The sequence below is a fragment of the Cupriavidus sp. 05L310 genome (assembly GCF_056398185.1).
This window is the reverse complement of the sequence record NZ_JBFTOX010000042.1, coordinates 1-56,188: the sequence shown is the minus strand read 5'-3', so window position 1 is coordinate 56,188 and position 56,188 is coordinate 1. Positions and strand designations below refer to the sequence as shown.

Genomic DNA, 56,188 nt, shown 5'->3' with positions numbered 1-56,188 from the left:
CACATGGCATCAATCAGCGGGGGGCGGGGGGAGCCGGGAACCCCAGGATGCGCGCGAAGTCCTGCGCGCGCTCCCGCGGCATCCTGGTCTGATTCACCTTGGCTTCCGGGTCCCCGTATCCCATGGACATACCGAACGCTGTGACTTCCTCCGGTGGCATATGCAGATGCGACGCGATCTGGTCATGAAATGGCGCGAAGGCAACCTGCGGGCATGTGTCGATTCCACGTGCTTTCGCCGCGATCATCAGGTTCTGCGCGAAAAGGCCAATGTCGATCCAACTGTGCGGCTTCAATCTGCGGTCGATGCTGATGATGAGACCCACTGGCGCGCCGAAGAATGAGAAATTCTGCTCGGTCTGGCGCATGCGCGCCAGGGTGTCGTTGCGGTGGATTCCGAGTGAAGCGTAGTACCGCGCGCCGAAGTCGGTCAGTCTCGTGCGGAACACGTCCGGCAACGGATCAGGGAAGTGGGCGGGTGCTGGTGCGCTCCCGGCGCGGAAGGCCGCGACCAGGATGTCGGCCAGTACATCCTTGACTGTGCCGCTGACCACATACACCCGCCAGGGCTGAATGTTGGCCCCGCTGGGGGCGGTCGCAGCCTCCTCCAGGATCTGTTCCACGAGTTCCCGGCGCAGCGGGTCAGGCCTGAAGGCGCGAACCGATCGCCGGGTGCCGACGACGGTGGCGACGCATCTTGCGACCGCCTCTTGAGACCATTCAATTGCAGTCTGAACCATGGACTACTCCTGCGGGACGTCATGGTAGGAAATCCGACCGGAAGGCAGGAAGAACAGCGCGATAACGGCGCCACCTTTTGCTTCCGGATAGTGATGGCTGCCCGGCGCCGGGGCGGTCCAGCCTCCGGAACACCAGCCATTCGGCCCGTTCAGGACGGCGCCCGGATCGAGTGGAACGACCATGTTGAACTCGCCATAGGGATGACCGTGGTATTGCCCTCGGAATCGGTGGTCTGGATGCCCTTGCTTGTTGCCGGTGCTATCCATGTAGACAGCGGTGATGCTGAAGTGGAGCGTGCGCTCGGAGGGCTCCGAGATACGACTCCGGCGGTAGGTTGAGCCGTCAATCTGGGTATGTGCTGCCCAGCCGTCCTTCACGCCCTGCCTTATCATGCGAGACAGGGTTTGGTAGAGCTCGCTGCCAGGTCCGTACTTCTGGTTTAACCAGCGCTCGACCGCGCTGCCGGCGGTCATGTCCTTCACTTCCTCAAGGAAGGGAATGCAGCGTTCGACCAGCGCTTCTCGATCGTTGTTGAGGTTGTCGGCCATCATGGTGTCCTTTGCTGTCCATTGATTTGACATCATCATGCGCCGACCATGAATTGAATGGAATTGATGTCCATGCAACCGCATAATGCATACGATTCAATGGATGGAGCGCGATCATGAGCATCGGCCGCACGGACCTGAACCTGTTAAAAGTGTTCGAGGCTGTCTACGAGGAGCGCAATTTGATTCTGGCAGGCAAGCGTCTGCATCTCACGCAATCGGCGGTCAGCCACGCGCTCCGAAGACTGCGCGAGCTGGTTGGCGACGAGCTATTCATACGCATGGGGAAGGGCATGGTGCCAACCGGCCGTGCAATGGCGATGGCGCCAACCCTGTTGGACTCACTGCGCCGCATCGAGGATGCCCTGGGCGTGGAGCCGTTTACTGCAGATCATTCCAGACGGCGATTCGTTATCGCGGCCAACGATCACGTCACTGAAGTAATCGTTGCGCCGTTGTCCCGTGAACTGCAAAAGGTTGCCCCAGGTGTCGACCTTGTTATTCGGCCGTCCACTCGGCTGGACCTGGCCGAGCAGATCGACCTGGGGCGCATTGATCTAGCCATCGGCATCTTCTCGCAGGTGCCACCGCGCCTGAACTCGCGAGACTTGATGTCACAGGGAGAGTCCATCTTGATGTGCAAAGGACATCCCGCTTCACGCCGGAAGCTCAAGCTCCGGGATTTGACGAAGTACCCGCTTGTCACCCTATCCGTCGGCGGGCAGGAGGAGGGCGCGGTAGGGGGCTTCATTGTTGAGCGCGGCCTCGCGCGCCAATCGGAGATGTTCGACCGGCGGGCGTTAGAGCAGGCGCTCCTTGAGTCGCAGGAGATGCCGCGGTTGAGGGTCACCGTCCCGCACTCGCTCGCCATTCCGGCGCTGCTGCGTGATACACACATGCTCGCCATTGTGCCCGCGTCCCTGGCTACGGCTCTTGCAAAAAGCGGTGACCTAATTCGCCGACCTCCGCCGTACCAGGCTGGGATTGAGACCACGCGTGCGGTTTGGCATAGCCGCGACGATCACGACATGGGTCACTCGTGGCTGCGCGAGATGATCGCGAAGACAGCCCGAACTGTTGAAGAGGCGCTCGAGTAGCATGGCTCGAGCGCCGTGGACTGGCGCGGCAATTCCAGTGTGATGTGGGACCCGGCTTTGCGGAGTCTGGATGGCTGGAGTTGGCCGGAAGCGGGCAGTCGGCCGAGATGGGGTGGCCGGACGCTTCCGACGCAATGCCGTCCCTTCAGGCGAAACGAAGGCAGGCGCTCAGCCTTGGCGTCATGAGCGCCGTGCCGCCCCTGCATGCATGCGCCGCCGGCGCCCGATGGTGGCTCAGGATAGGCGGTGCAGGTACGTTCGGGCACGATGGGTCTAGTCGAACGCAAGCGGCCCGGCGCTCGATCTGCGGTTACTGCATGTGCTGCCCGCCGTTGATGGCGATATTGGACCCGGTCACGTAGGCCGCTTCCTCCGAGCACAGGTAGGCAACCAGCGCTGCAACTTCTTCCGGTTTGCCGACACGGCCGACTGGAATCTGCGGCAGGATCTTGGTTTCCATGATTTCTTTAGGCACTGCGTTGACCATCTTGGTGGCAAGGTAGGCCGGAGAGACGGTGTTGACCGTCACGCCCTTTCTTGCCACTTCCAGCGCAAGCGACTTGGTGAAGCCGTGCATCCCAGCCTTGGCGGCGGCATAGTTGGTCTGACCGAAAGCGCCTTTGGAACCGTTGACCGACGAGATGTTGATGATGCGTCCCCAGCCGCGTTCGACCATGCCTTCGCAAAGCGGCTTGGTGAGATTGAATACCGAGTCGAGATTGGTCCGCATCACGGCATCCCAGTTCGGCTTGTCCATCTTCTTGAAGGCCATGTCGCGGGTAATGCCTGCGTTGTTCACCAGGAAATCCACGCGGCCTACGTCGGCCAGGAGCTGCGCCGCGCAAGCCTGCGCAGGCATCGTAGTCAGATACGTCAATCTCGTAGGCACGCATCTCGCGGCCGGTGGCGGCCATCGCGGCAAGCCAGTTCTGAGCGTTCGCATTGCGCGGTGAGTGCGTCACCATCACGGCATAGCCCGCGTCGTACAACTTGATGCTGATGGCTTCTCCCAGCCCACCCATACCACCCGTTACTAGTGCGATTCTCTTCGTCATGCTGCCTGCTTCATTCTCGTAAAGTTGAAAGACCCCTGCCTTGCCGGGAAGGGCTTTTTCCCTGGTTGTCCCGAGCAAGTTCCCGTTGCCCTGGCGCGCGAAAGGCGAGGGCGAGCCGGGCCGGATGATTCCGGTCCCAGTTTGTATGTCTTTGCGGGAAGGTTGTCGCGGTTCGGCAAACCAGGGGCGCTGATGTCCCCTGGCTTGCAAGCCAGCGATCTCTGTTCAGCGCGCTGGCCTGGCCTGCATTGCCAGCGGTACGGCGTTACTGCTTGGAAGCGCGGGGCGCTGCCTGCTGTACCGCGCCGGAGGCGGCTGCGGCCGTCGTGGCCAAGTTGGCCTTGGCGACTTCAGCCGTCTGCTTTGCCGCATTCTGGATCGATTGATAGGTGTTGTTGGCGGCGGCTACGCTCGATTGCAGCAGCGCGGTGATCGCTTCAGACCCGGCCGGCGCGTTCTTCACGAAGGTGTCAACGAAGGCTTGCACATTACGGTTGTGCTGTTCGTACTGGGTCTCGACTGCCTTGGTCAGTTCCCCGTGCGTGTTCGATGCGATTTCGTACACATGGCGTGCATACGCAACAGCCTTCTCCGCGGCAGGCTGGGCCAGATTGCCTTGCGCGGCGAACACTTCACGGATGTCCTTTCCGGCCAGCGCCGCTTCGACTTTTTCCTGGCCTTCGGCAAGCGTCGTCCTGACTGCCTGCAGGTTCAACTCGGTCAACTTCTGGAAGCCGTCAAAAGCCATGTTCGTCAGCGCGAACAGATGGCCCAGATTGGCTTTTTGCACTGCAGCGAACTGATCGGACATAAAAGCGGTCATGCGTAGTCTCCTGTGAATTGATCGAACGGACTTGCGCAAAAGTGCTGTATAGTTAATCCGTCAAGGCATGGGTTCCAGATTGGCAGCGCCGCCAATCCTCCGGTGCACCATCCGAGTGCGAATTCTAGAGTGTTTCGTCTAATGTGATCCCTAGGGACATACCCAAAAAGTCTTGAAAACCTGACAATTAAAGTGCTGTAACGGGCACTAATATTGCTTATGCTTACCTAGAAATGTTGCAGTGCGTGGCATGTGTACGGCGCACTTCACTCCGTCAGGCCCGGCTGCCCGCTCAACTGACAAAACATTGCCGCGGGCTGGAAACAACAGCCACCCCTCGCGGCTGTAGCCGTCGAACAAACGGAACCACTAAAAATCCGGCTGCAGCCGGCGGGGCTCACCGCGCCTGCTGGGGCGCTGTCGTCATAGCCGGGGACCAGCCCAATATCCGTCTCGTTGTCGCTTTTCGCCCAAGAAGCGATCGATTGCCGGTGATGGCGGGGATGACCGCGTCCAGCGTGGAGCCGACCTTCAAACGTCCGCGTAGTATTCAAGTGAAATGGCCCCTCATGGCCGATAGCTGCCTCCGGCTGCATAGATTTGCTTGAGTGTGCGAGGGACGCAGGTCGAGCGACCGAGGGGCTCGAACCACGCTCGCATGCACGCCAGTGAAGCGCGAACGATCGCACGGTGAGTAAGGTGGGCAGAGGCATCTCGTTGCGATCCGGGCACGGCCTCGCTCGCGAACTCGTTGCCGAAGCCGCTTTGATATTTGATGTCATCCATGGGCCATGCGCGCTCGCCTTGCACAGGCAGCGATCAATTCACCGTGATGTGACGTTCCTTGATGATCTGCCCCCAGCGCACGCTCTCCTCGTTGATCATGCGTGCGAGTTCTGCCGGGCTCGTGGAGAGGGGCTCGAATCCCCGCTCCTCCAGCTTGCGCGTGAAGTCCTGGCTCTTCACCACCTTCTCAATTTCAGTGCGCAGACGCTCGATGATGGCCGGGGGCGTCCCCTTCGGGGCGACGAATGCAGCCCAACTCTCCAGGGTGAGCTTGGGGAAGCCTTGCTCCGCAACCGTGGGCACGTTGGGAAGCGCCGCCATGCGCTTCTTGCCCGTGACAGCCAGTGCGCGCAGCTTGCCCGCCTGGATGTGCGGAACGATCGTCCCGGGTGCCTCGAAGTAGAGATCGACCTGGCCGGCGAGCACGTCGTTGAGCGCGGGCGCGCCGCCCTTGTAGGGCACGGTGGTGATCGTGATGCCTGCTTCCTGGCTGAAGGTTTCACCGGCAAGATGCGGTGTCGTGCCGACGCCCGGCGAGGCGAAGCTCAGCTTACCAGGCTTGCTCTTGGCCGCTGCGATTACATCCGCCAGCGACTTGTAGGGAGATTTGCTGTTCACGACCAGCACCAGCGGAAACTGGCTCACTGTGGCGATCGGCGCGAACGACGAGGGCGTGACGCCGGAGCTTGGTTGCAAGTGGGGCGCGATGGTCAACGTGCTGGCGTTCGGGAGAAAGAGGGTGTAGCCGTCCGCGGGCGATCGCGCCACCTTGGAGGCCGCGATCATGCCGCCGGCACCTCCGACGTTCTCGACAACCAGGGGCTGGCCCAGGGCGGACGTGAGGCGCTCCGCAGCGATGCGGGCGACGACATCGGACTGGCCCCCGGCCGCGAACGGCAGGACCAGCTTGATTGGCTGGGAGGGGTAAGCATCCGCGGCCATGCCTGCTGTGGGCACGATGGTGGCTGCGACGGCGAGTGCGCCGCAGGCAAGCAGTTTTTCGATGATCTTCACTTCATTGTCTCCTGAATTGGGTGTGGGATGAGCGCCGGCTAGTAACCGACGCTTCTGTCGACCTCGTTGAGCAAAGGCTGGCCCTGCGCGAGGCGCTGCAGGTTCTCCAGGAACTGCTCCACGACAGGGCCGACCGTCGGCTGCGCGGCGACGTGGGGCGTGACCAGGATCCGCTCGTGGTGCCAGAAGGGGCTGCTGGCGGGCAGCGGCTCCGACGCGAACACGTCGAGCGCCGCGCCGGCGAGATGTCCCTCGTCGACGAGGGCTAGCAGGTCGTCCTCCACGACGATGCCGCCGCGCGCCACGTTCACCACGAAGCTGCCCTTGGGCAACTTGCGAAGGCTGGCGTGGTCCAGGGTGCTCTTCGTCTCCGCCGTGAAAGGCAGCAGGCAGACGAGGTAGTTCGATTGCGCGAGGAAGTCGTCCTTCCGGCTCTCGCCGACGAAGACGGGAACGCGCGCTTCTCGCGCCGACGTGCGCGTCCACGCGATGACCCTGAATCCGAGCGCCAAGAGTGCGTCGGCGACGACGGAGCCGATGGAACCGAGCCCCATGATGCCCACGGTGAGCTGGCTGGCGTCGGGGACGGGCAACCGCTTCCATTCACCCGCCGCGTGCTGTCGCTCCATCGCTGGCAGCGAGCGGAAGTGCCGCAGGATCTGCAGGCTCACGAACTGCGCCATGCTGAACCCGAGGCCCGGTTCGACGGCGCGCGTGACCTTCACATGGGGCGGCAGGTCCGGGGCCGAGAGGATGCCGTCCGCACCGGCGCCCACCGAGGCTGCCAGTCGCAGGTTGGGAAGGCGCGGTGCGATGCCGGCAGGCAGCTTGAAGGCGAACAGCGCGGTGACGTCTGGATCCGAGGCGCCTTCGATGTCGGTGATCACGTGCAGACCGGGGGCGCGGGAGCGGAGTGCTTCGTAGCGGCTCTTGACGAAGTCCGACGTCAGCAGCATCAGGACTTTGGGGGACGAAGGGGATTGCATGCTCTTCAAACGGTTCGCTCGTACGAGAAGTTCGGGTTGTGCCTGCGCGCCTGTCGCACCAGCAGTTGCCACCGCAGATCGACGACGTCGGGGCGCTGCAGGAAGGCCTTGGTCTGCCGCGCTTCGGCGGTCGGCAACAACTTGGGCGTGCCTGCGGACATGGCTTGCAGTTGCACCCGCGCTGCGAATTCGAGGACGGTCGCGGCGATCGTGGCGTCGGCAATCGAGTTGCCCACGACCACGGACCCGTGGTTGCGCAGCAGGATCGCACGGTTCGGGCCCAGCCTGGATGCGATGCTGGCGCCCTCCTTCTTGTCGAGGACTATGCCCTCGAACTCGTCGAAAAGCACGATGTCCTCGTAGAACAGCGCGCCGCTCTGCGTCACCGGCTCGAGGTTGCTGCCGATCACGCCCAGGGCCAGGGAAGCTTCCGAATGCGTGTGCAGGATGCAGCATACCTCAGGACGCGCATTGTAGATTTCGGTGTGGATATTGAGAGTCGGGTTGCATGGCAACGTACCGGTCACGGTGCGCAGGTCGAAGTCGGACTCGATCAATGCGTCTGCCGTCGCCTCCTCGAATCCGTATCCGTACGGAATGCTCCAGAACGTACGCGCACCGGGCAAGCGCGCTGTGAGGTGTCCGGAGATGCCACTGCCTTGTCCATCCATGGCTAGAATCTGGAAGGCGTGCACCAGGTCGTGCAGGAGGTCGTGCAAGGGTTCTGGCTGTTTCATGTTGAGGTCCTAACTGGGTTATTAAGTCTGCGTCGCAGTGGAGTGACCGACGGACACGTCGACCGCGGTAGCGTCGTAGCTGAAAAGCCATTCGTAGCGCTCGCGCACACGCTGCTCATTCCACTCGGCATCCACGTAGCGACTGGCCTCCACCGGGTCTGCCAGCAACGGATTGTGAAAGCGCGCCCCGTTCGCCGCCGAGCCCAGCACGATGCGCGAGGTACGTTCCTGCCGCAGGGCCTCGTACCGGGCCAGGGCCGCTTCCGGGTGTTCGGCGTTCGCCGCCAGGCAGCGTGCAAGCACGATGCCGTCCTCCAGAGCCATCACCGCGCCTTGTGCAAGGAAGGGCAGCGTGGGATGGCAGGCATCACCCAGGAGAGTGGCACGGCCGACGGTCCATCGGTCCATGGGCTGCCGGCTGAGAAGCGCCCACTTGTACGGCTGCTGGATCCCCTGGATCAACGCGTGCACGTCGTCGTGCCAGCGCTCGAAGTCCTTCAGGCATTCCTCGATGCTGCCTCGTTCCGTCCAAGACTCGACTTGCCAGTCCGTGCGCTCGACGATACCCACGAAGTTCGTGAGTTCGCCATTGCGAAGCGGGTAGTGGATGACGTGCGCACCGGGACCGATCCAGTTGGTACCAACGTTGGCCTGAAGATGGCGCGGAATCCTCTCGCGCGGAATGAGACCGCGCCAGGCGACACAGCCGGTGAACTGCGCGTCGCCCGCTCCGAACAGGGCGCGGCGCACGCAAGAATGCACGCCATCGGCACCGATGAGGATGTCACCGTGAATCCGCTCGCCGCCTTCGAGCTCCACCTCGACACCGACGTCGTTCTGTTCGACGCCGACCACCTTCGCGCCCAACCGGATCGCGTCCGGTTGCAACCGTCTCACGTGACATTCCATCAGACCATGCAGGTCCGGCCGGTAGATCATGTAGTAGGGGAAGCCATACTTGCGCACCGACTCGGCACCGAGATCGAACAGCTTCCATGTCTGGCCGGTACTCCACAGGCGCACCTGCTTGCCGCCCGCCTCGGTGGCGATGTCCTTCAGCTCCGATGCCAAGCCCAGGTCGGCCAGGCAACGGACGCCGTTGGCGCTGACCTGGAACCCGGCTCCCACCTCCCCAAGCTGCCGTGCCTGCTCCAGGACGGTGACGCGGAAGCCGCGCTGGATCAGTGCCAGAGCGCAGCACAGACCACCGATGCCAGCACCGGCAATGAGAATTCTTTGGGAGGGCGGCGTCATGTTGGATGCTCCTTTTGCGGGATCGCTGCGTTGATGGAGGTCAATTTCATCGCACGCACAAAGATTTTGGAAGTTAAACTATCAAATCAATTCATTAGTAAACGAAATGAACGTCAGCACTCGGCAACTGCAGGCGTTTCTGGCCATCGCCCGGCTAGGAAGCTTCACGCGCGCGGCGGAGGAAATCTTCGTGACGCAGGCAGGCCTAAGCCTCATGCTCAAGGACCTCGAGGCGCAGGTCGGCGCAAGGCTGTTCGACCGCACGACGCGGAGCGTGCGACTCACGCCTGCAGGCGAATCACTGCTGCCGACCGCGCGCCGCATGATGGCGGACTGGGAAGCCGCCACATCCAACGTCGGGCGACTCGCCGCGGAAGCGGAGCAACGGGTCTCCCTTGCGGCGACGCCGCTGATTGCATCGAGCGTGCTTCCCCTGTGGTTGCAGGCGTTCCATGAGACGCACCCCGCAGTCCGCGTCTCGATCAGCGACCTCGACCGACGCGAGATCCTGTTGGGGATCGAAGCGGGAGAACTTGACGTCGGTCTTGGTGCTTTCTTCCGGCCGGCCACGGGCATCGACCGGCAGTTGCTCGCCCGTTTTGACATGGTGCTGGTCAGGGCCAAGGCGAAGGATTCCAGGACACGCGGGCGCGGATTCGAAACGGGGCGCAAGGTGAAGTGGTCGGCCCTGGACGACCAGGAGCTCATCGTGCTCCCGAATGACAACCCGATCCAGAAGCTCGTGGACACGCAGCTTCGCGCCCTCGGAATCACCACGCGACGGACCACCGCACTCCAGAACATCCAGGCCATGATCTCGATGGTGGAGGCGGGCCACGGAGTGGCCGCCCTACCCGGCTTCGTGGTGCCTGCGTGCGCACGCTACGACGTGACGGTGCACACACTCGTAGAGCCAGTGGTGCCGGTCGAGTTCTTCGCGGTGAGCATGAAAGGACGGCTCAAGACGGCGCTCGTTTCCGGCCTCGTCGATGCGCTCGGGGCGCACTTTCAAGAGCTCGCCAAGCAGGTGGGCGCGTAATTCGGCTGACCTTCTGGGTGAACGCCCTTGCGAGTTCGACTGTATTCACCAAGCTGTCAGACGACTGCTCATGGCCGGGCCTGCGAGTTCGACCGTGCGCCACATAGCTGCCCTCGAGGCGGTCACCTCAGCGCGATGCCGGGGCGGCCGCCGCCGACGGCCTCAGATCTCGGTCTGCTCGGAGATCTCGAATCCTTCAAGGGGTCATCGTACTTTTGGTGCGAAATCTGGCGCTAGCAAGCCGGGATGCCGCTTGCGGCAAGGCTTTCCAGGTTACTTGGCGCCGCGTACCCGCCGATCCCACAGGTAACTGATTCCAAAGGGTTTTCAGGACAGAACTGCCAGATTTCGCATCAAAAGTACGATGACCCCTATTTGCAGCCCATTCCCGAAGGCATCTGGGAGAACGAGGTGACAGTGCGCTCGACTCGCGCGGCGCGCATGTACGAGCCTGGCTTTTGGATTTCGCGAGCGTCTCCAACACCATTAATGATGATTGTGGCCAAAGAGGACAATGTCACGCTGACCGACCTTGAGCTTGCCGCTTATGAACGCGCTCTGGAGCCGATGCGACTCGTGCTGGTCCCCGGTGGCCACTTCGATCCCTATCTCCGCCAGTTTGAGCTTGCCAGCCATGCTGCAGTCGAATGGTTCCGCACGCACCTTTGTTAGTCCGACCCGAAATGGAGATGAAACGTGAAACATCTTGACCTCAGTATTGACGGTGCCATCGCGACGGTAACCCTGACCAACCCGCCGCAGAACCGCCTCGGCATTCGGATGCTCGAAGAGCTTGAAGTCGCTCTTGCGACTATTTGCGATAGTGGCGTGCGCGCGCTGCTCATCCGCGCGGACGGACCGGACTTCTCCTTCGGGGGGGACATCATGCCGTGGGCCGGCATGAATGCGGCAAAGTTGCGCGCCCTCTTCCAGCGCTACATGGCCGTCTTCAATCGGATTGAGAGCTTGCATTGTCCGACCGTTGCTGCCGTACAGGGTACTTGCTTCGGCGGTGGCTTCGAGCTGGTCCTGCGTTGCGACATCATCCTGGCCACCAGTTCCGCTCGGTTTGCCCATCCGGAGCAGTCGCTAGGCATCACGACGCTGATCGGGGGCGTGTACCGCGTGGCTGAACGTGCGGGGCGCGCGTTTGCCGCAGAACTTGCCTTCACCTCCGATCCGGTCGATGCACAAACGCTGCACCAACGCGGCGTCGTCAATCATGTTGTTGATGTGGGAGCACTGGAGCAAGAAGCCACGTCGCTGGTACGACGTCTTGCAAAGGGCCCGACCCGAGCCCATGCCGCACACAAGGCGATGCTACGCTTGTGGGCATTGGGCGGCGTGCAAGCGGCGGACGAAGCTATTTTCGATATCCAAATGCCGCTGTTTGAAACCGAAGATGCGAAGCGCGGCTTGCAGTCGGCCATGGACGCCATGTCCAGAGGCATGAAGCGACCGGCACTCGACTTCGAAGGTCGCTGAGCCGCCAGTCGGCTTGCAAGGCGCAGGGACACGCCCAGCGCCTTGCTCAGCATCTACTCGGTAACGAGCTCAGTATGGGTGACCTCGGACATCACCTTGCGCATCTCAAGCGCTTTAGCCTTACCGAACCGTGACTCGAACTGAGTCTGAGCCTTAGCCCATGCTGCCTCACCCTGACGAACGCTTGCCACTCCGCGCTTCGTGAGCGCCACGATGCGGGACCGCCTATCTGCGGGATCCACTTCAATCCCCACCAAGCCATCGCGTTGCAGGGGCTTCACATTGTGCGTCACCGTCGTCCGGTCCATTACCATCACCTCAGCCAGCGCATTGATGGTCATCGGGCCATGTGCCGACAGGGATCGAAGAATGATGTATTGGGTTCCACGCAGGCCGACCTCGGCAAGACACGCGTCATAGAAGCGCGTCATGTGCCGCGCCGCTTTGCGAATCGCTGTGCAGTTGCATAGGGAAACATCATTCGACATGGTCCTCTCCGCTGGCACGCAACGCGTGCAAAATGGGCGCATGCTCACATATTAGCCCTCTGGGGAGGCGCGCTACGCGACAGAGATTGCGATCTTGCCTTCAGGCTTGCGCGAGAGAAAGTCTCCTTGGCTGGTTACGAGTTGGAGCGAGAACCTCGACTTCGTCCTCCGGTGCCCGGGTGCACGCGCTCGTCGCTTCCCGCTTGGCAGATCGGCGAAAGGGCTCTTCACCAACTCGTACACTTGCAACGGTGCAAGCATCAAGATCCCTGTCCGACCACGTTCTCGCCGTGGCTGTGCGAAGAGGCCGACGACTTGTGCTTGATCAGCGTAACCGCGACACCGCCAATCACCGCGGCCATTGCAATCGCGAGGAAGTTCTGCACCAGCGGCAGCTTCATCGAGACCAGCAGCCCGATCACGATCGGCGCCGCAATCGCGCCGATGCGCCCGACCCCCGAGGCAAAGCCCAGTCCTGTCGAACGGATCGCCGCCGGGTAGAACTGCCCGGCATACGCGTACAGCAGGATCTGCGTGCCCAGCGTCGACGCGCCGACTACGGCAACGATAAGGAACAGCGGCTGCGCGCCGTAGCCGAGCAGCGTCAGCGAGACCGCAGCGACCGCGAAGAATGCGGCCGTCACCCACTTGATGTTTAGCTTGTCGGCGAGCCATCCGCCACCGACGGCGCCGATGACTGCACCGGCGTTGTAGGCGAGCAGGAAGTTCAACGCGGAACCGAGGCTGTAGCCTGCCATGCCCATCAGCTTGACCAACCACGAACTGAGCGCATAGAGCATGAAAAGGCAGGTCATATAGGCGACCCAGAGCATCACCGAACTGAAGCCGCGGCCGTCCAGAAACAGTCTGCCGACGGATGGACCTTCGGCCTTGTCCTCGGCAGGAACGAGGAACTCCTCGTGCGGCTCGAGCCGCATATCCGGTCGGATTTTTCGGACCACTTCGCGCAGATGTGTGTCGTCATGCTGCTTGATCAGGAACGGCAGCGACTCAGGCATGTACTTTAAGATGAACGGGATCAGCACCACCGCGGCGCCCGCGGCGATAAACACGGATTGCCAGCCATAGGTCTCGATGAACTGCTTGCCGAGCAGCGCGGCGAGGATACTGCCGACCGCGTAGCCACAGCACATCAGCGTGACCATTACGCTGCGCACCTTCCTCGGCGAGTACTCGGTCATCTGTGCGGCTGCATTCGGGATCGCGCCGCCGATGCCGAGCCCGGCGAAGAAGCGCATCACGCTGAAGGTGATTGGGTCGTTGGTGAACCCGGCGGCCGCGGTGAGAACGCTGAACAGGAACACGCAGATCGAGATCGCCCAGCGGCGGCCAATCTTGTCGGCCAGCGCGCCGAGCGCGATCGCTCCGAACATCATGCCGAACAGCGCCGAACTGGCCATGAAGCCCGCGGTCGCGGCCTCCACATTCATCGTCTTCATGATCGACGGAAGCGCGGTGCCGGCGACCGCCAGGTCGTAGCCGTCGAGCACCAGGATCACGAAACACCAGATCAGCACGGACCAGTGAAAGCTGTTGAACTTGGCCTCGTCGGCCAGTTTGTGAACATCTATCCGGTGCACGCTTGAAGGTGCTGCGGCCAGCTCAGGGCGGATTGACTTCATTGACTTGTCTCCATTTATCGTCGGTTCGAGGTTCGGCATGCGGCGCAGTAACTCATTCTGGGCCGAGACCTCACGGCCAACGACCGCCCTTGCGCAGACAATGGCGCTCCCCTTAGTCCGTGCAGGCTGCCCCACCCTCACACGCGAGGGGCTTCGGGCAGGCGTTCACCGCCGCGCACGACGTATTTGGCGGGATACAGTGTGACGAGAACCTCGACTTCATCCTCCGTTGCTCCAGTGCACGCGCTCCAGATCGAGCTCACCTTTTTCGCCAGCGATAGCACGGCGCCGTCGCTGCGCCCATCACGTATGTGGCAGAAGATCAGCGTTTCGGACGTGGGCTCTCCCGAACGGTAGGTATTCTCGGGCGTGGCTTCATGGAATACCACGCTAATTAAGTCGAGCGGAGAAAGGATGATCTCCCTGATCGCGCTCGTAAACTCGCTGGCAATCTTGGCCTTGACGCCAGCTCCGATTCCAACCTTGCATTCGCAAACAATGACGGGCATGTTGTGTCTCCGTGAAGATAGGGCTATTGAGCCTTCAGTCTCTCGGAGCGTCGCCGCGGGCGATTGCATAGGGGTGCCGACACTTGCTTCAAAGTGCCATGACGTGGCGTCGTGCCGCCGGTCCAAGCCGTGCTCGTTATCGGTGGTCCGGTGCCGGCCAGTGCGACGTGCACCAAACAGTGCCCACACGTTTCGCACCCGCAAGATTGCACGTTGAGAGAGTCGGCCATCGCGGAGTCGGCCTCCACGGTCGTGCACCTCACAGGCCACGCGCCCCGTACGCTAACGCAGCCACTGAAGATCGCGCTCTTCAAGATTAGTAGACAGATGGCCCCACAGCCGCAGCTGGAGATGTTCGCCCCTTAAGTCATCCACAGGGACGCGCCGAACAGCTGCGTGAAGGCCGGCGCCAACTTGAAGCAGTCCCCGTGAGGGGCGCCATCGGTGGAGACTCCAGGCCAGCAAGGTGATATCGGTCGACGAAGAATGGCGACCTGCTCGGCAAGACATGCGCGGCCGATTTGGTCTTTCGTGCGGAAAGTTCTTGCAGGGAGGGCTGCATTACTCTGGTCACCGGGTGGATGGAGAAACCCCTCGTTGACACGGGGCTGACGATAACATACGCTTCGTTTACTAAACGTTCGTTGGATTAAGCGCCTGCGAGGTGTGGCGACGCGGCATCTTACTCATCCATGGAGCAATCCACATGGCAGACGATAAGGCCATTCTGGTGATTGGAGCCAGCGACGCTACCGGCGGCGCCGTCGCCAAGCGCTTTGCCAAAGAAGGCTACATCGAGTGCGTTACCCGCCGCACCGCTGACAAGCACCAGCCCCGGATTGACGAGATCAGGGCCGAAGGCGGCGAGGCGAGCAGGGAAGACCGCGAAACGGCGAAGGTCATGCTGCCACGGGGGCGCGGCACCATCATCTTTACGGGCGCAACGGCCAGTTTGCGCGGACGCGAAGGTCCCGCTGCATTCGCCGGCGCAAAGCATGGCCCGCGGACTGGGCCACCCGCGATGCTGGACGACGAGATAGAGCCGCGGCCCGGGATGGAGACGCTCTGAGGCCAAGACGTGTCAACCGGAGATTCCAGTTGCGCTTCCACTCCCTCGTTCTTTCACAACAATTTGCCGGCTTTGACCGGCGTACGGAGACAAACCTTGGCACAAGGTCGCTGCACATTTCTCAAGTCCACCGTGGGGCTGGCAGCCTTGCCGGTTGCCGGTTGCCTTTCGTCGTCGGACGACACCGCCGCACTGAAAGCCAACGCCGATTCCGTGCTGACCCGTGCCGTCGCATCCGGCGACACCGCCGGCGTAGCCGCCGCGGTGATCACTCGCGATGAGACCCTCTACTCCGCGGCGCAGGGAGCGCGCGCGCTCGGCGCCTCCGCAGCGATGGACATGGACACGGTGATGCTCATCGCCTCCATGACCAAGCCGATCACCAGCGCCGCAGCCATGCAGCTGGTCGAGCAGGGCAAGTTGAGTCTGGACGGTCCAGCGTCCGCAGTGATCCCCGAGCTGGGCGTTCTCAAGGTTCTGGAGGGCTGGGACACGAATGGCGCGCCCGAACTGCGGGATGCCGAGGGCCAGCTCACCCTGCGGCATCTGCTCACCCATACGTCCGGCTTTACCTACGAGATCTGGAACGCGGACCTGGAGCGCTACTACCGCACGCAGAACGTCCCCGGCATCCTAACGGGGCAGAAAGCGGCGCTGCGGGTGCCTCTGTGCTTCGACCCCGGCACGCGCTGGAATTATGGCATCGGCATCGATTGGGTGGGCCAGCTGATCGAAGCCGCCAGCGGCCTGCGCCTGGGTGACTACTTCCAGCGCAACATCACAGGACCGCTGGGCATGGACAGCACGGCGTTTAAGATCACCGCGGCCATGCGCACCCGACTGGCCGGCATGCATTTGCGCGGAGACGACGGAAAATTATCCGTGATCGATCTCGGAACAGTGCAGGATCCCGAGTTCGAGTCGGGCGGCGCTGGCCTGTACTCGACCGCCGACGACTACCTGAAGTTCATGCGCATGATCCTCAATGCGGGGCGGGGCAACGGCAACCAGATCCTCAAGCCGGAGACGGTGGCCCTGATGTCGCGCAATGCCATGGGGCCGCTTCGCGTGAGCAAGTTACCGACGCAGATTCCTTTTCTCTCGCGCGACGTGGAATTCTTCCCCGGTGTGCCCAAGACCTGGGGCCTGGGCTTCATGATCAACGAGAGTGCGGCGCCCACCGGCCGCAGTGCCGGCAGCTTGGCCTGGGCGGGGCTGGCCAATACGTACTTCTGGATCGACCCCACCCGGAACATCGCAGGCCTGGCCATGATGCAGTCGCTGCCGTCCGTGGACCCGAGAACCGTGGACGTGTTCTACGGTTTTGAAAAGAGCGTTTACGCCTCGCTGAACTGATGCCTGAAGGGCGGTCACCGCCCTTCAGGATCGAGGGCGCAGGGTCTATGACATGACTCCTTCCTTCACAACAATTTACCGGTTTGACCGGCGCACGGAGACAAACATGAAAGCACTGACTCGCAGACTCTTTGATGCCGCTGTTGTAGTCGCGCTTTGCTGCGCCGCCGCCGCGATGGCGCAGCCCTATCCAAACAAAAACATCCTGATCAAGGTCGCTTACCCGCCCGGGTTCGGGGTGGACGCTTCAGTGCGTCCATCCGCACCCGTGCTGGAGCGGGCCCTTGGGCAGATTCTCGTGATCGACAATATGCCCGGTGCGAACGGCTCCATCGCGGCGATGAATGTGTTGAAGGCGTCGCCAGACGGATACACGCTGCTCGCGACGGCGGGTCCGGATTTACTGATGGCGCCGCTCACGGTCGCTTCGGCTAAGTACACGTTCGACAGCTTCAAGCTCATCGGTTCGTTCGGGATTTCGGACATGGTCCTCGTCAGTCATCCCGATCGTCCTTTCAACAACCTCACCGCGCTCCTCGAACACATGCAAAAGCGTGGCGCGAAGGAGCTTTCCATTGCCCACTGGGGCCAGGGCACGCTCGCTCATCTCGCGGCCGCTGAATTCCAGGAGCGGGTCGGCGTCAAGTTGCTGGAGGTGCCGTACAAAGGCATCGCTCCCATGGCCACGGCCGTCGCAGGTGGCGAGGTGGACCTCGCGTTTGTTCCTCTTGCGGGGCCAATCCTAGGAATGGTTCAGACCGGGCGGATCAAGGCCATCGCCTTCGCGAGCGCCAAGCGACATCCGCTCATGCCGGATGTCGCGACGCTGAGCGAGCACGCTCGATTCAAGAACTTCGAATTCGGCATCTGGACGGGCTTGTTCGCGCCCGCGCGTACAACCGATGCCGTTGTCGCGCGCCTGAGCAGGGCCTTCCAGCAGTGGAACGACAGCCCGGAGTTCCTTGCGCTCGCTACTGCGCAGGGCTTTCGCAAGCTGGACTCAATGACGCCGCAGCAGGCAGCGGCCTTCTTGCGCGTAGAGAACGAAAAGTTTGTCAACATCGCAAAGACCCTTAATCTGGTGGCGCAATAGCGCTGCCGCGCCGGAAAGGCCCATACTATGACCGTTCGAGACTTTCACTACTACGAGCCCGCCGAGGGCCACGGGCTGAGCCACAACCCGCTCAATGCGCTGGTGGCACCGCGACCCATCGGCTGGATCTCGTCACGCGACGCGCAGGGGCGGGTCAATCTCGCGCCCTACAGTTTCTTCAACGCGTTCAACTACGACCCACCGATCATCGGATTTTCTTCGATCGCCTGGAAGGATAGCGTTCAAAACGCATCAGAAACGCGTGAGTTCACCTGGAACCTGGTCACCCGCGAACTCGGTGATCAGATGAACCAGACCTCATCACCGCTTCCGCGCGGCGAGGATGAGTTCCGGTTCGCCGGCCTCACGGCCGTGGCGGGTCGCAAGGTCAACGTCCCGCGGGTGGGCGAAAGCCGCGCGGCTATGGAATGCAAGGTTATCGACATCGTGCAATTCCGAAACACCGAAGGCGAAAAGGTAGGTGGCTGGCTCGTCTTGGGCGAAGTGGTGGCCGTGTACATCGACAAGACACTCCTGAAAGACGGCGTGTATCAGACAGCCGAGGCATATCCGATCATGCGGTCCGGCGGACTGAATGACTATGTCCAGGTCTCGCCAGAGAATGTCTTTCAGATCGCGCGGCTCGCGGGCGCTAGCAGCCCGTCGTCGCACGGCAAGGGATAGCACACACCGTCCGAAAGACGTCACAGGCTTAGGAGATGCAACACCCCTATGCCGGCCTAGTGCTGGCGCAACCGCCGGCCGTGGACATGGTAGGCGTGCGGTATTCCACCGTGCGCGAACACTTGAAATTCATCCGAATGCCCGCGGTACGCCTGAACCACTGGGTGGTCGGACGCCGATACGCTGGTCTGCTGGACGCCGCCTGAGGGCGGTCCGGGCCTTACGAATGCAACTAGAGTTTTTTACATGAGAGAAGTCCTGACACCTGATGCGCAAGCACGTACTTTTACATAACGAATCGTTTATCAAAGGAGAGCGAGTTCATGGAACCCACTAGCCTGAAAGGCGCGCTGGTCATCGGCGCAGGTAATTCGATCGGTGGAGCCATCGCACGCCGGTTTGCTCGTGAAGGGTTCGTTGTCTGCGCCACCCGCCGCGATGCCGAGAAGCTTACGCCGCTGTTCGAAAAGATCCGCGACCAGGATAGCAAGGCCGACGGCTTTGGTTCCGATGCCCGCAAGGAAGAAGAAATTGTCGCACTCATCGAGAAGATCGAGTCGGAGATCGGTCCCATCGAGGTGCTCGTGTTCAACTTCGGCGCCAATGTGCCGTGCAGCATCCTGGAAGAGACCGGGCGCAAGTCGCAAGTACTTCGAGATCTGGCAGATGGCGTGTTTCTCGGGCTTCTTGAATGGCCGCGAAGTGGCTCGCAGAATGGTAGCACGCGGCCGCGGCACAATCCTGTTCACCGGCGCGACGGCCGGCATTCGCAGCTCCGCCAACTTCGCCGCCTTTGCTGGTGGCAAGCATGCGCTGCGAGCGCTGGCACAAAGCATGGCTCGCGAACTGGGTCCGAAGAACATCCACGTGGCCCATGTTGTCGTCGACGGAGCCATCGACACCGAATTCATCCGCAACAATTTCCCCCAGCGCTATGCGCTCAAGGACCAGGACGGCATCCTCAATCCCGAGCAAATCGCGGACAACTACTGGTACCTGCACACGCAGCCGAGTGATACCTGGACCCACGAACTCGATCTCAGGCCCTACATGGGACGCTTCTGAGACGGACCCACTCCACAACCAATACGACTCAATCCCATGAAGACACGGATCACCGAACTGTTCAGCATTCGACACCCCATCGTGCAAGGCGGCATGCACTTCGTTGGCCTGGCCGAGCTGGCGGCCGCAGTCTCGAACGCCGGCGGGCTGGGCGTCATCACCGCGCTGACGCAGCGCACACCAGAACTGCTGGCGAAGGAGATCGCCAGATGTCGCGAGATGACGGACCAGCCTTTCGGCGTCAACCTCACATTCCTGCCGACTTTTTCCGCCCCGCCCTATCCCGAGTACATCCAGGCGATCGTGGAGGGAGGCGTGCGCATCGTCGAAACAGCAGGGCGCAGCCCTGAGGAATACATGCCGGCGATGAAGGCGGCTGGAGTTAAGGTGATCCACAAGTGTACGTCAGTGCGGCATGCTCTGAAGGCCGAGAGGATCGGGTGTGATGCGGTGAGCGTGGACGGCTTCGAGTGCGGTGGCCATCCCGGCGAGGATGATATCCCGAACATGATCCTGCTGCCCCGAGCCGCCAATGAGCTCAAGATCCCGTTTGTGGCTTCCGGCGGTATGGCCGACGCCCGTAGCCTGGTGGCCGCCCTCGCCCTCGGCGCCGACGGCATCAACATGGGCACGCGATTCGTGGCGACCAAGGAAGCGCCTGTTCACGAGAACGTGAAGCGCGCCATCGTCGCGGCCACCGAGCTCGACACGCGACTCGTGATGCGCCCATTGCGCAACACGGAGCGTGTGCTGAAGAACGCTGGCGTCGAGAAGATCCTGGAAATCGAGCGAGTCAAGGGTGAGCAGATCCAGATCTCCGACATCCTTGAGCAGGTCGCAGGCGTCTATCCGAAAGTGATGCTCGACGGAGAGATGGATGCAGGTGCCTGGAGTTGCGGGATGGTCGCCGGCCTCATCGACGACATTCCGAGCGTACGCGAGCTCATCGATCGCATCATGGCGGATGCCAGCCACCTGATCGGGCAGCGCCTCGCCCGGATTCTCGGGTCCGAACAGATGCCCGAGGAAAGCGTTGCCGCCTGAGGAAACTCGACGTACACATCGGAAATCCATCAGACTCAGGAGAAAACTCATGTCCAAGACTGCGGAGTTCTATTTCGACCTCGCAGTCCGGCATCGTACCTCGCATGGACGCAATTGCCGACGATCTGCGAAGAAACCGGTGGCACGCTTGTCCACAAGCCCATATTGCTCCGCGGGGTATTCCAGGCCTTTGGCAATGCCTCGCCCGCGACAATTCCCGCCAAGGGCGCATACACCAACATAGATTGCGACCGGCACGCAAGGCTTACGGCGTTCCCTATCAGTGCAACCCGCACTTTCCCTTCATCACGCTCACGCTAATGCGAGCCGCCACCGGCGTACAGATGAGAATGCCCGACCGGTTCCCGGATTTCCTGCACAGCGCCTTCCATGCGTTGTGGGTGCAGCCACAGTGCCTGAGTCGTCGAAGCGCTGTGTTACGCCGTGCGCGCCTCTCGCGGCACGGCCAACGACATGGCTGATGTTCCAGATGAGCCCGGCCAGCTCGCGCGCCAACGCGACTACCGCGATCTTCCTGCTCTTGCCGCGCGCCGCCAGCTTGCGATAGCGGCAACATAGCCGCAGCTGCGCGTCCCCTGCGCGATCGATGATGGCCTTCGGGATGCCTTCGTGCCGACGCTGGATCTCTAGGCTCACGCGTGCCGGGGTGCGGGTGGCTCAAGACTGCCTCGACGAACAACTTCCTTGCGTAGCTGTTACCGGTCTTGGTGATATGCGGCTCAAATGCCCACGGACGAAGGTTTCATCGAGCGAATTAATGTGTCCCGCAGCAGCTTCTTCTGAAGCTTTCCCGTGGGAAGGCGCGGAAAATCGAGTACAAACGAGAAGGACCGCGGAACCCGTACCGGACCGAGCTTGCTGCGGCAAAGGGCTCTCAACTCCTCAGCTAACGCGTGAGGGGTGCCCGGTTGCCGCTCGACCTGAACCACTGCGTGTACCGCTTCCCCGTACTCGTCATCGGGCAGGCCGAAGACAGCCACGTCGAGCACGCGATCATTTGTTACGAGAATGTTCTCTATCTCTTGTGGATAGATGTTCACGCCGCCGGATATGATCGTGAAATCGCGGCGGTCCGAGAGGTATAAGTATCCCTCTTCGTCGAGATGGCCTATATCACCGTAGGTCCACCACCCCTGTTTGCTTCTGCTCGCCGCAGTCTTGTCGGTATCGTTCCAGTAGGCAAACCTGGCATCCGACTCAAAGTACACCGTTCCTGTCGAGCCAGAAGCCACTTCGTTCTCATCGTCGGCAAGGATATGAACGATTCCATCGACGGCACGACCCACTGACCCCTTGTGAGCGAGCCATTCAAGCGAACTGATCGCACAGGCGCCGATCCCTTCTGTTCCCGCGTAATATTCCTCCAGGATCGGCCCCCACCATTCGATCATTGCCTCTTTGATATGAATGGGGCAAGGTGCGGCGCCGTGGATCGCTAAACGATGACTGGAAAGGTCAAACTGCATGCGCATGCCTGGGTCAAGGCGCAGCAATCGATGGAACATCGTCGGAACCCATAAGCTGTGGGTAACCCGGAATTTTTCCATGGCATGGAGAGCCTGAACTGCATCAAAGTGCTCCATGACCACAGCGGTACCGCCGAGCGCCAGGGTCGCCGAGACGTTTCGGTGCGGCGCGGCATGATACAGAGGTGATGTACAGAGATGGACCATGGACGTATCGACGCCCGGCTTGCTGGCAAACGAAGCATCGCGCGGGTCCATGTCACGGAACGATATGGGAGGAATCGGCTTGCGCACACCTTTTGGCCGCCCGGTCGTCCCGGACGAGTACATCATCTCCCTGCCACGAGCGGGATCATGGATTGATGTGACTTGGCACGCACCAAGCGCGTCCTCGAATCGCTCAAAACCGGGAATATCGCCCCCAAGGGCGAAACATGCTGCGGAACCAAAATCGGCCGCTAAGAGACCCGCGCTGTTGACGGCGGCCACTGAAACGAACACAGCGCGCGCTCCACAATCGCGCGCGATATAGCGCAGGTCGTCGGCGCTTAACTTGGTTGACGCCGGCGTAAAAACGACGCCAGCGCGCTGACACCCCCATCCCAGATACAGGAACTCGGGGCAATTCTCGATGCAGAAGAGCACAGCGTCTCCGGTCTTTATCCCGGCACTGCGGAGAAGATTGGCAACCCGATTGGCCCCCTCCTCCAGTTGGAAATACGTGATTTCGCGCCCGCCAGGTATGAAGACCGCCGCAATCTTCTTAGGCATGGTCTGCGCGTAGTGCGATGGATGCGCCATGTCACCTCTCAAGAGAAAAGGGAGAAGCCAGGCGCACGACACTCGAAAAAGGCCGCGAAAGCACTCTTGCGTTCGGCGGACCTGAGACGGATGGCAAACTCTGGCAGTTTGAGGTCAATAGGATCGAGCGTTCCCTCATCTTCACTTCTGCGAATGAGGGAACGCATTGCCCGAACTCCGCCAGGGTCCATCGTGTGCTCTAACGCCGTTCCCGCGACAATGTCGATCAGGCCGCATTCAGCGTCGTCTTGCATGGTGCAGGGCTCGCTAAGCAGAAGCAACTCAATCGCCTTAGGCGTCCCGACGTTGTTCGGCGGCAATTGACTTGACCCGAACTCCGGGCAAAGTCCCAAGCTCGATGTTGCCTCTGAGGCATCGTCATTTCCGCTCGTGAATGCTTCTTCGCTGTCGTGTATCACTACAGCGCGAACTTCGCCGCGCCTGCCTGCGTCTCTGATTGACTCAGCAAGGGCTCCGTGCCTATCGAAAGTGATGGCATTCTTCCGGTCTGGTCTGTTAAGGCCAATGGGCATGACGCCACGGTCCGCCACAACTTCTATGTGCTTCATTGCGGTCTCCTAAGCACCGCGCCGATTTGCATCGACTTGAGAAGGTCGCCAGCCCGTTATAGGCGACGATGGGTATTGCACGATGGATACCGAGCCGTCCACGCGTGCTCGGCCTCGCTCGCTTTGCCACTATTGACCAGGCGGGCGAGGGTGCTGCTCACCGTAGCCAGGCCTTTCTGGATGGCGGCTGCGCCGATGTTCGAGCAGCACCACGTCGAGCCCTGCCGCTACGTCTTGACGGCACGGTGCAATCGAGGGAGGCGGCCACCTGGGCGGGCTGAGGCCGGTTCGTCGACCGTCAGCACATGCGGCTATCCCGCGGCCTTGACCATGTCCTCGACCACCTTCTTGGCGTCGCCGAATACCATCATGGTCTTGTCCATGTAGAACAGCTCGTTATCGAGGCCCGCGTAGCCGGACGCCATCGAGCGTTTGTTCACGATGATGGTCTTGGCCTTGTACGCCTCCAGGATCGGCATGCCGGCGATCGGAGAGTTCGGGTCGGTCTTGGCCGCCGGGTTAACCACGTCGTTGGCGCCCAGCACCAGCACCACGTCAACCTGGCCGAACTCGCTGTTGATGTCTTCCATCTCGAACACCTGGTCGTAAGGCACTTCGGCCTCGGCCAACAGCACGTTCATGTGGCCCGGCATGCGGCCTGCCACCGGATGGATCGCATACTTTACCGTCACGCCGTGCTCCGTCAGCTTCTCGGTAAGTTCCTTGAGTGCATGCTGGGCGCGCGCCACCGCCAGGCCATAGCCCGGCACGATGACTACCGTCTCGGCATTGCTCATCAGGAAAGACGCGTCATCCGCCGAACCCGACTTGACGTTGCGCTGCTCGGCGCTGCCGCTGGCCGCGGCCGTCGCCGCACCGCCGAAGCCGCCCAGGATCACGTTGAAGAACGAGCGGTTCATGGCCTTGCACATGATGTACGACAGAATCGCACCGCTCGATCCCACTAGCGATCCGGCAATGATCAGCATCGGGTTGTTCAGGGAGAAGCCGATACCGGCCGCCGCCCAGCCCGAGTACGAGTTCAGCATCGACACCACCACCGGCATGTCCGCGCCGCCGATCGGGATGATGATCAGGACACCGAGTACGAAGGCGATCGCCAGCATCAGCAGGAACGGCTGCCAGTTCTGCGTGAGGAAGAACGCCACGCCAAAGCCGAACATCGCCACGGCCAGCGCCAGGTTCAGCATGTGCTGGCCGGCGAAGACCACCGGCGCGCCTTGGAACAGGCGGAACTTGTAGCGCCCGGCGAGCTTGCCGAACGCGATCACCGAGCCCGAGAACGTGATGGCACCGACGAAGCAGCCGATGAACAGCTCGACGCGGTTGCCCATCGGGATCGCATGCGAGCCCGGCGTGCTGATGCCGAAGGCCGCTGGCTCGGCGACTGCCGCCACCGCGATGAACACCGCCGCCAGGCCGATCAGCGAGTGCATCGCCGCGACCAGCTCAGGCATCTTGGTCATCTCGACCTTCTTCGCCACGTAGGCGCCGATACCGCCGCCTACCACCAGCGCGCCGAGAATCAGCACCAGGCCCGTGCCGACCGATGACTGGCCAGCGGCGGCAGGAAGGAATTCCTGCTTGAGCTTGACGATCAGCGCCACGGTGGTCGTTGCGGCGATCGCCATGCCGGCCATACCAAAAGCATTGCCCTTGCGGGCCGAGGCCGGGTGCGACAGACCCTTGAGCGCCTGGATGAAGCAGACCGAGGCGGACAGGTAAAACAGCGTTACCGAGTTCATGGACAGAAAGTTCATCGTGCCGCCTCCGCCACAAGATCATCGGCCACGGACTTGGTACTAGCCTGCGGCGCAGCCTTGGGTGCCTTCTTCCGGAACATCTCCAGCATCCGCTGGGTCACCATGAATCCGCCGAACACATTGACCGCGGCCAGCGCCACGGCCAGCGTGCCCATGATGCGGCCGGTGGGGCCTTCGGTAAGGCCTGCGGCCAGCATCGCGCCGACGATGATGATGGCCGAGATTGCATTGGTCACGGCCATCAGAGGCGTATGCAGAGCGGGCGTGACCGTCCAGACCACGTGGTAGCCCACATAGATCGCGAGCACGAAGATGATCAGGTTGATTACCGTGTGGTTCACCATTTCCATTAATGTCTCCTTAACTGGCCAATGCCATCTCGTCGCGCCGGGTCATCAGGCAGGCCTCGACAATGTCGTCTTCGAGGTCGATGGAGAGCTTGCCTTCCTTGTCGATGATGAGCTTAAGGAAGTCGAGCACGTTGCGCGCGTATAGCGCCGAGGCGTCGGCCGCCACCATGCTGGCTAGGTTGGTATGGCCAACCAGCACCACGCCATGCCGCTCGACCACCTGGTCGGCCACCGTCAGCGGGCAATTGCCGCCTTGCGCGGCGGCCAGGTCGACTACCACTGAGCCGGGTTTCATCGCCATCACGGTCTCTTCCTTGAGCAACACCGGCGCCGGGCGGCCCGGAATCAGCGCGGTGGTAATCACGATGTCGGCTTGGCTGGCACGCTGGTGCACCAGCTCCGCCTGGCGGCGCATCCAGTTGGCCGGCATGGGGCGGGCATAGCCTCCCGCGCCCTGTGCGATCTCGCGCTCCTCCTCGGTCTCGAAGGGCACGTCGAGAAACTTGGCGCCGAGCGACTCGATCTGTTCCTTGACCGCTGGGCGCACGTCGGAGGCCTCGATCACCGCGCCCAGGCGCTTGGCCGTGGCAATCGCCTGCAGGCCAGCAACGCCGGCGCCGAGAATCAGCACGCGCGCGGCCTTGACGGTGCCGGCCGCGGTCATCAGCATCGGCATGAAGCGCTGGTAGTGGTTGGCGGCTTCGAGCACTGCCTTGTAGCCGGCAATGTTGGCCTGCGACGAAAGTACGTCCATGCTCTGCGCGCGCGTGGTGCGGGGTGCCGCCTCGAGCGAGAAGGCGACGATGCCGGCCGCAGCCATACGCGCGTTGTTTTCGGCGTCGAAGGGATTGAGCATGCCGACCAGGGTGGCACCGGGCTTTATCTGGCCGAGTTCGGCCTCGTCCGGCGCGCGCACCTTTAGCACCAGTTCGACGCCGAGTGCCTGCGCGGCGGTGCCGATGCGGGCGCCCGCGGCCTCATAGGCCGAGTCCGGCTGGCTTGCCCTGACTCCGGCGCCCGCTTGGACAATGACTTCGTGACCTTGCGCGACGTATTTCTTGACTGTCTCTGGCGTGGCGGCAACACGGGTCTCGCCGGCCCGCGTCTCCTGCGGGATACCGATTTGCATCTCGTCTCCTTATGATGTTCGTTCCTGGAGTGGTACCCGGCGGGGCCAGCCTTCCATTCTAGATTTTTCTGCCCTCTTGAGAGCCATGGTTGTCGCTCACCGTGCGTGCACGCTTCCCCACCATCTTGATGCGCCGTGGGCAACGGTTCGCTTACCTTAGTCGTGCTTTCGCATTCTCAATCTCTTCCTCCAAATCCCGCAACTGATCCTTCCCAAAAAACATCTCGTCGCCGACAAAGAAGGTCGGAGAGCCAAACGCACCGCGTTCGAATGAGTTCTGGGTATTCGCCAGCAAGATCTGCTTGACCTCGGGATCCGCAATGCGGGCTTCGAAGCCTTTTCCGTCCAAACCGGCGACATCCAGAGCTGCCGAGATGACGGCGGGATCATCCATCTTCAAACCTTGTTCCCACATGTTTGCGAACACGGAATTTACGTAGTGCATAAAGGTGCCGTTCTTCTGGGCAGCCACAGCCCCGCGCATGATCTGCAATGTATTGACGGGCCAAAATGGATTGTCCCGATAGGCGGTCAGTCCGTGCTTGGTGATGAAGCGCTGGATCTCTAAACGCCCAAACTCCGGCTTGTTCTTGATACCCGCAAAAGCCTCCGCGGGAGAACGATTCCCCGTTAGCCTGAACAGCCCCCCAAGAAGCACCGGAACATATTCGAACTGGACGTCCTGCCGCGCCTCAATACTCGGAATGACTTTGTGGCTAAGGTAGGAATTCGGGCTGCCGAAATCAAAGTGGAACTGAACTCGTACGCCGCTCATGGTGTCTCCTAATATATGACGTGGTGAAATTTGGGTGGAACGTTTAGCAAAGCCCGCTTACCTGCTGTGGATCTGACGACGGATGCTCCACGATCCCTGTCGAAATCGGCCCACGCTCCGCAAGCGCGGTCATACAGCCTGCCCAGGTACGGGACTCACCGACAACAAGTGCTGGTGAGCAGATCGGGCAGCTTCGAATTTTCCTCGCGCATCGTCTGCCGATTCCGCCGCTACCGTGATGACACCTGCCAGCTCGATTTCAGCGCTTAATACAAAAAGGGAGAATATCTGTGCTGCCTTCTGCGAATCGTGATCATTTCCAAACGCCGTGTCTTTCATTGCTATCCTCGGTTGGATCCTCTGTATGGTGGCATCGCAATCGCAGCGATACCGGTTATAGATCTGAGGTAGATCTAAGGTGACCGAAAACCGTGATCCAATGGCGATTTACGCTACCTCGAACAACCCCGCCGCCCCCATTCCGCCACCGACACACATCGTGACGACAACGTATTTCTCTCCACGGCGTCTGCCCTCGATCAGGGCGTGACCCACAAGCCTTGCACCCGTCATGCCATACGGGTGCCCGATGGAAATCCCGCCACCGTTCACATTCAATCGGTCCGGATCGATTCCAAGGCGATCGCGACAGTAAAGAACCTGGCACGCGAACGCTTCATTCAGTTCCCACAGACCGATATCGCTAACCTTCAACCCATGCCGCTCCAGGAGTTTCGGGACCGCAAAAACCGGGCCAATACCCATTTCCTCGGGCGCACAGCCCGCCACCGCGATGCCGCGGTAGATACCAAGAGGCTGCAATCCGCGCCGCTCGGCCAAGCGGCGATCCATCAGGACCGAGGCAGAGGCACCATCCGAAAGCTGACTTGCGTTTCCTCCGGTGACAGCGCCGCGGTCGATGACTGTCCTGAGTTTTGCCAACCCCTCTACCGTTGTGTCGGGACGGTTCCCTTCGTCGCGGTCCAGTAGCACGTCACGGAAACTGATCTCCCCTGTCTCCCTATCCTGGATAGCCATGGAGGTTTGGAAGGGTACAATTTCGGCTGCAAAGCGGCCCCTCTCCTGGGCAAGCGCCGTACGGCGCTGTGATTCCGCCGCGTAAACATCCTGCGCCTCTCGGGAAATGCCATACCGCCCCGCGACGAGTTCAGCGGTCTGCAGCATCGGCATATAGGCATGTGGAACCCTCTCAATCAATTCCGTGTCGGCCGCACTCGTCATCCATTCGACAAAACGGTCCTGAACCAACGAGATGCTCTCTTGCCCCCCTGCCACCACCACGTCCATCTCGTCCACAATGATTTGCTTTGCTGCGGTGGCCATCGCCATCAAGCCAGAGGCGCATTGCCGGTCGATGGACTGACCCGCGACGCTGACCGGAAGTCCGCCGGCTAGCGCGCTAAGACGGCCAATGTTCATGCCGGCCGTGCCTCCCGGCATCGAGGTACCGATCACTACATCCTCAATCTCTTCCGCGGCGATTCCGGCACGCTGAACCGCATGCGATATGACGTGCCCCATGAGGGTCGGCGACTTTGTGTTGTTCAACGAACCCTTATAGGCGCGACCGATCCCGGTCCGTGCCGTCGAGACAATGACTGCTTCCCTCATGCTGCCCTCTTGATGATGTGAATACCGGGGTAGACATCCCGCTATGACCGCGTCTCTCTCTGACGCATCGCTAAGCTGGGCCACCAACAGACAGAATGGAAAATTTCTTCGGATGGCAAGGCATTGCGATCGTGCGGAAGCGGTCTCTATCCCATTGGTCAGACGTTTTGATTACCAGGTCTCAGTCCAGGGACGCAGGTCGAGTTCAAAGGTCCAGGCGTCGCGTGGTTGCGAATGAAGGTACCAGTAGTTCTGCGCGATATGCTCCGGATTCAGGATGCCATCCTGGTCTTTCAATGCATAACGGTCCGGAAAATTGGTACGGATAAAGTCAGTGTCGATCGCGCCGTCCACCACAATATGGGCCACATGGATGTTCTTCGATCCGAGTTCGCGGGCCATGCTTTGCGCAAGCGCGCGAAGCGCATGCTTGGCACCCGCAAACGCGGCATAGTTTTCCTTGCCTCGCAGACCCGCGGTAGCGCCGGTGAAGAGAATCGTCCCGCGTTGACGCTGTACCATGCGCTTGGCAACTTCCCTTGCGTTCAGAAATCCTGCAAAGCAGGCCATCTCCCAGATCTTGAAGTACTTTCGCGCTGTCTCCTCAAGGATGGAAGAAGGCACATTGGCACCAATGTTAAATACGAGAACGTCAATTGGGCCGATCTCGGACTCAATCTTGTCGATGAGGGCGACCACCTCCTCCTCCTTGCGCGCGTCCGTGCCAAACGCGTAGGCCATTCCGCCGGCATCGTGAATGGAGTCAACCAGCGGTTGGAGCTTGTCCGCTGTACGACGCGTCACACAAGCGACCATGCCTTCCGCGGCGAAACGCTTGGCGATTGCACCACCCGTGGAGTCCCCCGCTCCGATCACGAGCGCTACCCTCTGCTCTCTGACATCCATCTCTGTCTCCTTTATTAACAAACGATCGTTTAGTAACGAAAGAGTACTTCACCCCCGTGCAGGAGTCAAGGGCAACTTACCCTAACGCACCTACAACGAAGAAGCTCAGGAGCACCCTGTGCGCGGCACGCGAAGTGGCGAGGATGGTAAGGATGAAAGAAGAAAAGCCGCGACCGCACTTGGCTGCATGGCTTCGCGCGCCGGACCCCGAAGCGGAAGCATCGACAGCACTTGCGGTGCGGCCCGGTTCGGCAGTCGAAGCCGTCGCAATGACAGCGCGGTACCGCGGCATGCACGCACATATCTGCGCGCACCGAGAAGATCTCAAAAGGGCGCAGAACTGCGCCCGGAGGAGGTGGGTGCTACATCGGCACCGCTTAGGTCTTGCTGAGGGGTTCGAGCCGTTCAATAGACCGACCGAGAAAGCGACGGCTGGAAGCGAGAATCTGCTGCCTGGTCCGGTCGGTTTCAACCACCCGGGCCAGCAAAATGGCACCCACGCACTGCGCAATCAACGCCCAAGCCGCATCCGGATCGTCCAAACGCTGCCTCCAACTGCTCTGCAGCTTTTTCGCGCTTTCCTCCACTGAGGCGCGGACTGCTGGCCCAGACCTCGCGATTTCAGGTCCCAAGGTCGGCAGGACGCACCCTGATTCTGGATGCAGCGCATGAGAACTGCTGAGATAGCTTCTGATGCGTTTCACGAAATGATCTTCGGCCGTCTCATCCTCGCCTGCGAGCATTTCAGCGCTGTTGGTCAACTCCCGCTGGATGACCTCCGCGAACAGTTCCGCTTTAGAGCCAAAATGACTATAGAAGGCGCCCCCCGTGAGCCCGATGGCACCCATCAGGGCATCGACTCCCGTTGAATCGAATCCCCCCTTTTTTGCAATCGCTTGACTACTGTTAAGGAGTTTCTCCCGCGTCTCCTGCTTGTGCGTGCTTGAGTAGCGCATTTTCAGCTCACTTCGAATTCAGGACATGGCACGAATTATAGCATGACGATCGTTCAGGAAAATTCTGCCTCGGGTTGATGCTGCGGCGCAACGGACTGCCAATTCCCAAGATACAGGCCTGCGCTCGCCAGGGCTGGGGGCCGCGGATGCCGTCCTGTACATCGGCCGTCGAAGCCCGTCTAAGCGCTGTCTCTTCTCGGCCCGCCTGAGTGCCATCCTCGGGACACGAAGGCGCCCAGCTCGCGTCCCGCTCCTATGCCGTGGGCACCAAACGGCATGCGCAGGTCAAATCACCAACCGCGAATACTTGTTGACATCACTCAGTGGGTAACCTAGCATGTTTGCAAAACGATCGTTAACTAAAGAGCCACGCGCCATCTGTTTGCGCCAGTCCCCGACACGAGAATTCGGTCGGTAGGCCTACCAGTGAGTTGCGCGTTCGTCACGATGCTTCTCACCACACGGAGTCGATTTCATTCGGAAAGCCGTGGGGCAGATGGCAACAGAGCGAAACAACCCTGGGGTCTAACCAGGGTATAACAACTGAGAGACATCAATATGGAAGCCAGACGCTGGCATAGCTCCTACCCGCCCGGGATACCGCTTGAGATTGATGTGGACGCGACAGCGACACTGGGGTCCATGATTGCAGGTGCGGTGGCCTCGTTCGCCACGCGTCCTGCGGTAACCTGCCTGGAGGAATCACTTAGTTACGCAGAGCTCGGCATTCTGTCTGAAGCGCTCGCGACTTTTCTGCAGCAGTCGGGATTGAAAAAGGGGGACCGTGTAGCGTTGATGCTGCCAAGTTGCCCCGCTTTCCTGATAGGCTTGGCAGCGGTATTTCAAGCAGGGATGGTGGCGGTTCCAGTCAACCCACTGTATACACCGCGTGAATTGAGGCATCAGCTACAGGATTCTGGCGCCACCTGCATTATCGTCGCCGACCAACTGCAGCCGTCGCTGCAGCACGTGCTGGAGGAAACCAACATTGTTCAGGTGCTGACGGCACCGGTTGTTGGAATGAAACCCATTGTCGGTCAACTCGTGGCACTCGCAAAAGACGCTGGCGCTGCTCAACAAGCCGGTACGACCGGTGGTCGCACGTGCCAACCTTTAGCCCAAGCGATTCTGCAGGGAAACAGAGGCAGTCTTTCCCCAGTTGCACAGACCGCTCAGGACATCGCCATTCTGCAATACACCGGTGGCACGACGGGTGTTTCCAAGGGGGCAGTCCTCACGCACAAGTCAGTTTGCGCGAGTTTGGCGCAAATTTTGACTTGGGTTGGACCACCGTTAGCAGGCTCGGAGGCATCAATGGTGACACCACTGCCTCTGTATCATATCTTCCCGCTTGCGACTGCACTTCTGGCGCTATCGCTCGGTTGTGAGAATCGCTTGGTTCCCAATCCGCGTGAGGCTGGTTCTGTGCTTGCTGAATTGAAGCGGCGGCCGTTTCAAATGCTTGTCGGGGTCAACACCTTGTTCAACAGCTTGGTGAACACACCGGAACTCATTTCCGTAGACTTCGGCGCTACCCGTTTGGTGATTGGTGCCGGGGCGTCAATCCAGGACGCTATTGCAAAGCGATGGCTCGCGGCCGGTGCTCCCCCTGTTACCGAAGCCTATGGCCTTACAGAGACCTCACCGAGCGCCACCTTCAATCCTCCTGGCCGAAGTGGGTCGATCGGCATTCCTGTGCCTTCGACCGACGTTCGCCTAGTAGATGAAAGTGGGCACGACGTCCCACTCGGTGTTGCCGGCGAACTTCTGATCAAGGGACCACAACTCTTCAGCGGCTATTGGAATCAGGAGGACGAAACACGGAGAGCGTTCCTTGATGGTAGCTGGTTCAGGACGGGCGACATTGTGGTCATGGACGAATTGGGATTCATGACAATGGTCGACCGCAAGAAGGACATGATTCTCGTCTCAGGCTTCAACGTTTATCCGAATGAGATCGAGGCCGTCGTCGCTATGATGCCCGATGTCCTCGAGGCCGCCTGTATCGGCGTGCCTGACGACCGTTCTGGCGAGGCCCCGCACCTCTTCATCGTCCCATGCAATATGGCGCTCACCACGGAACAAGTGGAGGCACACTGTCGCTCCCATCTTGCCGCCTATAAAGTGCCACGACACATTACGTTTGTCGATGCCCTGCCCAAATCAACGGTGGGCAAGATCCTGCGTAGAGACTTGCGTTCGCGCTTGGTTGCTGAGCAAAGCAATGCATAGCGCCCCGCTCAGCCCTTCTCGATTTCTCTCTGGCCAGCCATGCGGCTGCCAGCACACCCGGCCCTTATGAACTACTATCACGCCCCCCTCCGCGATCTTCAGTTCGTGCTGCATGAGCTGCTCGACGTGTCCACCGGCTCCGCAATTGCCGAAATTGCCGATCCCGACACGATCAACCAGGTAATCGAAGCCGCAGGTCAGTTCGCTACAGAGATTCTGGCGCCCCTGAACGGCATTGGAGACCTCCAAGGCTGCACCATGCCTTCGTCAGGTGTGGTGACGACGCCTGAGGGATTCAAGAACGCGTACAAGCGATTTTCTGAGGCAGGCTGGACCGCACTGGCATGTCAATCGGAGCATGGTGGGCAGGGACTGCCGAACGCCGTCAATGCGGCTGTCATGGAGATATTCGCTGGTGCTAACATGGCCTGGGCGGCTTATCCGGGTATGTCGCAGGCGGCTTACACATGCCTGGCGGCAAATGGTTCGGACGCGCAGAGGGCGCTCTACCTGCCGAAGCTAGCTTCCGGCGAATGGGCGGGAACCATGTGTTTGACCGAGCCGCATTGCGGCACCGACCTCGGACTTTTGCGCACCCGTGCTGTACGGAATGCCGATGGCACCTTCGGCATAACCGGTACGAAGATCTTCATTTCGGGAGGCGAACATGACTTCACGGACAATATCGTCCATTTGGTACTCGCCCGGTTACCGGACTCGCCCCCCGGCGTCAAGGGTATTTCCCTCTTCCTTGTTCCAAAGTTCCTGGTGTCGCCTGAAGGAGATCTGGCCGAACGCAACGCAGTCACTTGTGGCTCCCTGGAGCACAAGATGGGCATCCATGCGAACGCCACCTGCACGATGAACTTCGATGGTGCAACAGGTTATCTGGTGGGCGAGCCAGACAAGGGGCTCGCGGCTATGTTCGTTATGATGAACCACGCGCGGCTCCTTGTCGGAGTCAATGCAATCGGACTGATGGAGGCGGCGTACCAGAAGGCACTGGGCTATGCAAAGGACCGCACACAAGGAAGGTCCCCAACAGCATCGGCCCGTAACAGCCCGGCGGATCCGATTATCGAGCATGCTGATGTGCGCCGTATGCTGCTGACTCAGAAAGCATATATCGAAGGAACACGAGCATTCGCGCAGTGGGCATGCCAGTTGGCCGACACCCAGCACTTCGGCGATGACTCCGGGATTCGGCATCAGGCGGCAGAACTCTCTGCGCTGGTTACACCGATCGTTAAAGCATTCAGCAGCGACCTCGCCGTCGAATGTACCAGCTTGGCAATGCAGGTCCTTGGTGGACATGGCTATATCGTGGATAACCAGGTCGAACAGCATCTTCGTGACGCACGTATCATCCCGCTCTACGAAGGTGCCAACGGCATTCAAGCCATGGACTTCCTTGGACGCAAAGTTCTCCTCGACCAGGGCACACGGCTGGAGATGTTCCTTGCAATCGTCACCGAGTTCATCAACGCGAATGCCGATAATCCAGTCCTGCGGGAATTCACCGCCCCGCTTTTGAGCGCGACCGATGTGTTGCGGAATGCGACGCACGAAGTATCGATGCAAGCCAAGGCGGATCCTCACGTCTTGGGAAGCGTTGCTGCATCATACCTTCGGCTTGCCGGTCATGTCGGTCTAGCATGGATGTGGGCACGTATGGCTGCGATCGGGCTCGTCAACGCCGCCTCTGCCGACCCGATCTATGCATCGAAAATCGCGACGGCGCGCTTCTATTTCAAGAAGCTGCTACCCGAAATACAATCTCTGGCAGCGGCGATCGCCGCCGGCTCCGGTCCGATCATGGAGCTTGATTTCGGCTAACGCCTCCACTTTCGCTATGGTCTGTTTGGCGGCAGCCGCAGCAGAATGCGCTGCCGCCATACAGAGTTTGCTGCATGCCGGGCACCGAAGAAGTTGGGCTCTACAACCAAGCGCAGCATGGGCAAATATGACAATGCCGAGTTCCAATTCTGGATATACACGGCGCGTCCCCCTCACGTCCACCGCGCGCCAGGACAACTGCATGCGTCTGGACCATGTCGAAGACCTGCACAGTACCGTAGCGATAGCCTGGAGCGCTGATCTCGCGCGAAAACTATCACTAGACTAGGCCGCCCGAACTGGGCTCGTTCCCGCCAGCGTGATCCGGTGCATGACGCGACGGAATCCGTGGTAGTCGTCAATCGGGTTATGCAACATGCACCTGTTTTCCCAGAACGCAAATGCACTGCGGCTCCTATGCGAAGCGGCACGTGGATTCCGAGTAGGCGCACGAACGTGGTGGGTATCTTCCCCAACGACGCATCCATCCTGCGCCTCGTTGGCGCCATGATGATGGAAGTCGCGGTCACATTGAGGCCATCGAGCCTGTATAGGCTCAAGATCTCGTTTGTGCGACACCGGTCGCCGGCCACGCCAACATCACAACGGCGATCATGCGGTCCAATTCGCCCCTGCTAGCACCCGCCTGCGGCAAATTCAAGATCGTTTGCATCACGCCGAGAAAATACCAAGCCAGCGCAGCGACATCTGCATCAGTTGGCAGTTCGCCATCTGCAATTGCTTCCCGAAGCAGACCTTCGAGCAGATCGCGCTGCTGACTCATCCCCGAGAGCGCCGCCTCCTGCCCTGCTTCCGGCAGATCGACTAGCTCGGCACAACTTCGTGCCAGCAGGCAACCAGGGGGGCGACGGGACCCCATCGGCAGCAGCCCCCGCAGCAGCGCCTCGAGCCGCGCACGGGCACTGTCGCCCTCGTATGACTTCATCCTCTGTAGCACCCGATCCGTATAGGCTGCAAGTGCCATCTGGAACAGGCCATCTTTGTCCTTAAAACGTTGGTAAAGGCTTGAACGTGATAGTCCGGTCGCTTCCGTCAACACATTGATCGATGTAGCCGCGTATCCGTGACGCCAGAAGGCATCCAGGGCTGCATCAATGACGGCACCTTCGTCGTATTGCGGCTTACCGCTCATTCAAATACCCTTTGACAAATTGGACCGATCGTTCCAAGATATGTGGATCGTTCGTTCCATGATACATCTTAGAGGTACTAACCATGATCAACCCCTCCAAGGCTAAGATCAAGAAACCGCGGATCGCCATCGCGGGGGCAACAGGACGCGTTGGGGCTACATTGACGGCGTTGCTCGCCGCTGACCCAATCGACCTGATCGCGCTAACGCGCCAACCCAGCACAGCGCGACTGCCCGAAGGGGTGATCCCATTCAAGGTCGACTTCAAACGCGCCGACACGCTTGAGGAGACCCTACGCGGCATCGACCGGCTCTTCATCGCGCACGGCACCTCCCTCGAACAGGTCGCCAACGAAATCGCGTTGATCGATGCAGCAGTTGCATCAGGCGTTCGGCACATCGTCAAACTGTCCGCCCTTGGTCCCGCGACCCGACTTCTTCCCATCGCTTGGCACATGCAAATCGAAGCGCATTTGGCGCAGCAGCCGATCGCATCTACCGTCTTGCGCCCTAGCACTTTCAGCCATGTGCTCAAGCGTCTGGGGCCACACATCGCCGCCGGTTCCTGGGCCGGCGCAGCGGGTAACGGGCGTGTGAACTTCATCGATACCCGCGACGTTGCTGAAGTGGCCCGCATTGCATTGCTCGAGGAAATCGAGCCGGCGTCGCAACGTGCGTACCACCTGTCTGGTCCACGTGCGTGGACCATGAACCAGGTGGCAGAGGAGTTGGCCCGCCTACTTGGACATCCGGTTACTTACGTCGAACGTTCGCCTGCCGAGCAGAGAGAGGCTCTGCTCGGCGCCGGACTTGCTCCGCTCGTAGCCGATCTTTTGGTTGGACTCGACCAAATGTTCCGGGAGTCTGTGATCGCCGAAACGACCTCAACGGTCGAGGAACTGACCGGAAAGGCCCCACGTTCGTTAACGGAATGGTTGACCGACAACCTAGACGTATTTCGAGCATGAGCTCTCCATCGGTTGGTGTCCCAGGAAGCGGGTTAGGTATTGTGCCGCGCGGCGGCCATTTCGTTCTGGGTGACCACCGTGAAGTCTGGATTAGTTTGATGTGCGATCCACCGAACTTTGTCCTTGAAGGAAATCACGATGACCAACGCCACTACGGCACCCCGGGGCCGCTTAACGCATCGCAGCCCTGCGGAAATCGGATGGCGTGACGCCGGTCGCCTTCTTAAATGCGGTGCTGAAGTGCTGAGCGTGGCTGAAGCCGCAATCCAGGGCGACTTCAGTTGCGGTGCGACGAGGATCCAAGAGGAACTCTTTGGCCCGCTCGAGACGCAAACCGTACACAAAGCGTAAAGGCGTCTGCCCGGCACTTTCGCGAAAAGCCCGGATGAAATGTCGGGGACTGACACCGGCAACTTGCGCCAAGCCCTTGATTGTGAACGGCCGCGACAAGTCGGCCTCGATGTAGTCGATAACGCGCCGCAAGCTGCTTGGTGCGAGGCCACCGCACGGCCGAATGGCGGCTCTCTGGCTGCCGTCGACCCGCGCCAGGAGGGCGAGTGCTTGCATTGCCCAGCCTTCGGCGAACAACCCGTAAAGGCTGTCTGCATTGCGCGCCTCACGGCATAGGACCGAAAGGCCACGTTGCAGATCTTCGTTGCCAAAGGCAATCAACGGCCGATTGAAGTGGCAGCCGGCTTCGGAGGCAATGGCCGGGTCAAGGAAGACCACCGTGTAGTCGAAGCACGGGGCTACGTCGAACTCTCCTTCGACTGAAATCGAGGCCGGGAACAGCGCAAGGTTTGTTCCTTGTGTTATTCCCGAGTGGATGCGGCGGCCGTCGAGTTGCAGATGCAACTCTTTAAGGCCGTTACGAAACCAGAACAGCGCGAGCCGCGGTTGACGAAAACGCCAAGAGATGGGCCCGGTCGCCCGACGCGCGAGGACTTCAACATGGGTGGTGCGCGAGTCAACAATGGTGCCGGATATGAGTTCGCCCCCAACCTCGCGGTATTCAGCTTGTGAGTCAAGGTGACCATGCATTGCTTACCTCCACTTCGACCTTGCGTCCAGCCTCATTGTGCGCGCGGCCGATTGACCTCGCAAGCGAATCAGTCGCTGGTGAATACCCCTTATGGAGAGGGTCGCTGACGCATGGACGTCAACCGCGTTCGCTTTGCCCCCGCGCATCGTGCATCTTGGCTCGACTCGTGCTGGTCTGAAGCAATAGCGATGCGATGAGCCAAGACAACGGGCCCGCGAGGGGCCCGGCATCAAGCACAGTAGATCGGCGATTTAGGTCTAGCCGACGGCGTCGCCACATCTCGGTGAAAGGCACTCCTGGCCGATTGCAGCGTCGGCCGCACCGGCGCGCCTGATCTCGGCGCTCAGCCCCATGGACCTCGCAACGCGATTTGCTTGGCAAAAAACGCCGCCCCTGTTCCTTCTCTCAGAACTTGACGTTCCCAATGCCCTTCAATTGCAAGATTTCCCGGGCTTCGTTCGGGCTGGCGATTTCGAGTCCAAGCCCCTCGATAATCTGGCGCGCCTGCCGCACCTGTGCGGCGTTGCTCTCGGCCAGAGTGCCCCGTCCAAGCCACAGGCTGTCTTCCAATCCGACGCGCACATTGCCGCCCATACTGGCAGACATTCCTGCAAGGCGAAGCTGATCTTTGCCTGCCCCCAACACCGACCAGTGATAGTCATTGCCGAACAGCCGGTCGGCCGTCCGCTTCATGTGCAACACGTCGTCAGGATGCGTGCCGATACCTCCCAGGATGCCGAACACGGTCTGAACAAAGAACGGCGCCTTGACCAGACCACGCTCGACGAAGTGCGCCAAGTTGTAGAGGTGGCTCACGTCGTAGCACTCGAATTCGAAGCGCGTGTCATTGGCGGCACATTGCGCTAGGGCGTATTCAATATCCTTAAAGGTGTTTCGGAAAATCAGGTCACGACTGGCTTCGAGCGCTTCGCGCTCCCAGGCATGCTTAAATTCCTTGAAACGCGCCAGCATTGGGAACAGCGCGAAGTTCATCGAGCCCATATTGAGTGAAGCCAACTCGGGCGCAAAGCGCATTGACGGCTGAATGCGCTCCTCGATCGTCATGTAGGGCGAGCCGCCACTTGTGATATTTAACACTGCATCGGTGCGTGCCTTGATTTGCGGCAAGAATCGGCCAAATGCATCGGGGCTCTGGTCCGGCTTGCCTGTGACAGGATCGCGTGCATGAAGGTGAATGATCGCGGCGCCCGCTTCGGCCGCGCCGACCGAGGCTTCAGTGATTTCTTCCGGTGTGACCGGTAGATACCGTGACATTGAGGGCGTATGAATCGCACCGGTGACAGCACATGTGATGATGACTTTGCTCATAATATGAATCAGGAAGTCCGCATCAGGCGGCATCCGCTGTTGCCAGCTTAGGGCGGGTTGACTTCATTGACTTATCTTCTCCTATCTTCGGTATGAGGTTCGGGATGCGGCGGGGCCGATACCTCGCCCCGGGTAGTCCGAGCATGGCGCTCGCTGACTGAATCTAACGGCACGGGGCAAGCGCTCTTCGAGCCTCATGGCTGGCGAACCGCCGGGCGTTAGATTCACGACTCAGTTGGAGCGCGCCCGGACCGCTGGGGGATCGGCTTGAATCGCTCGGTAGTGCGGTCCGGCTGGCAGGCTCTGGGTCGCCGGCCTGCAGATGCACGATGGCCGCATCTCACACGCGAGGGGCTTCGGGCAGGCGTTCACCGCCGCGCACGACGTATTTGGCGGGATACAGTGTGACGAGAACCTCGACTTCGTCCTCCGTTGCCCCCGTGCACGCGCTCCAGATCGAGCTCACTTTTTTGGCCAGCGATAGTATGGCGCCGTCGCTGCGCCCATCACGTATGTGGCAGAAGATGAGCGTTTCGGAAGTGGGCTCTCCCGAACGGTAGAGGTTGTCGGGCGTGGCTTCATGGAATACGACGCTAATCAAGTCGAGCGGCGAAAGGATGATCTCCCTGATCGCGCTCGTGAACTCGCTGGCAATCTTGGCCTTGACGCCAGCTTCGATTCCGACCTTGCATTCGCAAACAATGATAGGCATGTTATGTCTCCGTGAAGTTAGGGCTGCTGAGGCCTCAGTCTCTCGGAACGTCGCCGCCGGTGATTGCAACGGGGCGCCACCACTTGCTTGGAAATGCCATGACATGGCGTCGTGCCGCCGGTCCTCCGCTAGACGCCCGGGCGCTGCAGGAGCGGCTGACGGCAGCTTTGGCACAAGCTGGCGGCCTGTTGTGAGGAATCGGAATTCACCGGACTGCGTTTTTCGAAAAATCAATGACTTAACAGTTGTCCATCGGGCATGCCCCACCCCGAAGGATGAAGCGGGTCGAACTGCTCCGCTTGGAGGACGGCACCCATTGCGAGGAAGCCAGCAGCCTGGCCGAACGCAAGCTCAACGGCGTGCGCGCAAAGCTGGCCGACCTGCGACGCATGGAGACCGTGCTGTGCGAGCTGGTGTGCGCCTGCCATGCCCGCCAGGGCAACGTATCCTGCCCGCTGATCGCATCGCTGCAATCGGGAAAAGTGTGCCAAAGGGCGTAGTGGACGCGGCTACGCTGCTCCAGCTCGTTCCGGCTTCTGTTCTGCCGCTTTGTCGCAGCCGGCTACATGCGCCGTCTCGACGGGCAAGCGACCTGGCCGAGTTAGACATCGTCGCGGGGGCGCAGCGGCTCTAGTGGACGCAGCGCTTGCACGGCGCGCTTGAGCAGCACGATCCAGTCGTCCAGTTCTTCTATGATGGCCTCGGCTTGGTCCACGATGGTCGGACCAGTGGTTGGATACGACAATGCGGCGCCGTTTAGAGTATGTGCCATGCCGTGCAAGCGCAGCAGATCGTCGCGCAGCCCGGCTGGCTCACAGCAACGCGCGCGGATCGCATCGAGTTGCTCCACCACGCGCAGGATGGTGGTCGTGTCGAACGTGTCTCGAAGCGCTTGCAACGCCTCGGCGTCGACCCTGCCGTAAGGGGTATCGGTGTCAGGCATGGCGAGGCTTGCGGACGGTATGGGCGGGAGCGGCGAAGAGGCTATCGCGAATCCAGGCTTCCGGCACCCGCTCCAGGTTGAGTTTATAGTCGCCGAAGCGCTTGATGTTGCTGGTCAGGTAGGGACTCAGGAAGCCGATCGGCCACGTCGATCTTGATCCCTTCCTTCACCATCGCGCGCAGGGCCTGCATCATGTCCGCCGTGTTCTGCAGAATCAAGGCCGAGGCGATCAGGTCGTTGTAGCGCAGGCGCTTCTGCTGTTCGTCGGGGTCGTTTTCGGCCAGCACGTCACCGCCGAACGCGAACCATTTGGCAAAGCCATTGTAGGACTCGATCTTGTTGGTGGTGGCGGTGATCTCCTGGCGTAGTTCGCGGCTGCCAATCCATTCGAGCAGGAACGCCGTGCGCACGCACCTTGCCGAGTTCCTGCGCCGCCAGAAACAGGCGATTGCGGCGGCTTTCCGAGCCGAACCGGCGCAGCAGGAGCGGCGAGGAGATTGTTCCGGCCTGGATCGATAGCGCTACCTGCATCAGGTCCTGCCAGTGGAAGGCGATCAGTTCCCAGTCCACGGTGTCCGAGAACAGCCGGTCGATGTGCTTGTATTTGGTGTTGGTATCGGCACGGTAAAGCTTCAGATCCTGCCAGTTGCGCATGCGCGGCATCAGGTTGATGCCCAGCAGATGCGTGAAGGCGAATACTGCCGCCGACTGGCCCTGGGTGTCGGCGTGCACAGTATCGGCCTCGACGCTCAAGCCGGCCTTGAGCAGACCCTCGATCACGTAGATGGCTTCCCATACACCGGGCGGAATGAAATGCTGGAACACCGCGATGTAGTTGTCGGCCACGTGCCGGTAGGCCACCGCGCCCATCTTGCGGTAGCGGAAGTGGTAGCCGGCCAGCAGATTGTTGTCGTAGAAGTCGTACTGGGTGCCGTCAGCCGCGACGGTCTTGCCATCCCCCAAGTGCTTGGGTAGGTCGAGCCGCAGATACAGGCCGATCAATTCCCGCTGCGATGTCTCGAGGCGCTCCAGGCTCAGATGCCGGCGGTTGACGAACGACATCATGTGCGGCGTGACCCGATCCCCCATATGGCGGGCGGCCTGGGTGGGCCCCAGGTTGCAGCCCATGGCGAAGATGGTCAGCAGGTAGCGCTCGGCCGCATTGCGGATCTTGGGATCGCTGGCGGAGAGCGGCCCAAAGTACCGGGTGAAGTGGGTCCAGTGCTCGATATTGGCCAGCACGTCCAGCAGATTGCGCGTCGGCATGCGCCGGATCAGCGCCTGTTGCAGGGCGATCACGCTGGCCGGGATCTCCCTGGCGATTGTCCGCTTGAGCACGGGTTCGCCGTCCTGCCCGATGGTGACGTGCTGGCGCTTGTCGGGAAAACTGGCATTCAGCGTACGCGCCGTGTCGGTCAGCCATTGGTGTAGATGCGCCACGAATCCCTGTGCGTTGGCCGGCATATCCAGCTTGGCGCAGTATTCGGGCAGGCGCCGTTCGCATTCGCGCCAGGGCAGCAGGTGCGCACGGTAGTCGGCAAAGGCATCCGACCCCACCACGCACGAGTCGCCGGAACGCAGCTCGTTGACCATATGCGAGAGCACGCAGAGTTCCAGGTACCGCCGGTTGGTGGGGGCGCCCTAGTCGTGGGGGCGGCGCACCAGCTTGCGCCATCGTTCCGAGGCGAAGCTCACATCGACGTCGGCGGCGATCCATTCGCGATGCAGAGATGCATTGTCCAGCACCACCGCAAGTGCCGCCAGCAGCGTGCGCGACTGGCTGGTCGACTCCCATTCCAGCACCTGGGCCAGGCGCAGCATCACGGAGCGGTGCGCGCGGAAATGCCGCCATAGCAGCGGTAGGTAGTTGTTACCGCTGAAGGCCCGCACCTCGGCGCAGCTCTCGCGCAGCTGCTCCAGATCGCCGGACGGCGCGAGGAAGCGGCGCACCTGGCGGCAGATCAGCGCGTCGTCCTGGCCGTCGGCGACGATATCCACTACGCCGTCGAGCAAGGTGACCAGCTTCTCCATCTGCGCGCGCTGACGGGACTGGATGCGCTCCATCTCGTCGCGCGCCCGCTTGTGGATGGCGCCCATGCGACGGATGAACATCTCCGCGAGATCGTCGCGGGTGCGCACGCGCATATGGTTGAGCGAGGCGACGATCAGCGTGTAGCGCTTCTCAGGCAGGATCTCCCGTAGATTGGCCGCGTCCAGGCTCATGGCCTGGCTGGCCAGCGAGCGCAGCTTCGAGGCTGGCACGCCTGCGATCGCGCAAGAGAAATCGCCAAGACCGTCGAGTAAGGTCAGGTGTTCTATGAGTAGGCTGAGATGCTTGCGTGATGGACGGCGCGCGTGGCGCTTGATGTTGTTGTAGGCGGTCAGGCGGTTGGTGAATTCCCGGGTCGGAAGCCGGTCCAGCCGCTGCCGTTCCTCATCCGACAAGCGCCTTGCGAAACATCGAAACAGCGCGGACTGCCTGCGAGTCTGAATCTGCTCGGCAATGTTGTCTAGGGTGGAGAACGCTGGCAGCTCCACCTGGTGCAGGATCAGCGCATCGATGGTGGGCGTTGATGATGTCCACCTGCTGGTCCATCGTTTCCGCGGCTTCGCGCGCGGAGCGAATCGTGACCTTGTTGGCATCGGTGCCAATATACGCCTGGGCGCCTAGAAATTCGCGCACCGCCGTGTAATGCCGGTACAGCGTGGGGGACAGCTTGCGGTCATAGCCAAACGCGGCATCTGGCGCCAGACCAGCGCTGGCGCGCACGTGGTCGATCACGACGACGGCAATGCTGTCCAGGTTGGGGAAGTAATGCAGTTACTGAAAGACCTTCAGCAGCACCAGCAAGCCAAGTCGCGGACCTTGTCCACGGGTTGAGCGGGTGACCCACTCCAGTTCCTCGGCATCCAGCGTATAGCACGCCTGTAGCTCCTTGGTGGAGAAAACCTTCGGGAAACGCGGGTAGGCGGTACGCTCGACGGTAGCCATACAGGATCTCGGCAATCTCTGAAGGGCCAGCCAGTCTAGCCGAGGACGGTGGCAAAATTCCACCCTGGAAGGCGCCTTGATCCACTCGAGGTGCGTTGCAGAGCCGTCAGCCCGTGGACTGCGGACAGATTCCATGCAGTGCTGCAGCGTGGCCGCCGGCACTGCGCGGTTGACCGCTGCGAGCATTTGCGCCTTGTAGGCGGAAAATGCATGCCGTGCCATGTCGGTGATCTGGCGTTGGCCGGGAATGAGGCGGCACCGATCGTAGAGCCATCGCTGAGCGGTGGTGACAAGTTCATCCACGTGTGCCGCTGCGGCGGCTTGTACGCGGAGCATTTCCAGCAAAGCGGCCTGGCTGGTGATTCCTTGACCCATTGCTGATGCTCGTACAACGTCGGGCGTCGTTGGTACAGCGTGTTCAGGCTGGCGATCGACAGCAACGGCGCGGAGAAAGCTTCGCACACGTACTGAAGGAGATTGCGCGGAACGGCAGCAAACCGGTCCAACGGCCGACCGAAGGCCCGGAGGCAAACGAGCTGTAGGCCGACCGCGGCGCATCTTTCTGGCCGAAACCGCTCCCGTATTGCCGCGATGTCAGCACTAGTGAGCTGAAAAAATTGCCGCAGGTCAAATTCTGTCAAGCGGGCAGGCAACGCTTCCCTCACTGCTAGCGGCCTCGTTGGCGGCCTGCCAGATCGATTGCGCAGCATTGGCGGCGATCGCCTTGAGCGCGCCCGGCAACTCGGGATGGTCGATGGTCACGCGCATCTTGCCGCTTAGTCAGCCCCCGTTTTGGCGCGGTCTCCATGTCGGACTCGATTCGCGGATACGCGGCGACGTCGCCACCGTTGCGAGGACAGTGCGCGCGACGACGGACTACCGCCTCGGCGCTTCCCGGGCGTCGCAAAGAAAGCTCAGGGTATCGTCATGCTTGATCCTGACGTGCCATTCTCCAACGCAGTATTTGGCGTCGGAGAACTTCTCCCGCCATCGGCGCGAGAGAGTCTCGATGCATGCACGCCCTTGCGGTGGCATCTGCGGCGCGGCGGCCATCTGTCGCAGCATCTGCAGATAACTGGGATCTCCCCAGCGGGGCGTGGCTGCGACGTGCGCGTTCCAGACAAGCACCACCAGTTTGTATGTCTCGCGCACCACGGCGATCGGCGTGTCTTCGGTAATGGCCTCGGACAGAAGCGGCTCGCCGAAGTCCAGAATCGTCTCGGAGATCTTGCGTTCGGCTTTGCCCGCGCTTGCTTGGTTCATTGTTTCGCTCCGCTTGATGCGCGACAGCGGTTCAATGCCGGGTCGCCGAGGCTGCAACTGGCAAGGACGACGTCGACGCCACGGTTGATGCCGATCCGGCCGCGCCAGAGGGTTTCCAGTTGTAGGGCGCCAATTCCTCGATCCAGTTAATCGGTTGAGGTCCGGAGGGGAGCACTGCGTCCGCTGCGCAGCAATTCTATTCTCCGGCCGCCTGACCTGATCCACCCGTAGACCCAGGAGCCTCTTCACGTCTCTTACTGCGACACCAATATACGAGGGGCGCCGTGGCGCCCTTTACCCTGTCAGCCCTTGACCGGGCAGTCGGGGTTCAAGCAAGCACTTCCAAACCATGCTTCTGGACGACTTGCAGCAACCTGGCTGCCATCCCGCTAGGCTGCTTCTGCCCGCTCTCCCATTTCTGAATGGTTGACGTACTTGTGTTCAGGTAGCGAGCAAAAATGGGCTGGCTCACTTTGACCGATTTGCGGATCTGAACGATGTCCTTAGCCTCGAAGTGTGGCGGTTCCTCCAGGCACAAGTCGTCATACTCGCGCATGGTTTTCTTGTCGATGGATTTCGCCTTCAGGAGGCCAGATGCGGCGCTGTGGATCGCCTCAAAGGCGTCGGTCTTGAATCGTTTAGCAGTCATGGCAAATCTCCAGTAGCTCCCCTTGATCGAGCAGTCCAGCGATCTGCGACGCGGAGGCCGCCGCGTAATCCTTGGAAAGCTTCTTGAACCCTTCCAGTTCCTTATCGCTAATGTTTCCCGGTCCTTCTTCGCGAACAAGTAGGTGAATATCCATCGCTTGCCGACCTTGTTGAGGACAATTGAGCGATGCCTGTTCTTGTTGAGCCGCTTCTTCCAAACGCCGCCGCCTAGATCATCGCCTTGGCTCAGCATCAGTTCCTGTGCAGCCTCACATAATTCAGCATCGTCGATTCCAGCCTTGCTTGCCGTCTTGCTGAACCAGGACGTTTTGAAGACACGCTGCGCAGGACTTTTCATGTAGCTGGCCAGAAATCAGATGAGAAAATCTAGCACTCGGTGCAATACTTTTCAATAAAGCACACGACAAGTACCGCATACCACACCGCCGCAGTCACCTCCTGAGAGCGTTACGCAGATCAGGTGCCCGTGATGTACCGTACAGCGTCTTCAGGCTGGCGATCGACAGCAACGGCGCGGAGAAAGCTTCGCACACGTACTGAAGGAGATTGCGCGGAACGGCAGCAAAACCGGTCCAACGGCCGACCGAAGGCCCGGAGGAAAACGAGCTGTAGGCCGACCGCGGCGCATCTTGCCAACGTAGCGATACGCAAATGCCGAAATCTGCACTTTCTGGGTGTCGTTCGGGACAAAACTGTACGACAAGTGCTCGGACGGCCGCAATAAGGTCAGGCGAATGGGCTGCAACCCACCCCCTCGGGGCTGACTATAACCGTATCAATCTGCAGGAAAAGGACGATTACCACAAATAGCACGCGCTCGCCGATCTTCACGCTAGGCGCGCAGACACGGCCATCGCCCAGGCGCTTGCCGGGACCGATGGCCAGGACTTCGCCCTGGTCCGGCATTTCGGCGGCAGTTTAGGGGATGACAATGCCGCCGGCCGTCTTGTGGTCTGCGTCTGGACGTCTGACGATGACGCGATCGTGTAGTGGACGGATGTTCATAGCCTTGCTCCTCATCCAATCACTGTGATCATGAGCTTGACGGGCCGACCAGTCCTGACACTGTTCGTGCTTGAAAGCCTTAACGCCGATGCCTGGATTCGCGGCACAAGCGTCACTGGCCCAGAAACCCGATTCTGGCGCTTCACTGAATGGGTGGCACGGCGCCAAGCTTTTCGGCCAGCATCCGCTCATACACGCCAAAGTGCATATCCACCTCCGTTTGACTTACCACGACGACGTCTATGTTGACCTGCTCGGGCGCTAGGCCGAACATTGTGGCCAATGCCACTTCCAGGTGGGGCGCTGCCTCCCTGTCTTTCGCGAAGGTCGTGCCGACACTGATCACATAGGCCTTCTCGCCCTCTGCGGTGACCTCGACCAAGCGGGCCCCCGCGCTCAGGTTGTTCTCAATGGCCATTTTGGCCAGCTCCGCCACACTCCGCGTTCGCTCGGTAGGGAAGCCGCGCGCGCACTTGAGCTGTACCCGATGCTTGCCCAGCGTCAGCCACTCAGAATTGAACTCCATGGAAGTCTCCATCCGACAGTACATTGCCGCCAAAATAGGGGCGAGTCCGGCGATTTCAAGAACGCAACGTCGCGCCTTGCTTCGCCGCTGCAATGAGCCCCATTGGAAGCCCGTAGCGTGCAGCCGCAAGCACCGCGCGCGCCAAAGGGGCTGCGCCCGCCTCTGGCGTTCCGCGTCAGCCGCCCCCTTCCACGGCCGCCAGGATTGCCCGCCTGCGTGGAGCACGCTTCGCGCAAATACATACGATTCCTCAGGATTGCAGACATCATCTCACTTCACTTCGATCGTCCTTACGGCAGAGCGCGACGACCCGGTCTTGGGGAGGCGTAGTGTCAACAGTCCTTTTTCGAATTTCGCGTCAACGTGATCCACGTCGACACCATCCGGCAGAGGAATACTGCGCATGAATGCGCCGTACGCTCGCTCCAGGCGGTAGCAGCCGTTTTCTTCGCTCCGAATGTCCTGCTTCTTCTCGCCCCGCAACACCAGCGCGCCATCCTCGATGGTGGTCTGGAGGTCTTCGCGGTCCATGCCCGGCAACTCAGCTGTGATTCTCAGGGCAGTGCCATCGTCGACCACATCGATCCGAGGTTGGAAGCGAGACGAACTAAAGTCGCCGAACCATCGATCCAAACCACCGAAGCTCGCGAACGGTTCGTGCAGGAATTCTCCCATCGCTCGCCAGGGATCGCTAGAAAACAGTCGCGCAACGTCAGGCCAGTCGGGCGTGCCGTGCCTCGGCGCGGGCACGTTGGACGCATCCCCCATCGGTTGTTTGTCACTTGTCGTCTTCCGCAGGAACTTGAAGGGGTTCCATTTGCCCAGTTCCGTTTTCATCCTACCCTCCTGCCGAATGCTCAGTTGATGGGTACGAATGACCGCCGGCAACGACCGGTCGCGCCCGGCCACCGGCGACGCCGCAAGACCCAACCCTGGTGGTGAGGCCGCCGATACGGTCATCCGCGTCTTCTAAGGGCCGACGGTGGCGCCCACCCGGACGCCACCCTGCCGTTTCGACCCCGTGAATGGCACGACAGAGCTTACCCGACGCTAACCGCGATGCGACGTGGCCGTGCCTCGTCTCGGCGCGGGATCGTCAGCTTCAACACGCCATCCTGCAAGTGCGCGTCTATCTTCGACGTATCGAACTCTGGACTCAAGGCGAACGCGCGGGCGAAGTGCGGCTCGCGAATTTCCGCGTGTTGCACTCGCAGGTTGGCCGGGGTCGGCACCACGGCTTCCGCCTCGATGTTCAGGGTGCCATCATGGACACTCACATTGAGTCTGTCCTTGGTGACCCCCGGCAGATCCGCCCAAAGGGTGACGCCGTTGCTGTCCTCGAAGATGTCAACAGCGGGAAGCAGCGTGATCTTGCGCGTTGGCCTCTCTTCCTGGCGTTGCGCCACCGCGCCTTGGCCGCGCTCAACCACTTGGGTAGTGTCGCTCATGGCATTCTCCTCACGTTACTGGACAGTGACCGACCGAGGCTTCGAGGATTCGTGCTTGCCGATGCTGATCGACAGGCAGCCGTTGGCGTAGTGCGCCTGTACCTTGTCGGGGTCAGCATTCTGTGGCAGTTCGACGATGCGCCGGAAGGGGCCGACGAATCGCTCCTGCGCGTACGGCCGTACCTCGGCGTCATTCTCCGAGTGCGCGGCTTCGCGTTCGCCGCTGATCGTCAGCAAGCCCTTGTCGATCGACACCTCAAGCTTGTCTTGCTTGATGCCAGGAGCGAATGCGACGATTTCGATCGAATCTTCCGTGGTGCCAACGTTGACGGCAGGGAACGCGCCGGATCGCTCGGAGCGGATGCTGGACGGGAAACCGCCGAACAAGCTCGCCATCTGGCGCTGCAGGCGGTCGAACTCGCTGAAGAGGTCGGTCCCGAAAAAGAGATCACTCATGATCGTATCCTCCTTTGATGCAGCAAGGAGGCGAACGGGCCTATGCGCTCCCACTCGCCTGCCAAACTGCTGGCAAACAAACAGAAACACGCAGCGCGCAACATCGCGGCTGCCTGGGCGAAATTAAATTAGGCAATCTGTCGCCGGTTTTCAAGGGGGCGGCATTCAATTTCCTCTTGAAGGAGTCTTGGCCGCGCCTATCTCCCGAATGCGAGGACTTGGCGCAAATGGGCGAACGAATTTCGGCTCGGCGTGCAAGGCATCTTGCGCACAAGCACTGCCATTTTGTGCTTTTGGGGGCACAACGCCTTTGGGGCTCGTAACGGAACCATGTGAAACGCGGTGGCCGAAACCACGACGCCATGCGGCATGGGCCATCCGGATTCTCCAGTTCGTCTCCCACCGCTCAAGGAATGGACGCGTCGCCAAAGCGGCGGGGTCAATCCCCGCAGGCGGATTCGCAACTGGAAAACGGAGATCGCTTGCGGGGGAGGGGCGTGTACACACTGTAGGTGTCTCATTATCCTCTGAGGTAAGACTGACCGTAGCCCCCGCTTTGGCGCGGTCTCATCTGACACAAAAGGCCAGCAGGCGTCACCGAATCGCCCGCAGCCTCGCATTGACCGCATTCACATCAAAGCCAACTGGGTCGAATACGCCGCCAACCCACGACCGGAAGTCATTGTGCTGTTCGTGGGTCTTGTCCCGAAGCGCTGCAAGGAATTCCGCATATCCGTGTGGCCCGCCAACGTCTTCCGGAGGGCAAGCGTTTTCGCCAGCCAGGCAAACCGGTAGAGCCAGGGCCAAGTCCGGGTAGCCAACTGAATGCGGATCCAGGTAATCGCTTCGGCGCGCTCGATTTCGATCGACATCATTTTAGGTGCACAGATTTGAGGAAGCTGCGGAGCAGGATCCTGCGTTGTCGTCTCAAAGACCGTTAGGCCTCAACATTGGTCCGGCGGATCGCTGGTGTAACGCAACCCGCTCGCTTGGAGTTGGGAATCACGTGGTCACCCCGCCGCTCAAAAATTAATCAGACCCGAGGAGCCCGCCGGGCATCTGGTCCTCGCGCGATTTGTCCACAGGTTTATCCCATGGCGCGGTGGACAAATCCTACTGCCGCCCACACCCCTCAGGCCGGCCCCGGCTTGAACTTGAACGTGAACTTGGTTTTGGTCGCTGGCACCTGGCGCCTGGGGGTCGCCAGGCGGCGCGTCGCGGTGGTCTCGGCTTGCGCGCGCTCTGCCCGCCGCAGCGCCGCTTCCAGTTCGGCGCGCAGCCCTTCTTGTGCCGCCTGCCCTCGTCCGAGCGCCTGCTCTGCCTCCGCCAGTTGCCGGCTGAGCGTGTCGCGCCCGGCCTGCAACCGCGCCCGCTCCTCGGCACCGGCCACGGCGGCGTCTTGCGCCCTCGCCTGCACCGCCGCCAGCTCAGCGCGCAGGTCCGCGACCGCCTGCTCGGCCTTCTGGCGCAGCGTGCGCTCCTGGTCGATCTCGCGCAACGCGCGGCGCTCGGTGGCCTCGGCGCGTTCCTGCGTCACCGCGACCTGCGCGCGGGTGCGCTCCAGCTCCGTCGAGAATTGGGTACGCAACTCAACCAGTTGCCGCTCGAGCGCCTCGACCTGGCGGGTTCCTGCCTCGTGACGCGCCTGCGCGGCCGCGTGGGCCTGGCGTTCGGCGTCCAGTTCCCCCTGCAGCGCCGCGCGCGCCTGCTGGGCGGCGTCGAAGTCGGCCTGTACGGCGGCTGTCTCCTGCTCGGCCATGGTCGGCGTGTGGCGCCGTGCCTGCCGCGGCGGACAGGACACGGCCCGCGAGTTTCCAGACCAGCGAGTCCGGCGCCAACATCGCTAGCGGGACAGTCGACGCCGCCTGAACGCACCATGCCAGGGCATCATCAATCGATGACCAAGCCGGCGGGAAGCCCGCAAACACGGAGTTTGGCGGTCGGCCGGGCCACATCACCTCGACGTCCGGCGAAATCGCCCCAGACGCCACATCGGAGGCCAACTCAGGCCCCAACAGTTGATTGACCACGATCGCGAAAGTCGCCGCGCCCGCTCGGCGCCCTTGGCGGTGCTCTTCCCGAAGTACCTCGAACCTGTTGAATGCGGACTGGATGTCGCTGCGGATGATCGGTCGATTGCGCTTCTTGACCTGAATGTAAGTGCGGCCTTGCCCTGTATCGACCTCGATATCCTCGTCGCGCTCGATGACGACCTGCGTCGCGTTCAGGCGAGCGGCGGCGAGGAGACAGCCGACGGCATACAGGTGCTGGTACAGAAATCCGCCATGTACGGCCTCGATGCGAACCTCCTGGGCAGGGTCGAGGGTGGGAGGCGCGGAGTCAGCCATTCTTGAGGTCCTAATCAAAGCGAGAGCGGCGAGTGGCCGAGTGATGCGTGGGCGCTGGCGATTGGTGCCTTCGGCTCAATCAACGCAGCCCCCAAAGCGGAAGACAATGCCTTCCGTTCATCCTGCCTGGCCTGTATGTGCCGGCGACGCGCTCATCGTGGCAAGCAGCCTGACAAATACGAGCGCGGCCATGTTGGTGCTGGCATGCGGGCGTGCACAGTGCAACACGGCATCGATAGTGCCGCCTCGCCTGGACTTTGCCGGTTGCAACGGCCGGTATGTCACGCGTGCCGAGCGCATTTCCGCCGCCGAAGCGGGCACCAGCGCGGCGCCTAGCCCGGCCTCGACCAGAGCGAGTATCGTCGGGAGTACACTCTCCTGCTCGATGCGCGGCTGCACGCCGGCCGCATGATAGATCTTCTGGCTCAAGTCGCGAAAATAGGTTGAGCCGACGGCGCTGAATCCAACCATCGGAAGGCGATCAAGCGCCGCTGGCGCCACCGCAGTGTCAGCGGCGAGCGGATGCCCGAGCGGCAACGCCAGCAACATCGGCTCACGATCGGCTTCGAACGCATCGAAATCCGTTTCCACCGGCAGTGTGGACAGGCGAAGCAGCGCCACGTCGAGTTTGCCGGAGCGCAAGGCATCCCACTGCTCGGCTGACGTTGCCTCCGTGAAATCGAATGCCACGGCAGGATAAGCACTGCGGTAAGCAGACAGTATGCGTGGCAAGAGGCGGTACGCCGCGCTACTTGTAAATCCCAGCGAGATCCGTCCCGTCTCGCCGTGCGCTGCCCTGAGCACTGCCTGCTCGGCGGCGTCCGCATCGGCCAGCAATTGCCTTGCCCGGTCGAATAGCACCCTGCCCGCCTCCGTCAACTGGACCGACCGCGTCGTTCGCGCAAACAGGTCCGCACCAACGTTTGCTTCCAGTTGCCGGATTTGCTGGCTCAAAGGCGGTTGTGCCATATGGAGCCGCGCCGCGGCACGTCCGAAATGCAGCTCTTCGGCCACCACAACAAAGAGGCGCAGTGCGTGCAACGAGAGAGCCATTGATACATAAAAGTGAATGAATTCCTTGGAATATTATATTGGATCTATCGAATAGACCAGCATAAGATTGCCTTCGATGTCCCCGCTATTCTTGCCCAGAGGAACTCCAACATGAATCTCAAAGCCCTGTTCCGTACCCTGGCGGGAAGTATCGCCGCAGTGTGCTTCAGCGCCCTCCTGCCTTTCCCCGCCGTGGCACAACATTCGCAATACCCAGTCAAGCCGATCCATATGGTTGTACCGTTCGGCGCTGGTAGCGTGACCGACACCCTGGCGCGCATCATTGCGACCAGGCTCAGTGAGGCCTGGGGCCAGCCTGTCGTGGTTGACAACCGGGCGGGCGCCGACGGCAACATCGGCACAGGCTATGTTGCCGCTGCGGAGCGCGACGGCTACACGCTGCTCTTTGGCGCGGCCAGCACCAACGCGATTAACGCCAGCCTCCACACCAACCTCAAGTTCGACCCCCAACGCGACTTTGTGCCGGTAGTCAATGTAGCTAGCGTGCCCAATGTGCTTGTGGTTCCCCCTAGCGTTCCCGCGCGCTCAGTCAAGGAACTCCTGGCACTGCTGCACAAACAGCAATACAGCTATGCATCGGGAGGCGCCGGTGGCAGCCAGCACCTGTCGGCCGAATTGTTCAAGTCCATGTCGAAGACCGATATCCTTCACGTGCCTTACAAGGGCGGTGCCCCTGCGCTGACCGATCTGCTCGCCGGGCGCGTGCAAATGATGTTCTGCAACCTCCCGCTATGCCTGCCGCATATCCGCTCCGGCAAGCTCATTGCCCTCGGCGTGACCTCGGCGCGGAAATCGCCTCTGCTGCCCGACGTTCCCACGATTTCCGAGTCGGGCCTGCCCGGCTACGTAGTGGAAGGCTGGTTCGGCATGTTTGCGCCAGCCGGTGTGCCCAAACAAGTGGTCAGCCGCATCAATGCGGAAGTTGTCCGCATCCTGAAAGATCCCAAGACACGCGAGCAACTGCTGGCCCAGGGCGCGGAGCCCGTCGGCGATACGCCCGAAGCCTTTGCCGTCTTTGTCGGCAAGGAACATGATCGCTGGGCGGCTGTCATCCGCAATGCCGGCATCACTGTAAACTAAGACCATCCAGCTCATGCGCACCCCCAATCGTCTCACCGCCCTTGAGGCGGCCGCCCGGATCGAGCGAGGCAACCTTACCGCCGAAATACTGACGCGAGCCTGTCTCGATCGCATACAAGAGCGCGACGGCGCGGTGCACGCCTTCGTGGCGGTCGATGCCGATCTGGCTCTCTCCCAGGCGCGTGCGGCGGATCGTCGCCCCGGTGGCCTGCTGCGCGGCATTCCTGTCGCCGTCAAGGACATCATCGATACCGTCGGCTACGATACGGCCTATGGCTCGGCAGCGATCTATGCCGGGCATCGTCCTGCAGCAGACGCCGGCTGCGTTGCGTCGGCGCATGAGGCCGGTGCCGTCATACTTGGGAAGGTTGCCACCAGCGAATTCGCCACGCAGACGCCGAGCGCAACCCGTAACCCACTCGACCTGGCGCGCACGCCGGGCGGTTCTTCCAGCGGTTCCGCAGCCGCCGTCGCCGATTTCATGGTGCCCGTCGCGTTCGGTACGCAGACTACCGGGTCGATCACGCGCCCGGCGGCGTACTGCGGCGTTGTCGGCTACAAGCCGACTTTCGGCCTCATCAGTAGTGGGGGCGTGAAGACGCTCAGCCATACCCAGGACACGGTGGGCCTGCTGACCCGTACCGTCGCGGACGCCGCCTTCTTCTCCCTTGGCCTGGCGCAGACGCGCGTCACCGAACAACTGGGGTTGAGGCCACGCATTGGCGTATGCCTGTCGAGTCAGTGGCAGCATGCCAGCCCCGAAACGCACGACGCCCTCGACGCGATCGCCGCACGCGCCGAGCGGGCCGGCGCAAGCGTGCTGCGCTGCAGACTGCCGCAGGAATTGGAAGCCTTGATCGATCTGCAGAGCAGCATGTTCGCCTATGAGGCCCGGCAATCGCTCGCCCATGAGCGTACGCAACATCACGAGCAGCTCAGTGCGCGCCTGCAAACGCGCCTGGCCGGTGGGGAGACCGTGAGCACAGAGGCCTACCTGCAAATACGAAGCCGTATGCATGTAGGTACGCGACAAGCCGACGCCATGTTCGGCGATTTTGACGTGCTGCTCTACCCCGCCGCGGACGGCGAAGCCGAGCTAGGCCTGATGGACTCGGGCTCGCCACGTTTCGGCGCACTCTGGACAGCACTGCACCTGCCCACGATTTCATTGCGCATAGCTACTGGCCCCGCCGGGCTGCCAATTGGAGCCCAACTGATCGGACGCTATGCGGATGACGCACGCCTGCTCGCGGTTGCCAGCGTCCTAGCGCGCATTGCAGGCTACGATCAGTAAACGAAGGGAGTAGCGATAACACAGGCTTTTGCATACGGAAATCCAGCGCTTGACATGCCCACCTCCCTGGAGGATTGCGCCCCCCCGCCCGCACTGCCGAAACTTGATCCCTACTTGGCGGTTGCTTTGCCCTGATCAATCCCACGGCATCCTCGATGTCAATCCTAGTGCTACATCGGCGGGGAATTTGCCGCATCTGCGCGAGGACGCGTGCGCCGACGTCAACGGGCACGATGCGACGCACACCGTGCTCGGCATCCCGTCCGCTCCGATGCAAATCTAGCGGCTAGAGCCGACCTCCTGCACATCACCGCCCTTGAAGGAGACCGAGCCAAAGCGGGGGCTGACTAAGCGGCAATGCGGTGGTTTTCTGCTCTGGCGATGGAGGGATACCATCGTTCAATGTGCGATCGGATCTGGGCATTGAGCACGGCAGTCCGGATTTGTACCAGTGCGTGCGCGTGCCGTGGCCGCCAGGCCATCTGTTGGCGTTTGACGAACCGCTCTCCCACGCATGTCCGGGCAGCCAGTCTATGCCAGGATCTCTTGCAAGCGATTATTGGCGGTCCGGCGGTCGAAGCGCCGATCCAGCCACTGGCCGACCTCCTCGCGTAAATCTTCCAGCACGATTGGACGCTCGCGCAGCGACTCGAGCCAATCGAGGAACTCATACTCACTGCGTTCGTCCCTGGCCGCCATATAGCTCTCGATCCCGCCCATGTCCTCTGGCGGGCAAGGCCCGCAACCGGCCACGCAACGTGGCAGCCCGCCAGGATGTTGCCGCAGCCTACGCCGCTCCACCCGTATCTCGTGGCGCCACCACGCGTTGAAGTCATACACATAGACGAAGCCTTCGTGTTCGCGGAGACGAAACGCAGTCAGTGGCAGTTCGTTTGCCGCGGTGGAGAACTGCA

The 56,188-nt window shown here is 61.1% G+C and carries 50 protein-coding genes and 11 pseudogenes; 19 read left to right on the top strand and 42 right to left on the bottom strand.

Annotated elements, in window-relative coordinates:
* Positions 1–13: 13 nt before the first annotated feature.
* Both AC1DS6_RS27620 and AC1DS6_RS27615 read right to left on the bottom strand, forming a co-directional pair.
* Positions 14–739, bottom strand: coding sequence for a nitroreductase (locus AC1DS6_RS27620; protein ID WP_477103581.1), 726 nt, complete (start codon positions 737–739; stop codon positions 14–16).
* Between the two features lie 3 nt (positions 740–742).
* Positions 743–1,291, bottom strand: a complete 549-nt coding sequence (locus AC1DS6_RS27615) for a 4-hydroxylaminobenzoate lyase (protein WP_477103580.1) — start codon at positions 1,289–1,291, stop codon at positions 743–745.
* Between the two features lie 113 nt (positions 1,292–1,404).
* Here AC1DS6_RS27615 and AC1DS6_RS27610 point away from each other — a divergent pair, with 113 nt between their 5' ends.
* Positions 1,405–2,385 (top strand): LysR family transcriptional regulator, encoded by a 981-nt coding sequence (locus AC1DS6_RS27610; protein ID WP_477103579.1) that lies wholly within the window; start codon positions 1,405–1,407, stop codon positions 2,383–2,385.
* Positions 2,386–2,695: 310 nt separating this feature from the next.
* Here AC1DS6_RS27610 and phbB read toward each other — a convergent pair.
* The 6 genes and pseudogenes from phbB to AC1DS6_RS27580 all read right to left on the bottom strand — a co-directional run bounded on the left by phbB (position 2,696) and on the right by AC1DS6_RS27580 (position 9,040).
* Positions 2,696–3,440: pseudogene (gene phbB / locus AC1DS6_RS27605) on the bottom strand (acetoacetyl-CoA reductase).
* Positions 3,441–3,705: 265 nt separating this feature from the next.
* On the bottom strand, positions 3,706–4,263 hold the full coding sequence (gene phaP3 / locus AC1DS6_RS27600; RefSeq protein ID WP_477103578.1) for a TIGR01841 family phasin PhaP3: 558 nt from the start codon (positions 4,261–4,263) through the stop codon (positions 3,706–3,708).
* A gap of 819 nt (positions 4,264–5,082) precedes the next feature.
* Complete coding sequence (locus AC1DS6_RS27595; RefSeq protein WP_477103577.1) at positions 5,083–6,063, bottom strand: Bug family tripartite tricarboxylate transporter substrate binding protein; 981 nt, start codon at positions 6,061–6,063, stop codon at positions 5,083–5,085.
* Between the two features lie 38 nt (positions 6,064–6,101).
* Positions 6,102–7,019 carry a 2-hydroxyacid dehydrogenase gene (locus AC1DS6_RS27590; RefSeq protein WP_477103576.1) on the bottom strand — a complete coding sequence of 306 codons (918 nt, stop codon included), beginning with the start codon at positions 7,017–7,019 and terminating at the stop codon, positions 6,102–6,104.
* Between the two features lie 35 nt (positions 7,020–7,054).
* On the bottom strand, positions 7,055–7,786 hold the full coding sequence (locus tag AC1DS6_RS27585; protein WP_477103575.1) for a class II aldolase/adducin family protein: 732 nt from the start codon (positions 7,784–7,786) through the stop codon (positions 7,055–7,057).
* A 21-nt stretch (positions 7,787–7,807) separates the two neighbouring features.
* Entirely contained in the window at positions 7,808–9,040 is a 1,233-nt protein-coding gene (locus AC1DS6_RS27580; RefSeq protein ID WP_477103574.1) for an FAD-dependent monooxygenase, read from the bottom strand.
* Positions 9,041–9,146: 106 nt separating this feature from the next.
* Between AC1DS6_RS27580 and AC1DS6_RS27575 the strand changes: the two genes are divergently transcribed.
* From AC1DS6_RS27575 to AC1DS6_RS27565, 3 genes are all read left to right on the top strand, one after another.
* A complete protein-coding gene (locus tag AC1DS6_RS27575; protein ID WP_477103573.1) occupies positions 9,147–10,079 on the top strand; it encodes a LysR family transcriptional regulator in 933 nt (310 codons plus the stop codon).
* A 246-nt stretch (positions 10,080–10,325) separates the two neighbouring features.
* The gene (locus AC1DS6_RS27570; RefSeq protein ID WP_477103572.1) at positions 10,326–10,751 is read left to right on the top strand and encodes a hypothetical protein; all 426 of its coding nucleotides are present in this window, start codon (positions 10,326–10,328) and stop codon (positions 10,749–10,751) included.
* 24 nt (positions 10,752–10,775) lie between these two features.
* Positions 10,776–11,564: an enoyl-CoA hydratase/isomerase family protein gene (locus tag AC1DS6_RS27565; RefSeq protein ID WP_477103571.1), complete on the top strand. Its 789-nt coding sequence runs from the start codon at positions 10,776–10,778 to the stop codon at positions 11,562–11,564.
* A gap of 53 nt (positions 11,565–11,617) precedes the next feature.
* On the opposite strand, the gene AC1DS6_RS27560 is transcribed toward AC1DS6_RS27565, so the two are convergent.
* The 3 genes from AC1DS6_RS27560 to AC1DS6_RS27550 all read right to left on the bottom strand — a co-directional run bounded on the left by AC1DS6_RS27560 (position 11,618) and on the right by AC1DS6_RS27550 (position 14,204).
* On the bottom strand, positions 11,618–12,052 hold the full coding sequence (locus AC1DS6_RS27560) for a MarR family winged helix-turn-helix transcriptional regulator (RefSeq protein ID WP_477103570.1): 435 nt from the start codon (positions 12,050–12,052) through the stop codon (positions 11,618–11,620).
* Between the two features lie 260 nt (positions 12,053–12,312).
* A complete protein-coding gene (locus tag AC1DS6_RS27555) occupies positions 12,313–13,653 on the bottom strand; it encodes an MFS transporter (RefSeq protein WP_477103601.1) in 1,341 nt (446 codons plus the stop codon).
* 179 nt (positions 13,654–13,832) lie between these two features.
* Positions 13,833–14,204, bottom strand: coding sequence for a tautomerase family protein (locus AC1DS6_RS27550; RefSeq protein ID WP_477103569.1), 372 nt, complete (start codon positions 14,202–14,204; stop codon positions 13,833–13,835).
* Between the two features lie 706 nt (positions 14,205–14,910).
* On the opposite strand from AC1DS6_RS27550, the pseudogene AC1DS6_RS27545 reads away from it, so the two are divergent.
* From AC1DS6_RS27545 to AC1DS6_RS27515, 7 genes and pseudogenes are all read left to right on the top strand, one after another.
* Positions 14,911–15,210, top strand: a pseudogene (locus AC1DS6_RS27545) (Rossmann-fold NAD(P)-binding domain-containing protein); the annotation flags it as partial.
* 159 nt (positions 15,211–15,369) lie between these two features.
* Positions 15,370–16,629 (top strand): serine hydrolase domain-containing protein, encoded by a 1,260-nt coding sequence (locus tag AC1DS6_RS27540; RefSeq protein ID WP_477103568.1) that lies wholly within the window; start codon positions 15,370–15,372, stop codon positions 16,627–16,629.
* A gap of 106 nt (positions 16,630–16,735) precedes the next feature.
* Positions 16,736–17,722 (top strand): tripartite tricarboxylate transporter substrate binding protein, encoded by a 987-nt coding sequence (locus AC1DS6_RS27535; protein WP_477103567.1) that lies wholly within the window; start codon positions 16,736–16,738, stop codon positions 17,720–17,722.
* 27 nt (positions 17,723–17,749) lie between these two features.
* Complete coding sequence (locus tag AC1DS6_RS27530) at positions 17,750–18,406, top strand: flavin reductase family protein (RefSeq protein ID WP_045242991.1); 657 nt, start codon at positions 17,750–17,752, stop codon at positions 18,404–18,406.
* 35 nt (positions 18,407–18,441) lie between these two features.
* Complete coding sequence (locus AC1DS6_RS27525) at positions 18,442–18,612, top strand: hypothetical protein (RefSeq protein ID WP_477103566.1); 171 nt, start codon at positions 18,442–18,444, stop codon at positions 18,610–18,612.
* Between the two features lie 117 nt (positions 18,613–18,729).
* Positions 18,730–19,471, top strand: a pseudogene (locus tag AC1DS6_RS27520) (SDR family oxidoreductase).
* A 36-nt stretch (positions 19,472–19,507) separates the two neighbouring features.
* Positions 19,508–20,515: an NAD(P)H-dependent flavin oxidoreductase gene (locus AC1DS6_RS27515; protein WP_477103565.1), complete on the top strand. Its 1,008-nt coding sequence runs from the start codon at positions 19,508–19,510 to the stop codon at positions 20,513–20,515.
* Positions 20,516–20,968: 453 nt separating this feature from the next.
* Here the strand turns inward: AC1DS6_RS27515 and AC1DS6_RS27510 are convergent.
* The 11 genes and pseudogenes from AC1DS6_RS27510 to AC1DS6_RS27460 form a co-directional block, all read right to left on the bottom strand.
* Positions 20,969–21,248 (bottom strand): annotated as a pseudogene (locus tag AC1DS6_RS27510) (IS110 family transposase); the annotation flags it as partial.
* 7 nt (positions 21,249–21,255) lie between these two features.
* Positions 21,256–22,803: an AMP-binding protein gene (locus AC1DS6_RS27505; RefSeq protein ID WP_477103564.1), complete on the bottom strand. Its 1,548-nt coding sequence runs from the start codon at positions 22,801–22,803 to the stop codon at positions 21,256–21,258.
* An 8-nt stretch (positions 22,804–22,811) separates the two neighbouring features.
* Complete coding sequence (locus AC1DS6_RS27500) at positions 22,812–23,372, bottom strand: Clp protease/crotonase-like domain-containing protein (RefSeq protein ID WP_477103563.1); 561 nt, start codon at positions 23,370–23,372, stop codon at positions 22,812–22,814.
* A gap of 311 nt (positions 23,373–23,683) precedes the next feature.
* Positions 23,684–25,153 carry an NAD(P)(+) transhydrogenase (Re/Si-specific) subunit beta gene (locus tag AC1DS6_RS27495; protein ID WP_477103562.1) on the bottom strand — a complete coding sequence of 490 codons (1,470 nt, stop codon included), beginning with the start codon at positions 25,151–25,153 and terminating at the stop codon, positions 23,684–23,686.
* Positions 25,150–25,506, bottom strand: coding sequence for an NAD(P) transhydrogenase subunit alpha part 2 (locus AC1DS6_RS27490; RefSeq protein ID WP_267602024.1), 357 nt, complete (start codon positions 25,504–25,506; stop codon positions 25,150–25,152). The genes AC1DS6_RS27495 and AC1DS6_RS27490 overlap by 4 nt, the downstream gene beginning before the upstream one ends.
* A 10-nt stretch (positions 25,507–25,516) precedes the next feature.
* Positions 25,517–26,635, bottom strand: coding sequence for a Re/Si-specific NAD(P)(+) transhydrogenase subunit alpha (locus AC1DS6_RS27485; RefSeq protein ID WP_477103561.1), 1,119 nt, complete (start codon positions 26,633–26,635; stop codon positions 25,517–25,519).
* A gap of 151 nt (positions 26,636–26,786) precedes the next feature.
* Entirely contained in the window at positions 26,787–27,410 is a 624-nt protein-coding gene (locus AC1DS6_RS27480; protein WP_477103560.1) for a DsbA family protein, read from the bottom strand.
* 129 nt (positions 27,411–27,539) lie between these two features.
* On the bottom strand, positions 27,540–27,749 hold the full coding sequence (locus AC1DS6_RS27475) for a hypothetical protein (RefSeq protein WP_477103559.1): 210 nt from the start codon (positions 27,747–27,749) through the stop codon (positions 27,540–27,542).
* Between the two features lie 108 nt (positions 27,750–27,857).
* On the bottom strand, positions 27,858–29,042 hold the full coding sequence (locus AC1DS6_RS27470; protein WP_477103558.1) for an acetyl-CoA C-acyltransferase: 1,185 nt from the start codon (positions 29,040–29,042) through the stop codon (positions 27,858–27,860).
* Between the two features lie 171 nt (positions 29,043–29,213).
* Positions 29,214–29,948 (bottom strand): SDR family oxidoreductase, encoded by a 735-nt coding sequence (locus AC1DS6_RS27465; protein ID WP_477103557.1) that lies wholly within the window; start codon positions 29,946–29,948, stop codon positions 29,214–29,216.
* Positions 29,949–30,325: 377 nt separating this feature from the next.
* Positions 30,326–30,904: a TetR/AcrR family transcriptional regulator gene (locus tag AC1DS6_RS27460; RefSeq protein ID WP_400096603.1), complete on the bottom strand. Its 579-nt coding sequence runs from the start codon at positions 30,902–30,904 to the stop codon at positions 30,326–30,328.
* 558 nt (positions 30,905–31,462) lie between these two features.
* On the opposite strand from AC1DS6_RS27460, the gene AC1DS6_RS27455 reads away from it, so the two are divergent.
* The 3 genes and pseudogenes from AC1DS6_RS27455 to AC1DS6_RS27445 all read left to right on the top strand — a co-directional run.
* Positions 31,463–33,136 (top strand): AMP-binding protein, encoded by a 1,674-nt coding sequence (locus AC1DS6_RS27455; protein WP_477103556.1) that lies wholly within the window; start codon positions 31,463–31,465, stop codon positions 33,134–33,136.
* 66 nt (positions 33,137–33,202) lie between these two features.
* Entirely contained in the window at positions 33,203–34,972 is a 1,770-nt protein-coding gene (locus tag AC1DS6_RS27450; protein ID WP_477103555.1) for an acyl-CoA dehydrogenase C-terminal domain-containing protein, read from the top strand.
* 444 nt (positions 34,973–35,416) lie between these two features.
* A pseudogene (locus tag AC1DS6_RS27445) lies at positions 35,417–35,611 on the top strand (transposase); the annotation flags it as partial.
* Here the strand turns inward: AC1DS6_RS27445 and AC1DS6_RS27440 are convergent.
* On the bottom strand, positions 35,529–36,125 hold the full coding sequence (locus tag AC1DS6_RS27440) for a TetR/AcrR family transcriptional regulator (RefSeq protein ID WP_477103554.1): 597 nt from the start codon (positions 36,123–36,125) through the stop codon (positions 35,529–35,531). The pseudogene AC1DS6_RS27445 and the gene AC1DS6_RS27440 sit on opposite strands and share 83 nt — an antisense overlap.
* Before the next feature lie 83 nt (positions 36,126–36,208).
* Between AC1DS6_RS27440 and AC1DS6_RS27435 the strand changes: the two genes are divergently transcribed.
* Entirely contained in the window at positions 36,209–37,093 is an 885-nt protein-coding gene (locus tag AC1DS6_RS27435) for an SDR family oxidoreductase (protein WP_477103553.1), read from the top strand.
* Between the two features lie 171 nt (positions 37,094–37,264).
* On the opposite strand, the gene AC1DS6_RS27430 is transcribed toward AC1DS6_RS27435, so the two are convergent.
* The 3 genes from AC1DS6_RS27430 to AC1DS6_RS27420 all read right to left on the bottom strand — a co-directional run bounded on the left by AC1DS6_RS27430 (position 37,265) and on the right by AC1DS6_RS27420 (position 40,176).
* On the bottom strand, positions 37,265–38,134 hold the full coding sequence (locus AC1DS6_RS27430; RefSeq protein ID WP_045243165.1) for an AraC family transcriptional regulator: 870 nt from the start codon (positions 38,132–38,134) through the stop codon (positions 37,265–37,267).
* A gap of 406 nt (positions 38,135–38,540) precedes the next feature.
* Complete coding sequence (gene kce, locus AC1DS6_RS27425) at positions 38,541–39,464, bottom strand: 3,5-dioxohexanoate:acetyl-CoA acetone transferase (protein ID WP_045243166.1); 924 nt, start codon at positions 39,462–39,464, stop codon at positions 38,541–38,543.
* Positions 39,465–39,804: 340 nt separating this feature from the next.
* Positions 39,805–40,176 (bottom strand): tautomerase family protein, encoded by a 372-nt coding sequence (locus tag AC1DS6_RS27420; protein WP_045242993.1) that lies wholly within the window; start codon positions 40,174–40,176, stop codon positions 39,805–39,807.
* A gap of 287 nt (positions 40,177–40,463) precedes the next feature.
* Here AC1DS6_RS27420 and AC1DS6_RS27415 point away from each other — a divergent pair.
* Positions 40,464–40,676 (top strand): annotated as a pseudogene (locus tag AC1DS6_RS27415) (MerR family transcriptional regulator); the annotation flags it as partial.
* 101 nt (positions 40,677–40,777) lie between these two features.
* On the opposite strand, the gene tnpC reads toward AC1DS6_RS27415, so the two are convergent.
* The 14 genes and pseudogenes from tnpC to AC1DS6_RS27345 all read right to left on the bottom strand — a co-directional run bounded on the left by tnpC (position 40,778) and on the right by AC1DS6_RS27345 (position 51,279).
* Positions 40,778–41,119, bottom strand: coding sequence for a Tn3 family transposase post-transcriptional regulator TnpC (gene tnpC / locus AC1DS6_RS27410; RefSeq protein ID WP_477103552.1), 342 nt, complete (start codon positions 41,117–41,119; stop codon positions 40,778–40,780).
* Positions 41,112–44,111, bottom strand: a pseudogene (locus tag AC1DS6_RS27405) (Tn3 family transposase). Before AC1DS6_RS27405 ends, tnpC begins: the two are co-directional and overlap by 8 nt.
* A 63-nt stretch (positions 44,112–44,174) precedes the next feature.
* Positions 44,175–44,821 (bottom strand): annotated as a pseudogene (locus tag AC1DS6_RS27400) (DUF4158 domain-containing protein); the annotation flags it as partial.
* Positions 44,772–44,891 (bottom strand): annotated as a pseudogene (locus tag AC1DS6_RS27395) (DNA-binding protein); the annotation flags it as partial. The pseudogenes AC1DS6_RS27395 and AC1DS6_RS27400, both read right to left, overlap by 50 nt.
* A gap of 96 nt (positions 44,892–44,987) precedes the next feature.
* Positions 44,988–45,374, bottom strand: coding sequence for a hypothetical protein (locus AC1DS6_RS27390; protein WP_477103551.1), 387 nt, complete (start codon positions 45,372–45,374; stop codon positions 44,988–44,990).
* Positions 45,375–45,702: 328 nt separating this feature from the next.
* The gene (locus tag AC1DS6_RS27385) at positions 45,703–46,023 is read right to left on the bottom strand and encodes a helix-turn-helix domain-containing protein (RefSeq protein WP_150992829.1); all 321 of its coding nucleotides are present in this window, start codon (positions 46,021–46,023) and stop codon (positions 45,703–45,705) included.
* Positions 46,013–46,380 (bottom strand): annotated as a pseudogene (locus AC1DS6_RS27380) (type II toxin-antitoxin system RelE/ParE family toxin). The gene AC1DS6_RS27385 and the pseudogene AC1DS6_RS27380 overlap by 11 nt, the downstream one beginning before the upstream one ends.
* 467 nt (positions 46,381–46,847) lie before the next feature.
* Positions 46,848–47,048: pseudogene (locus tag AC1DS6_RS27375) on the bottom strand (co-chaperone GroES); the annotation flags it as partial.
* 142 nt (positions 47,049–47,190) lie between these two features.
* Positions 47,191–47,574: a hypothetical protein gene (locus AC1DS6_RS27370; RefSeq protein WP_477103550.1), complete on the bottom strand. Its 384-nt coding sequence runs from the start codon at positions 47,572–47,574 to the stop codon at positions 47,191–47,193.
* 270 nt (positions 47,575–47,844) lie between these two features.
* A complete protein-coding gene (locus AC1DS6_RS27365) occupies positions 47,845–48,411 on the bottom strand; it encodes an Hsp20/alpha crystallin family protein (RefSeq protein ID WP_477103549.1) in 567 nt (188 codons plus the stop codon).
* 203 nt (positions 48,412–48,614) lie between these two features.
* Complete coding sequence (locus AC1DS6_RS27360) at positions 48,615–49,022, bottom strand: Hsp20/alpha crystallin family protein (RefSeq protein WP_441635142.1); 408 nt, start codon at positions 49,020–49,022, stop codon at positions 48,615–48,617.
* Between the two features lie 15 nt (positions 49,023–49,037).
* Positions 49,038–49,478 (bottom strand): Hsp20/alpha crystallin family protein, encoded by a 441-nt coding sequence (locus AC1DS6_RS27355; RefSeq protein ID WP_441635140.1) that lies wholly within the window; start codon positions 49,476–49,478, stop codon positions 49,038–49,040.
* 594 nt (positions 49,479–50,072) lie between these two features.
* Complete coding sequence (locus AC1DS6_RS27350; RefSeq protein ID WP_477103548.1) at positions 50,073–50,285, bottom strand: plasmid pRiA4b ORF-3 family protein; 213 nt, start codon at positions 50,283–50,285, stop codon at positions 50,073–50,075.
* Positions 50,286–50,610: 325 nt separating this feature from the next.
* Entirely contained in the window at positions 50,611–51,279 is a 669-nt protein-coding gene (locus AC1DS6_RS27345) for a hypothetical protein (protein ID WP_477103547.1), read from the bottom strand.
* Between the two features lie 217 nt (positions 51,280–51,496).
* Between AC1DS6_RS27345 and AC1DS6_RS27340 the strand changes: the two genes are divergently transcribed.
* Positions 51,497–51,832: a hypothetical protein gene (locus AC1DS6_RS27340; protein WP_477103546.1), complete on the top strand. Its 336-nt coding sequence runs from the start codon at positions 51,497–51,499 to the stop codon at positions 51,830–51,832.
* A gap of 111 nt (positions 51,833–51,943) precedes the next feature.
* Here the strand turns inward: AC1DS6_RS27340 and AC1DS6_RS27335 are convergent, their stop codons facing one another.
* The gene (locus AC1DS6_RS27335) at positions 51,944–52,879 is read right to left on the bottom strand and encodes a LysR substrate-binding domain-containing protein (protein ID WP_477103545.1); all 936 of its coding nucleotides are present in this window, start codon (positions 52,877–52,879) and stop codon (positions 51,944–51,946) included.
* A gap of 12 nt (positions 52,880–52,891) precedes the next feature.
* Between AC1DS6_RS27335 and AC1DS6_RS27330 the strand changes: the two genes are divergently transcribed.
* Positions 52,892–53,980, top strand: coding sequence for a tripartite tricarboxylate transporter substrate binding protein (locus AC1DS6_RS27330; protein WP_477103544.1), 1,089 nt, complete (start codon positions 52,892–52,894; stop codon positions 53,978–53,980).
* 13 nt (positions 53,981–53,993) lie between these two features.
* Positions 53,994–55,274 carry an amidase gene (locus AC1DS6_RS27325; protein ID WP_477103543.1) on the top strand — a complete coding sequence of 427 codons (1,281 nt, stop codon included), beginning with the start codon at positions 53,994–53,996 and terminating at the stop codon, positions 55,272–55,274.
* Positions 55,275–55,805: 531 nt separating this feature from the next.
* Here AC1DS6_RS27325 and AC1DS6_RS27320 read toward each other — a convergent pair.
* Positions 55,806–56,188: IS1096 element passenger TnpR family protein (locus AC1DS6_RS27320; protein WP_477103542.1), on the bottom strand; the 383-nt coding region annotated here is incomplete at its 5' end.

Coding starts and splice junctions, on each gene's coding strand:
- AC1DS6_RS27615 (WP_477103580.1), bottom strand. CDS start 1,291: ATGATGGCCGACAACCTCAACAACGATCGAGAAGCGCTGGTCGAACGC.
- AC1DS6_RS27355 (WP_441635140.1), bottom strand. CDS start 49,478: ATGAGTGATCTCTTTTTCGGGACCGACCTCTTCAGCGAGTTCGACCGC.
- AC1DS6_RS27390 (WP_477103551.1), bottom strand. CDS start 45,374: ATGAACCAAGCAAGCGCGGGCAAAGCCGAACGCAAGATCTCCGAGACG.
- AC1DS6_RS27365 (WP_477103549.1), bottom strand. CDS start 48,411: ATGAAAACGGAACTGGGCAAATGGAACCCCTTCAAGTTCCTGCGGAAG.
- AC1DS6_RS27325 (WP_477103543.1), top strand. CDS start 53,994: ATGCGCACCCCCAATCGTCTCACCGCCCTTGAGGCGGCCGCCCGGATC.
- AC1DS6_RS27460 (WP_400096603.1), bottom strand. CDS start 30,904: ATGCGCTACTCAAGCACGCACAAGCAGGAGACGCGGGAGAAACTCCTT.
- AC1DS6_RS27500 (WP_477103563.1), bottom strand. CDS start 23,372: ATGAAGCACATAGAAGTTGTGGCGGACCGTGGCGTCATGCCCATTGGC.
- AC1DS6_RS27450 (WP_477103555.1), top strand. CDS start 33,203: ATGAACTACTATCACGCCCCCCTCCGCGATCTTCAGTTCGTGCTGCAT.
- AC1DS6_RS27530 (WP_045242991.1), top strand. CDS start 17,750: ATGACCGTTCGAGACTTTCACTACTACGAGCCCGCCGAGGGCCACGGG.
- AC1DS6_RS27370 (WP_477103550.1), bottom strand. CDS start 47,574: ATGGAGTTCAATTCTGAGTGGCTGACGCTGGGCAAGCATCGGGTACAG.
- AC1DS6_RS27585 (WP_477103575.1), bottom strand. CDS start 7,786: ATGAAACAGCCAGAACCCTTGCACGACCTCCTGCACGACCTGGTGCAC.
- AC1DS6_RS27465 (WP_477103557.1), bottom strand. CDS start 29,948: ATGGATGTCAGAGAGCAGAGGGTAGCGCTCGTGATCGGAGCGGGGGAC.
- AC1DS6_RS27495 (WP_477103562.1), bottom strand. CDS start 25,153: ATGAACTTTCTGTCCATGAACTCGGTAACGCTGTTTTACCTGTCCGCC.
- AC1DS6_RS27335 (WP_477103545.1), bottom strand. CDS start 52,879: ATGGCTCTCTCGTTGCACGCACTGCGCCTCTTTGTTGTGGTGGCCGAA.
- phaP3 (WP_477103578.1), bottom strand. CDS start 4,263: ATGACCGCTTTTATGTCCGATCAGTTCGCTGCAGTGCAAAAAGCCAAT.
- AC1DS6_RS27475 (WP_477103559.1), bottom strand. CDS start 27,749: ATGAAAGACACGGCGTTTGGAAATGATCACGATTCGCAGAAGGCAGCA.
- AC1DS6_RS27525 (WP_477103566.1), top strand. CDS start 18,442: ATGCAACACCCCTATGCCGGCCTAGTGCTGGCGCAACCGCCGGCCGTG.
- AC1DS6_RS27385 (WP_150992829.1), bottom strand. CDS start 46,023: ATGACTGCTAAACGATTCAAGACCGACGCCTTTGAGGCGATCCACAGC.
- AC1DS6_RS27590 (WP_477103576.1), bottom strand. CDS start 7,019: ATGCTGCTGACGTCGGACTTCGTCAAGAGCCGCTACGAAGCACTCCGC.
- AC1DS6_RS27570 (WP_477103572.1), top strand. CDS start 10,326: ATGCCGCTTGCGGCAAGGCTTTCCAGGTTACTTGGCGCCGCGTACCCG.
- AC1DS6_RS27480 (WP_477103560.1), bottom strand. CDS start 27,410: ATGAGCGGCGTACGAGTTCAGTTCCACTTTGATTTCGGCAGCCCGAAT.
- AC1DS6_RS27490 (WP_267602024.1), bottom strand. CDS start 25,506: ATGGAAATGGTGAACCACACGGTAATCAACCTGATCATCTTCGTGCTC.
- AC1DS6_RS27455 (WP_477103556.1), top strand. CDS start 31,463: ATGGAAGCCAGACGCTGGCATAGCTCCTACCCGCCCGGGATACCGCTT.
- AC1DS6_RS27610 (WP_477103579.1), top strand. CDS start 1,405: ATGAGCATCGGCCGCACGGACCTGAACCTGTTAAAAGTGTTCGAGGCT.
- AC1DS6_RS27515 (WP_477103565.1), top strand. CDS start 19,508: ATGAAGACACGGATCACCGAACTGTTCAGCATTCGACACCCCATCGTG.
- AC1DS6_RS27435 (WP_477103553.1), top strand. CDS start 36,209: ATGATCAACCCCTCCAAGGCTAAGATCAAGAAACCGCGGATCGCCATC.
- AC1DS6_RS27470 (WP_477103558.1), bottom strand. CDS start 29,042: ATGAGGGAAGCAGTCATTGTCTCGACGGCACGGACCGGGATCGGTCGC.
- AC1DS6_RS27575 (WP_477103573.1), top strand. CDS start 9,147: ATGAACGTCAGCACTCGGCAACTGCAGGCGTTTCTGGCCATCGCCCGG.
- AC1DS6_RS27360 (WP_441635142.1), bottom strand. CDS start 49,022: ATGAGCGACACTACCCAAGTGGTTGAGCGCGGCCAAGGCGCGGTGGCG.
- AC1DS6_RS27620 (WP_477103581.1), bottom strand. CDS start 739: ATGGTTCAGACTGCAATTGAATGGTCTCAAGAGGCGGTCGCAAGATGC.
- AC1DS6_RS27535 (WP_477103567.1), top strand. CDS start 16,736: ATGAAAGCACTGACTCGCAGACTCTTTGATGCCGCTGTTGTAGTCGCG.
- AC1DS6_RS27580 (WP_477103574.1), bottom strand. CDS start 9,040: ATGACGCCGCCCTCCCAAAGAATTCTCATTGCCGGTGCTGGCATCGGT.
- AC1DS6_RS27430 (WP_045243165.1), bottom strand. CDS start 38,134: ATGCATGGTCACCTTGACTCACAAGCTGAATACCGCGAGGTTGGGGGC.
- AC1DS6_RS27420 (WP_045242993.1), bottom strand. CDS start 40,176: ATGCCTATCATTGTTTGCGAATGCAAGGTCGGAATCGAAGCTGGCGTC.
- AC1DS6_RS27560 (WP_477103570.1), bottom strand. CDS start 12,052: ATGTCGAATGATGTTTCCCTATGCAACTGCACAGCGATTCGCAAAGCG.
- AC1DS6_RS27505 (WP_477103564.1), bottom strand. CDS start 22,803: ATGGCGCATCCATCGCACTACGCGCAGACCATGCCTAAGAAGATTGCG.
- tnpC (WP_477103552.1), bottom strand. CDS start 41,119: ATGCCTGACACCGATACCCCTTACGGCAGGGTCGACGCCGAGGCGTTG.
- kce (WP_045243166.1), bottom strand. CDS start 39,464: ATGAGCAAAGTCATCATCACATGTGCTGTCACCGGTGCGATTCATACG.
- AC1DS6_RS27440 (WP_477103554.1), bottom strand. CDS start 36,125: ATGAGCGGTAAGCCGCAATACGACGAAGGTGCCGTCATTGATGCAGCC.
- AC1DS6_RS27550 (WP_477103569.1), bottom strand. CDS start 14,204: ATGCCCGTCATTGTTTGCGAATGCAAGGTTGGAATCGGAGCTGGCGTC.
- AC1DS6_RS27485 (WP_477103561.1), bottom strand. CDS start 26,635: ATGCAAATCGGTATCCCGCAGGAGACGCGGGCCGGCGAGACCCGTGTT.